Source organism: Lentihominibacter faecis (assembly GCF_014306095.1).
In the GTDB taxonomy this organism is placed as follows: domain Bacteria; phylum Bacillota; class Clostridia; order Peptostreptococcales; family Anaerovoracaceae; genus Lentihominibacter; species Lentihominibacter faecis.
The window spans coordinates 1-52737 of the sequence record NZ_JACRWC010000056.1 but is presented as its reverse complement, the minus strand read 5'-3'; the positions used below and the strand labels follow the sequence as shown (position 1 = coordinate 52737).

The window sequence follows — 52737 nt, the reverse complement described above, 5'->3', positions numbered from 1 at the left end:
CAGGGCGCAGCCAGCTTTGCAGGATCGAAGAGGGGATCGATATGATCCTAAAGGAGCAGATGTGTTTTTCGCGAAGCTCTCTGGCGATCGATGGACGAGATCTGATGGCAGATGGCGTGCCGGCAGGACCTGAGCTGGGAGAGATCCTGGAGCAGCTTTTGGAACTGGTGATCGAGGAAGAACTTCCCAATGAGAAAGAGGCTTTGCTGGAAAAGAGTCGGCAAATTCGGTGAAATCTTCGGATGTTCGTCACAAATTTTTCGCGTGATGTGGTAAAATAACAAGGTATGAAAGGACGAGAATGATATGGTTACAATAAAAAAACTCAACTGTGGGACTACAGTGATCATGGAAAAATCAGAGCGTGTCCAGTCAGCTGCACTGGGCATCTGGGTGAGAGCCGGCGCTTCTGATGAGTGGGACGAGGTTTCCGGTGTTTCTCATTTTATTGAGCACATGATGTTCAAGGGTACGAAAAACAGAACGGCGAAGCAGATCGCGGAGGATGTAGATAAGATCGGCGGAGTCTTCAATGCGTTTACCGGTAAGGAGGCGACTTGCTATTACATCAAGACGCTGTCGTCGAACATCTGCAGAGGCGCAGAAATTTTGCTCGATATGCTGACTGGTTCGAAGTTCGATCAGGAGGAAATGGACCGGGAAAGACAGGTCATCTGTGAGGAGATCAAGATGGTGAAAGACACGCCTGATGATGACGTGTATGACACGATCTCGGAACTGGTAGCGGGTGGAAATCCTCTGGGAAGAAGTATTCTGGGAACGCCGGAAAGTCTTGCGGGGATCGACCGGAGCAGGCTGGTGGATTATCGGGATCAGATGTATGCCAGAGACAGTATCGTGGTGGCGGTCGCCGGAAATTTTGATGAGGAGGCGATCGAGGCGATCTTTGAAGATCGATTGACGTCGCTGCGTGATAAAAAGCCGAAGAAGGAGATCCAGCTGAAGCCGTATCAGCAGAGTTTCAATGTAAAGGTGCGCGATATCGAGCAGACTCATATCTGCCTGGCAACGCCGGGTATCGCACTGGATGATCCGCGGTATTACGCGTTTGTGCTGCTCAACAGTATTTTTGGCGGAAGCATGAGTTCGCGTCTGTTCCAGAATATTCGGGAGCAGAAAGGACTGGCATATTCGGTATGTTCCATGAATCTGTTTTCCAGCTACTGGGGATTTTTTAGCATTTATGCAGGGGTATCCCCGGAAAAAGCGGAGGAAGCGCTGGATGCGATCCATTACGAGCTGGATACATTGCGGGAAAGCGGTGTGACGGAAGAGGAACTGGCTATGGCGAAAGAGCAGATGAAGAGTTCCTATATCTTTGGGCTGGAAAGTGTCAACAGCCGGATGTTTTCCATCGGAAAGAACAAGCTGCTTCTCGACAGAGTGTATGCCGAGGAGGAAGTGCTGTCTTCCTTTGATCGTGTCACGAGAGAGGATATCCGTGAAGTCGCTGAGATGATCGGCGATTATTCTTCGTACTGCGGCGCTGCTGTTACCGGCAGGGATTTTGATTTAGAAAGGATCGTAAAACATGGAAATTAAGATAAAGTCGGAGTCGGGGATCGTCCCGGCATATGAGACGGCCGGATCTGCCGGCATGGATATTCGTGCATATCTGAAAGAACCGGTGGAACTTCTGCCGGGACAGCGGGCGTTGATCCCGACCGGGATCTATCTGGAGATCCCTGAGGGCTATGAAGTGCAGATCCGTGCCAGAAGCGGTCTGGCCATCAAGCGCGGGATCGGTCTTGTCAATGGCATTGGAACCATCGACAGCGATTACCGCGGGGAAGTAAAGATCGCCCTGATCAACTGGGGCGACGAACCTTTTGTGATCAGCAATGGAGAGCGTGTGGCGCAGATGGTGGCGGCGCGTTATGAGAAAGTGGAATTTACCGTTGCAGAGGAACTTTCGGAAACGGAGCGAGGCAGCGGCGGTTTTGGTCATACAGGAGTGTAGGACTGGTGCAGACCTGCACGAAAACCGTTTGGCGAGATCATCGATCATGATAATAACTGGCAAAAAAAGATCTGTCGCATATACTACCGTGAGGTGGTGTTTATGACAGATTTTTTATTGGTGGAACAGCTGCATCGGATGATGGGTGAATTGCCTCGTCCACGTTTGATGTACCGGAAAGGGATCGGTATGCGGGGATATTTTAAAATCTATCGATCCTTCAAGGAGTATACGAGTGCGGATATTTTTTGCGAGATGGACCGGTCGTTTCCGGTGCGGGCGCGGTTTTCGGCTCTGCTGGGCGATGGGGGAACGGCGGACACCAGGCGGAATATCAAGGGGTTCGCCGTGCGATTGTATTCGGGGGCAGGCGAGTATGATGTGGTGTGTTCGAGCCTGCCGGTGTTTTTTATCAACAGAAGCAGGGATTTTCTGGAGCTGGCAGAATCCATGAGATGCCGCACATGGTTTGATGGGATTGCCTTTGAAAAGTTCTGGCGTTTTGTTATAAAGCATCCGGAAGCTCTCCACTGTGCGCTGCGGCTGTTTTCAGGTGAGGGACTGACAGCATCCTACAGGAGGATCTGCTGGTATTCGGTACATACATGCGTCTGGAACAATGAAAAAGGAGAACAGTTTCTGGTGCGATACAGGTGGATCCCTGAGGGAAATGATCGCAACGGTTTGAAGGAAGGAGATGATCGCATCGGGGAGGAGCGTATCATAGCAGATTTTATGGCAGGATATAACCCGGATGCGGCGCAGGATGATCTGGAAACTGCTGTGGCAGAAGGGGCGTTTCCGGCTTTTGAACTATGGGTGCAGATCATGGATGCCAGCTACAGCAGTCATCCGGAGTATCAGCGCAGGACCGTGTCCTGGAATGAAGCGATTTTTCCTCCAGTCCGGGCTGGTATCCTGAAACTGACAGAAATGGAGCCCTTGGAGCAATCAGAGAAACTGTGTTTTTCGCCTGGTCATCTGGGCCCGGGGATTTCATTGTGGGGAGATGAATTTTCGGATTTCGCGGATTACGCACATAAAGCGGGCGGTGCAGAAAGGGGAGTGCGCACATGAAGGAAATGATCCAGGCAGGTAATTTTTATGATTCATTAGAGGAAAAAGATAAAAAAGAACTGACGGAAGCCATTGCGGAGAGTCTTTTCTTTCAGGAGGAGGCTTTGCAGAAAGATGTAGTGACCCTTCTTGCAAAGGCAGATCTGCGGCTTGCATCTGAAGTGGAGAAGCGTCTTTTGTAAAGCTTTAGAAAAACATTGGGGAAACAGTGCAAAAGCTGGTCTAAACCGCTTTACAAGAGGGTTTGAGATGGTTATTATAAAGGGGAAGGAGGCAGAAAATCCATGATTATCAGAGAAGATTTAGAACAAAGAGAATTTGCAGTTCTTTCTGCCTGTGCAACGAAGGCGGCAGAAAGCCGGGGCAGGGTGCTCCCGGAAGAACAGTGCAGTATACGGACGGATTTTCAAAGGGATAGGGACAGGATAATCCATTCTAAAGCATTCAGACGTCTGATGCATAAAACACAGGTTTTTATTTCCCCGGAGGGCGATCATTTCAGGACGCGTCTGACTCACACCATCGAAGTGTCTCAGATCGCAAGAACGATCGCCAGAGGTGCAGGGTTAAATGAAGATCTGGCAGAAGCCATCGCCATGGGTCATGACCTGGGGCACACCCCTTTTGGACACAGCGGGGAAGCGGTTTTAAATGAGATCTATTCCGGAGGGTTCCATCATAATGAGCAGAGTCTGAGGGTCGTAGATGTTCTGGAATCCGGAAGCAGTTCCCGCAGAGGCATGAATCTGACTTACGAGGTCAGGGATGGTATTTTATGCCACACGGGAAAGGTGCTCCCGGTCACGCCAGAGGGTCAGGTAGTAAGAGTGAGCGACAGGATCGCATACATCAATCACGATATCGATGATGCGCTGCGGAGTGGTATCATCACAACGGATGATCTGCCGAAGGAATGCATCAGAGTCCTGGGAGACACTCATAAGAAGCGGATCGATACGCTGGTGCGTGACATGATCGAAAACAGTTTCGAAAAACCTCAGGCAAAGCTGAGCGAGGAAAAAACGCAGGCCATGAATGAACTGCGCAGCTATATGTTCCAGAATGTGTATCTGAACCAGAACGTAAAAAAGGCTGAAGACCTCAGCAAGGTACGGACGATAATCACCGTGCTGTTCACCTATTTTTCTGAGCATCCGGATCAGCTCCCGGCGGAGCTGGCTGCGATGCGTGGCGAGTTTCCTGATGAAGAACTTGCCAAGGATCACGTGGCAGGCATGACAGATCGATATGCGGTCAGTCTGTATGAAAAACTTTTTTAAAAAAATTCAAGAAATAAAAAAGGAAACAGACGTTTTTTGTCGTATATACAAGTAGGATGTGTTATTGATACAGAAGGGATATCAGGGTGAGCAGTCGAAACCAAACTAATATTGTGGATGAGATCAAAAGCAGGTGTAATATTGTTGATGTGGTAGGCAGGATCGTTCCGTTGAAAAAAGCCGGAAGCAATTACAAGGGAATTTGCCCGTTTCACAATGAAAAGACGCCTTCTTTTGTTGTATCGGAAACAAAGCAGATCTTCACATGCTTCGGCTGCGGCGCAACAGGAGATGTGATCGGTTTCGTGGAGCGGTATTACAGCCTTGATTTCAAAGGGGCTGTGGAGATGCTCGCCAAAGAATACGGTATCTCGCTGGAAGGCGCATTTCGAACCAGCAAAGACAAGGATGAATCATACGAGATCAATCGGCAGGCTGCTATGTTCTTTTTTCGCGCACTGCGGGAGAAAGCAAATCCAGGCTATACATACATGAAAACCCGTGGGATCTCCGAGGATACGATGAACCGGTTTGGGATCGGATATGCCGATGGGGAGTGGCGAAGTCTTTATGACTACCTTCTTCAGAAGGGGATCTCTGAGGACAAGCTGCTTTCACTGGGGCTGATTTCCAAATCAAATGACCGGTGCTTTGACAAATTTCGCAACCGGGTGATTTTTCCCATCATGAATACTGCGGGGAAGGTAATCGGATTCGGGGGCAGGATCATCGGCGAAGGAGAACCGAAATATCTTAATTCACAGGAGTCTGATGTATTTCAGAAGAAAAACAATCTATATGCTTTGAATCTGACCCGTAAGGATGTAAGCCGGGAAGATGCCATCATACTGGTGGAAGGATATATGGACGCAGTATCCCTGTATCAGGCCGGGATCCGCAACATATCGGCTTCGCTGGGCACGGCGCTGACAGAAAATCAGGCTCGTCTGATCAAACGTTACACGAAGAATGTGATCCTTTCATACGATGCCGACCAGGCAGGACAGAACGCAGCATTTCGCGGTCTTGATATCCTGTACCGGGAGGGCTGCCGGGCACGGGTCCTCAAGGTGACGGATGGCAAGGATCCAGATGAATTCATCAAGAAAAACGGCAGAAATGCATTTCTGGATCTGGTGGATCATGCGATACCATATGGAGATTTTAAACTTAACATGGTAAAGCAGCGATATGATATGGAGGATGAGCAGCAGCGGGTGGAGTTCATTCATGAGGCTGTGAGAGTACTGCAGAAGATGAATCCGGTCGAGGCCGATATCTACATCAAAAAGCTTTCAGCGGAGACGAGGATCTCCGAGGGGGCTATAAGATTTGAATACACTGGCAATACTAGTCAGGACAGTGGCGGATCCGCATATGAAGCATATGACAGGTCGGATCACAGAACGGAACGGTTTGGCGGTGATGGCAGATCCGGACGTGAGGATCTGGAAATGAGCCTGACAGAGCAGGATCTGATCAAGCTGATGCTCCGGGATGCCCAATACATGGAACTGCCGGCGGATGTAGCAGGACGGGCTTTCGTCAGTGATGCAGGAAACAGCCTTTACAGGGCTCTGCAGCAGATAGACCGGGGAAGCGGTCACGTAGATTACGACCGGCTCAAGGATTTTCTGGATGAAGATGCAGAAAAGTGTCTTGAGAAGCTTCGGAACGAGCTGGAAACCATTTCAGACGATAAATCGGACACGATTTTTGAAGACTGTATCCACTCTATACGGGCAAAGATCCTGAAAAAAGAGGAAGATGAGATCCTTATGCGGCTTTCCATGGCCGATGAAGAAGAAAATAAAGAAGAAATTATAGCACTGACACAGCAGCTTATGGAAATACAGAAAAAGCGAAGAAATTAGAAGGGGGCTTACGAATTCAATATGGAAAAGAAAAAAGCAACAAAACAGGCAGAAACAGAAAAGAATAACGGTGCAGAAAGTCATGTTCTGGACGATGCAGTGAAACAGAGCATCATCAAAGATCTGACGGAAAAGGCCGGAGGCAAGGGCAAGAAGACGCTGAGCTATACGGATGTTTCCAATCGTCTGGGCGATATCGATCTTGATAAGGATCAGATGGATGAAATCTATGACGCTCTGATCGGAAAAGGCATTGAGATCGTTATGGAAAATGAGCCTGATGATCTGGATCTGATGGAAATCGACGATGAAGATGTGGATGATCCGGAAGTTGATGCCGTTATCGCAGAAAACCCGGAAGCTAAGGAAATCGATCTGGAAGCCACTATTTCCAAGAATATTGCGGTAGATGACCCGGTACGTATGTACTTGAAGGAAATCGGTAAAGTCCCTCTTCTGACCGCACAGGAGGAGATAGATCTGGCAAAAAGGATGGAAGCAGGAGATGAGTATGCGAAGCAGAAGCTTTGTGAAGCCAACCTGCGTCTTGTTGTCAGCATAGCCAAGAAATATGTGGGTCGCGGGATGTTGTTCCTGGATCTGATACAGGAAGGAAACCTGGGTCTGATCAAGGCAGTAGATAAATTTGACTGGACAAAAGGATATAAATTCAGTACGTATGCGACATGGTGGATCCGTCAGGCCATCACCAGATCTATCGCAGATCAGGCGAGAACTATTCGTATTCCGGTCCATATGGTTGAAACGATCAATAAGCTGATACGCGTTTCCCGTCAGCTGCTGCAGGAGGAAGGCAGAGAACCGACCCCGGACGAGATCGCAGAAGAAATGGGCATCTCGGTGGAAAAAGTCCGTGAAATCCTGAAAATTGCACAGGAGCCGGTTTCACTGGAAACTCCGATCGGAGAAGAGGAAGACAGCCATCTGGGCGACTTTATCCCGGATGATGATGCTCCGGCACCGGCGGAAGCGGCTGCTTTCTCTATGCTGAAAGAGCAGCTGGTAGATGTGCTTGGCACTTTGACAGAAAGAGAACAGAAGGTTCTGAAGCTGCGGTTCGGCCTGGAAGATGGACGGGCAAGAACCCTGGAAGAGGTCGGAAAGAAGTTCGATGTTACAAGAGAACGTATTCGTCAGATCGAAGCGAAGGCGCTACGGAAGCTGCGGCATCCGACCAGAAGCAAGAAATTAAAGGACTATCTGGAGTAAGCAGGGAATATAGATATGATCAAGCTAAATGACAGACTGCAGATCATTGCAGAGCGATTAAAAGATGAGAAAACCATGGCCGATATCGGAACCGACCATGGTTTTTTGCCAGTATTTCTATTACAGAGTGGACAGTGTGATCGGGTGATCCTGGCAGATATCAGTGTGCCTTCTCTGGCAAAAGCGGAGGAAAACTGCAGACGGTACTTCACGGGAGAGTACGAAGAGTGTGCCGCACGTGCGGAGTTTCGCGCGGGTGACGGGCTTACGGTATTAAAACCGGGTGAGGTCGATGCTGTCGTGATCGCCGGAGTTGGAGGAAAACTGATCACGGAACTCTTAGAGCGGGACATGGAACATACCTGTTCTTTTCGAAAGTATGTTTTTCAACCGCGGATCGGACAGGGGATCTTGAGAAAATGGCTCTGCGACCACGGTTTTCACATCATTCATGAGGATCTGGTGGAAGAAGGTCATTTCATACCGGAAATCATTACAGCGATTTCTCCTGAAACAGCAGGATCGGCTGATGAAAAGAAAGACCCTGTGAAATGTCTGACGGAAGATGTTTTAGCATGTGCATCAGAGTCTGAACGGCAGATGGAGATCTTTTATCAGATCCCGCCGTGGATCGTATCGGCAGGCGGACCTGTGGAGGATTTTTTACTGCGTATGCTGGAGCGCGAACAGTCCGTTCTGGAACAGATCATGATGTCAAAGGAACGAAACCGGGCATCGGAGGAAATACGATGTGATAATATTTATTATTTAAAGGATCTGCTGAGGCAGGTTCGTGAGAGAGGGGCGATGTGTGATGGTGCGAAATGAGAAAAAAGGGATGACAGCCGGCGAGATCGCAGATAAGATTTGCGAGATCGCGCCGGAGGCTTTGCAGGAAACCTGGGACAACAGTGGATTTCTGGCTGGATCCCGGAAGCACCCGGTCACAAAGGTGCTGACCTGTCTTGATCTGGATTTTTCGGTTTTAAAAGAAGCGGAACGGTTGGGATGTGAAATGATCGTAACGCATCATCCGTTACTGTTTTCGGGGATCAAAAAACTTACGGACGAAGATCCGGCGGGAAGATTGATCCGTCAGCTGGTGCAGCATGATATCGCTGTCTATTCCTGCCATACACCGTTCGATAAGACAAAAGGTGGTAATAACGATGTACTGGCTGGCGTTCTGAAACTTTCTAATGTGCGGAATCTGGCAGGAGAAAAGGTGGGTTCCCCCGAGGATATGGTGATGCGCAAGGCGGAAGCGGATATTGGAAGATGCGGAGAATTCAGGCGGCCGATCAGTGTAGAAGAACTGGTGGAGCGTCTCAGCGAAGGTCTTGGTATTCGTCCGGAATCGATACGTATCGCGACAGGAGATCGCGAAGGAGCAGATGGATCGGAACTGCGTTTTCACAAAGCGGGATTATGCACCGGTGCAGGGGCAGATCTTCTGCCGATGGCGCAAAAGCTTGGATGCGATGTCTTTGTGACAGGAGATGTAAAATATCATGAAGCTCAGGAGGCTGCGGCGTATGGGATCTGCCTTATCGATGCTGGTCATTACGGGACAGAAAAGCTGTTTGGAAAGACGATGCAGTCTATGCTGACATCGATGCTGCCGGCTCGTGTGGAGGTGCTGGCTTCCGGTGTGGATCTGGATCCGTTTCAGCTGGGATAAGTGGTAGAGGAAACAGGAGTAAGAGATGAGATTTGCTTTAGTGGATGACAAGAAAGAATTACGCGATCATGTTGCGATGCTGCTGGGAGAGTTCGCAGCGGAGCAGCGGCTGCATTACAAACTCGATTGTTTCGCAAGCGGTGAGGATTTTTTGAATCATTTCACGGCACACAGCTATGATATTATCTTTATGGATATTTTTATGGATGGGATGGATGGTGTGGAAACGGCGGAGCAGATCCGCAAATTTGACAGCCATGTGATCCTGATTTTCCTGACATCAAGCTAGGATCATATGAAAAATGCGTTTTCGTGTCATGCCTTTGATTATGTGGAAAAACCAGTGGATCTGGAACAGATCACGAATTGTCTTCTCGATGCACTGAAAATCATTCCCAATAAGGATCAGTTTTTCTCATTTCTGTACAACAACCTGGAAATCAGATTGATGTATTCAGAAATCGTATGTCTGTATGCGGATAATCACAGTACGAGGATCTATGATGTCGATGGAAACGAATACCGTCCAAGAATGTACTATGGCGTACTGGCAGAGCAGCTGATCGAGGATGAGCGTTTCCTGCAGGTGAGTCGCGGGGTTTTGTGCAATATGGATCATATTCTGGAAATGTCCAAGCGGGATTGTAAGTTGTCCTGCGGGATCACGGTACCTATTACGATGCGCAATGCGACAAAACTGAAGCAGCAGTGGCGTGATTACGAATTCGCTAAGATCCGAAGAAGTTCCGAAGAAAGGGGAAGAAAATGAACCAGGTTTATCTGGCAGAATTCATTCAGTATTTATGCTTGATACCGGCGGCCGCGATCTGCTTTCTTCCGATGAAAAACCAGTTGAAGTATTCCGCTAAAACGACTGCGGGTATCGCTGCAGGAGGAATCACATCGCTTTCACTGGCAGGTATTTTTTCGACCTTATCGCTGGGCGTGAATGGAGATCTGGTGTTCTTTGCTGTAATTATAATGTGCTTTGTGTTTTATTACAGGATGGTCAAGTGCGGTCTTGGCGAAAAGCTGGCTATATTTTTCCTGGCAATCGCACTTTTATCGTTTATGTCGGATTACGCCATCACTGTAGATGCATGGATACATCCAACAGAAAATAGGTCCGATTCCTGTGTTATGGCGACGGGAGTGCAGCTGATTTTCAGTGTGAGCCTTACATTGCTGCTTGCTCATTTGCTGCTGAAATACGGATGCCGGCTCGTGGATCAACTGTTCCATGCCAGAGTCTGGTATGTTATGATCCCGGCACCTCTCATATTTTCTGCCGGCAATTATGTCATTCAGCCAAGGGATTACAGTCATTTGTATTTCGGTAATATGTTTTTCCTGTATCTGTTTGTGCTAAGCGGTATGTTTTTGCTGATGCTGATCATCTATGTGAGTTTTTACTTTGTGGCGATGGAACTGATCCAGAGCCTGGATCAGCGAGAGAGGATACAGCTTATGCAGATGCAGGAGCATCAGTATATTGCCCAGCAGACATACATAGAAGAATCGTCCAGGATACGGCATGATTTTAGACAATCAGCCATTACGATGCTGAATCTGGCGGAACAAAATGATGTGGAGGCGCTGAAAGACTATCTTCAGAGTTTTGTTGCGGATCTGCCGCAGAATGAGATCAGAGCATGGTGTCGTAACCTTTCTGTCAATGCACTGCTGAATTATTATGAAACGCTGCTGGAGATGTACGGCGTGCGCAGACAGTGGGAGATCTCCCTTTCAGACTGCAAAATTTCCGACAATGACCTTTGTAGTATGCTGGGGAATCTGCTGGAAAATGTGTATCACGGTTGTCTTACTGCAAAAGAGAGTGAGCGTTTCCATCACTTTTCGGTGTTATTAAAAAATGAACGTGACCTGTATATTGTTTCATCAAACAGCTTCGATGATGAGGTACGAAAAAAAGACGGAAAATATGCTTCGTCCAGAAAAGACGGTTCGGGAATCGGACTTTCTTCGATTCGGATCACCGCAGAAAAATATAATGGTACTGCTCGTTTTTCTCATGACGATAAGGTTTTTTACATCGATGTCGTGATGGAGGTATGACGGTAAAGCAGTATACAGCCTGCGGAGCAGGCTTTGCATAAAAAAATACCCGCTCAGGAGCATCCTTTGAATAATGGATGTTTTCTGAGCGGGTTTTAGTTATGTGATTCGTAATGGTTTTGTCATTTTGTTCGCTGCGGTTTATTCCTGTGCAGCTTTGTTCTGATATCTTGCAGGACCTGCGATCTTGCGCATGATGATAAGCGCGATAAAGAGCAGAACCAGTGCAGACGGCAGCGTGATAGCTGTGCAGGCAGCCAGTCCCAGTTTGCCGGTAAAACCTGCGATGATATATCCGATCAGGCAGCATACGGCTACGGTGCAGGCATATGGTACCTGAGTTCCAACGTGTTTCAGGTGGTTGCACTGTGCACCAGTAGACGCCAGGATCGTCGTGTCGGAGATCGGGGATGTGTGATCGCCGAATACGGAGCCTGCAAGTGTAGCGGACAGTGTTACGATCAGCAGTTCCGGTGCAGCTACTTCGCAGATGGAGATGATGATAGGGATTAGGATCCCGAAAGTTCCCCATGCCGTTCCTGTCGAGAAGGAGAGGAAGCATGCCACTACGAATATCAGTGCCGGAAGGATGCCGACCGGTACACCGGATGTCTCTACCAGATGTGCTACGTAAGGACCTGTGGAAAGCAGATCTCTGCAGACGCCGCTGATGGTCCATGCCAGCGTCAGGATGATACATGCTGCTACCATGGAGTTTACTCCTGGATTGATGCATTTGAAAAAGTCACGGAATGTCAGGACTTTTCTAAGCATAAAGTAGATGAAGGAGAAGATCAGCGTAACCAGCGCACCCAGTGCCAGTGCAGTTCCGGCGTCGGTGTTTCCGAACGCATCGAAAAGGCTCATCTTTTCTTCGCCCCAGTATCCGCCTACATACAGCATGGACAGGATGCAGGCTACGATCAGGAACAGGATCGGTATAACCAGGTCGCAGATCTTGCCTTTGGAGTTCTCCAGCTGTTCCAGAAATTCTTTTTCTGCGATGCCCTGTTCCAGTCTTCCTTCATGAATCCCTTTTGTTGCAGCCATTTCCGCCTTGAGCATCGGGCCGAAGTCCCCGTTCTTGCGGATCGCCATGTAGAATACCATGAAGATGGTCAGGATGGCATACAGGTTCATCGGGATGGATGACAGGAATGCGGTCATTCCGCTGTGGGATGCTGATTCTGGATAATATGACATTACGGATGCTGCCCATGATGAAATCGGTGCGATGATACAGATCGGCGCTGCAGTAGCATCGATGAGATATGCCAGCTTTTCCCGGGACATATCGAAACGGTCTGTTACCGGACGCATAACGGTACCTACTGTCAGGCAGTTGAAATAGTCATCGATAAAGATCAGGATCCCCAGAAAGGCTGTAGCAACCGATGCGCTTCGTTTGCTTTTAAGTTTTTTTACAGCCCATTCTCCGTATGCGCGGGAACCTCCGGCACGGTTTACCAGTGCTACAAGAATACCCAGCAGACAGAGGAATATGATCATTGTTGTGTTATCTCCCAGCTTTGTGGCCATCAGCTGTGTCGTTGTGTCGAAAATGCCAACGATCCCGGTTCCTGTGGAAAAGGCATAGATCGTTGTACCCGACAAGATGCCAAGCACGAGGGAGAATACCACCTCTTTTGTGACCAGTGCCAGTACGATGGCGACCACAGGTGGCACGATGGAAAGTATACCAGCATTTATTGCTTCTAATTCCATTGGTGTTGTTCCTCCTTGATTTGTGAAATAACCTTTGTAAATAATAATGATACGACATAAATGACGTGTTTTTTTAGTATATCATTGTAAAAGAAGAAAAGCAATGAAAACAGAAGAAATACTGAGCAGTTGGAAAATATGAGGAATGTGCTCTGCTTCGCACTAAGCTGTAATTGTCCTTTACAAAATGTAGTTTGTATGATATAAATTTCTAGGAACAATTGGATTTTATATTTTGGGTAAGGCAGACAATCGCGTGCATCTTTGGGATGTATGAGGAAAGTCCGGGCTCCGCAGGGCAAGAATGCCGGATAACGTCCGGCGCAGGTAACTGTAGGGAAAGTGCAACAGAAACATTCCGCCGAAACGGGTAATGCCGTGGTAAGGTTGAAATTGTGAGGTAAGAGCTCACAGGGAGATATGGTAACATATTTCTCGTGTAAACCCCATTCGGAGCAAGACCAAATAGGGCAGAAAAAGCGGCGGCCCGTCGCTGCCCGGTAGGTAGGTCGCATGAGCTTTCTGGTAACAGGAAGCCAAGATAGATGATTGTCAGATACAGAACCCGGCTTACGCCTTGCCCATTCTATTTTTGTTTTGACAACCTTCGGGACAAGAAAGGAGCTGGACGCACTATGAGAAGAAACATTGCACTCTGCATCGTGTTTTCGATCATTACATTTGGAATATACGAGATCTACTGGTTCATCGTTGCGACGAATGAAATCAACCGCATGACTCGTCATCCCAACCAGACGTCCGGAGGGATTGCATTTCTGCTGAGCCTGATCACTTTCGGGATCTACAGCTATTACTGGGCCTGGAAACTGGGAGAAAAGTCAGACATGCTCAAGAATCGGTATCTGGAATACAGAAGTACAGATACACGGGTGCTTTATCTGGTGCTGCAGCTGTTAGGATTTCAGATCATAAACCTGGCTCTGGTGCAGTATGAATTTAACAAGGCAGATGATATTCAGAGAGGAAATTACTTCGGAGAGTATACGTGTCCGTATTAAAAATCTCGGAATAGATCCGAGTGGTTTTAAACCAAAAAACGCGGCGGTGAAATCTGGGATAAATGGATAATTCTGAATCATTAGGTAAACTCACCCAAAGCCTTGCAAAATAAAGGGATTCAGAAAACGGCAAAAAAAAGATCGAAAAAAATCAAGAAAAATTTCAAAAAAAGCTTGCAAAAATCGCAAAACGATGTATAATGAAATAGTCGCGTCAAGGAAAACAAAAAACTTGCGGATATGGCGGAATTGGCAGACGCGCACGGTTCAGGTCCGTGTGAGGGCAACTTCATGGAGGTTCGAATCCTCTTATCCGCACCAATAAAAACTCAGAGCTTTTGCTCTGAGTTTTTTTTAGCGACAACAGTTGCAGGCAAAAAGAGAAAGTACAACAAATAGGGTATGGTGCGTGATCTGGGAAATCATGAATTCCCAGATTGCGAAAAAAATGATCTTGATTTGGATTTTTTACGGCTTATGAGCTGCTTCTTCATTCATGAATTCCCATTTTCTAAAATAAAACAGCAAGCTGGGAACTGCTTTACAAGATATTTACAATGTAGAGAAAAACAGTTCCCAGATGAATAGTTTCTATGTCTTTCGAGGAATCATAGCGAGTGCTGCGCATGGATCTTGAAACCTTTACAGTAACGAACTTCCCATATAGCTTTGAAAAAATCAAATCTGGGAATTCATGACGCGAGCAGACATCTGAATCGAGAGATTGATTCCCAATTAGGTCAGAAAATTTTCGATCTGGGAATTCATAACGTGAGCAGATGTTAGCAAGCCGTTTACCCCAGCCCTACATCCAGAGCCATCATCATAGTAAAGCCGATGGCAAAGAAGAGGGTGCCCAGGTTGGAGTGGCGACCCTGAGACATTTCAGGGATGAGTTCTTCTACGACGACGTAGAGCATGGCTCCGGCGGCGAAACTGAGAAAATAAGGCAGGAAGGCGATGATGTGCTGGGCCGCCAGGATGGTCAGGAGGGCACCGATGGGCTCAACGATACCAGAAAGAGTTCCGCAGAGAAAGGCTTTTGACTTGCTCATGCCCTCGGCTCGCAGGGGCATGGAGATAATGGCTCCTTCCGGGAAGTTCTGGATGGCGATGCCCAGGGAGAGAGCCAGTGCACCGGCGGCAGTGATCTGTACATTTCCGGACAGGTAGCCTGCGTACATGACGCCGACGGCCATGCCTTCCGGGATGTTGTGGAGTGTGACGGCCAGTAGCAGCATGGTAGAGCGCTGCAAATGGGTTTTTGGTCCTTCTGTCTGTTCACAGTTTCTATGGAGATGAGGGATGACGTGATCCAGCAGAAGCAGAAACAATATACCGCACCAGAATCCGATCACGGCAGGGGCGAAGGAGAGTCGCCCCATTCCGGAGGCTTGTTCAATGGCAGGGATCAGCAGGCTCCACACTGAAGCGGCTACCATGACACCTGCGGCGAAGCCGGTCAGAGCACGCTGCAAAGATTCGCTCAATGCTTTTTTCAGAAAGAATACGCACGCGGCTCCCAGTGTGGTTCCGAGAAAAGGTATTAAAATGCCATAAAATGTATTCATATGGGATCTCCTACATTAGGGGGGTAGTCAAAACTAACTGAATCGATAGCCTCATTTTACCACACTGGGCATCGATTTGCAATTTTGATTGTATAACCTGCAAATTTCTGTTATACTGGTGAAGCTGATGCGTCAAAAGCGCGCATTTAGGGGTTTACGGACTAAGAGATGATGGTATTGTTCAAGTCATTTTTTAGGAGGAACGGAAATTATGTTAGATGTTATTCACTCATGGATCCTGGCGATCAGCGGTGTGCTGTATCAGCCATGGTTCGTACCAGTGTTCCTGATCGTAGGCGGGCTGTACTTTACATTCCGGTGTAAATTCATCCAGGTTCGTCTGTTCAAGGAATCTTTTAAAGTTATTGCTGAAAAACCGAAAAGTGAAAATGGGATCTCTTCTTTTGGAGCGCTGATGGTTTCCACGGCATCCAGAGTCGGGACCGGAAATATTATCGGAGTAGCGACAGCAATCTGCCTGGGAGGTCCAGGCGCAATTTTCTGGATGTGGCTGACGGCCTTTATCGGTGGAGCGACCGCCTTTATAGAATCTACGCTGGCGCAGATCTATAAGAAACGTGATAAAGACGGATCCAGTTACGGTGGTCCCGCATTCTACATGCAGACAGCACTGAAGCAGAGATGGCTGGGTGTGATCTTTTCCTTTTTGATCATCATGATCTACGCTGTAGGATACAATATGCTGGCTGCCTACAACCTGCAGTCCACATTTGCAGCGTTCAGCTTCTACGATGCAGGCGTGACGCCGAAACTCATAGGACTGATCCTGGCGATCCTCTTCGGCGTTATCGTGATCGGTGGAGCCAAGAGACTCGTTCGTGTCACTGCCGTTATGGTTCCGGTGATGGGCGTTATTTACGTGCTGGTATCACTGCTGATCATGGCACTCAATATCACAAACATCCCGCACATGTTTGCAATGATTTTCAAGAGCGCATTCGATTTCCCTTCTATTTTCGGAGGATTCGCAGGCTCCTGCATTATGTGGGGTATCAAAAGAGGTCTGTACTCCAACGAGGCTGGTATGGGTTCTGCTCCGAATGCTGCCGCAAAAGCAGATGTTTCTCATCCGGTAAAACAGGGGCTGGTGCAGATGCTTTCTGTATTTATCGATACGCTTTTGATCTGTTCAGCAACGGCATTCATGTGTCTGAGCACCAATATCGATCCGGTAAAATACGCGGTAGATGGATCAGCAGATGCAGCTGGTTATGTGCAGGCATCCATGGGCGATGCACTGGGAAGCTTCGGCCCGATTTTCCTGGCAGTAGCAATGTCGCTGTTCGCGTTCACGACGCTGATCGGAAACTATTCCTACTGTGAAGGATGTCTGGAATTCATCATCAGAAGAGTACCGAGCAGAGGAGAACTTCTGGTTTTCAGAATCATCGCTACGGCCGTTGTGTACATCGGTGCTGTGGCAAGTGCAGCATTCGTATGGGATACTGCGGACATGCTGCAGGGCATGATCGTAGTTGTGAACGTACCGACTATCCTGATCCTGGGAGGCACTGCCGTAAGATGTCTCAACGACTATGTAAAACAGCGTAAGGAAGGCAAGGATCCGCATTTTATCGCCAAGGATATCGGCGTCAAGGAAGATACGGATTTCTGGAAATAATGTTGCGTCATAATAGAATCTGCGAGGAGAGACCATCAGGGAAGACGGTCTCTCTTTTTTCTGCAAAGCGCACTGCCGGAGGCTTTGCAGGATCCTCGGGCAATACTTTTGCAAAGGTCTCTGCTTGCATATCGAGCCGTGGTAGAGTAAAATGTAATGTCGTGGGGAAGAAGGAAGTTTAGAAAATAAATAACAGGTGGTATTGGGTGTGAACAAATTTATCGTTAATGTGATAATAAAGTTTATAGTAGTTCTGATTTGTGGAACGATCGCATTTCTATGCGTGTATCATGATTACAGCTTGTACAGCAAGCCGATCGGGAAAATAACCACGGTCAAAACCAGTGGCGAGAAACAGCAGATCCAGGCAGAAATCAAAAATGGAGAAGAGAAAGGTCAGTTCAGAGATATCGAGTTAAAATATGATAAGGCTCTCGTTTATGATCAGAAATATCATAAAGGAGATGTGGTGTTTCTGGATTCGGAATTGAAAACGATCACAGGTGTCAAACGTGATCACTGGGTAGCTGCTGCGGTCATTCTTTTGCTGGGTATGCTGCTTGGCTTCGGAGGTCGAAAGGGCTTTTTTACTACGGTGTGCTTTGTGGCGGATATCGTGATCTTTATTGCCATGACGCTGCTGTATGTAAAGGGTGTCGATATCCTGCTGATGACGGTAGTATCCTGCCTGCTCTTTGCTTTTATCCTGTTGTTTCTGGTCAGCGGGGCAAGCAGAGTTACATTGATCTCTTTTTTTGTAACCATCGGAGCACTTGCAGTCGTAGGGCTGCTATGTTTTGCCCTGATCTGGAAGACAGCCAATATGGGGTATGAATATTTAGATTTTCTTCCGGAGCCATATACTGTAAAGCAGGCAAATCATTTATTCCTTTCGCAGATAATGATCGGATGTCTGGGTGCGATCATAGATATTGCAGTGACGATCACGGCATGCTCGGTAGAACTGATCCGCAAGACACCTGATATCAGTACGAAAGCTCTCGTGGATTCGGCGAAAGAGGTGGCAGACGATATAACGGGAACTATGATAAATGTTGTGTTCTTCACGAATCTGGCTGCCATCATACCGATTTTCATTATTTCCATGAGGAATGATATCGGTTTTGTTACTGTTTTGAAATACGATGCCTTTTTTGAGATCACGCGGTTTCTTGCCGGAGCAATAGGGATACTGATCACCATCCCGCTTTCTGTGATGGCGTCTTCCATGTTTTTAAGGAAGGGAGAAAAAAGATGATGATTTCAGTTTTGTGCATCGTTTTGGTAGCCCTCTGTCTTTTGGTTGGAGGGGATCGCACTGCGAAAACGCTTATGACCTTGTCCTTGAACGCGATCGTTTTAGTTGCCGTGATCTGGGCGATTTCTTTAGGACTTCCGCCGATGATAGTTTCCATTGCGGCGATACTGATCGTAATTTGTATTACTATATTTTATCAAAATGAAGTAAACGATAAAACGCGGGTTGCGTTTATAGCTGTGATCGTTATTGCAGCAGTCATGCTGGCACTGATCGCAGTATTCGTTTATGGGGGACACCTGCAGGGAATGTCTTTTGTGGGGGAAAATAAAATCAGGCAGTCAAATGGCTACAGCGGGGATATCGGTGTCGATATGTTTGCTATCGCGATACTGGTGATGCTGTGGACTCTTGTTGGTGCCATAGTTGATACTGCGATGGCGATCGTTTCCGGAGTTTATGAAATCGCAAGGCATAATCCCGAATATGAACAAAGAGAACTGATCCTTTCGGGGATGAAGATAGGAGGCAGTATTTTAAGTTCCACCGTAAATACGCTGTTCTTCATATTTGCAGGAGAATATTTGATTTTATTTATCAATTTCAGCATGTATTATTCACTGGAAGTCATGATAAATTCAAGAGAATTTGCAGAGGGGATCATAAATATCATTATCAGTGCGGTGGGATGTATCGCGATCATACCGGCAGCATCCTGCCTGGCAGCGTATCGATTCAGTAAAAAGATAATTTAACTGGGCATATGGAATAAAAGTTTTCGCATTACAGGAGGAAGAGCGGGGATGAATCAGAAAGAATTACGTGAAATCAGAAAACGTTTTACACTAGATAAAGACAGCATCAGCCATGTGTACGGCTGTTATGTCAATGCGGCAAAGGATATTGTGGCGCGCATGGACATGTCCATGGGGCTTATGGAGCAGGAGGAAGCGGAACTGTATCTGAAACTTCTTAAAAAATCGATTTCCGGTACGCTGGGAAAGAACCTGCTGGATATCGAGTTTTCCACGAAACAGGTGGAGGACAGCGATGAGCATCGGCTTTTACAGGCTCTCAGGCAGTCCCATCTTCGAGATGAAGATATGAGGGAATTGTTTTATAAGAGGGTCATTGCGTCGCTGGATTTCGGCGACGACAGCTATGTGATCCTGCTGGCGAGCGATTCTTATGATATTCCGTTCAAGGGACGTGACGATGAGCTTTGGGAGGAAGGATCAAACGAGGTGTTTGACTATATCATCTGCTGCATATGTCCTGTAAAGGATGCCAGGGCGTCCTTACGTTACTTTGCAGAAGAACAGAATTTCCGGGGAGCATCGTCGGGACATGTGCTGGGGAATCCGGAGCTGGGATTTATGTTTCCATCGTTTGATGACCGAAGCACCAACATCTACAATGCACTGTATTACAGCCGCGGGCTTGTGGATATTCATCATGAATTCATTGACGGGATCTTTCATATCGAAAAGTCGCCTATGTCTGCGGGAGCACAGCAGCATGCTTTCACTGATGTGCTTTGCGAATCCCTGGGAGAAGACTGCAGCTGGACGTGGTCAAGGCGGTCCACGGGCAGATCAGGCAGCAGCTGCTGGTTCATAAGGAAAGCAAGGATCCGGAAGTGCCGGAGCTGTTTGTGGAGGATCTGGATGACGTGCTCAAGCACAGCGGTGTGCCGGAAGAAAAGGTGGAGATTTTCAATGAAGCCTGCCGCAAAGAGTTTGGTGATCAGTCCATCCTGAACCCGATCAATGTAATGGAAAGCAAGAAATTCGAGATGAAGACGCCGGAGGTGAAGATCACGGTGGATCCGGAATATACATACCTGATCACGACTCAGGAAATCGATGGAAGACAGTATTTGCTGATCCCGGCAGGGGAAGGTGTTACGGTCAACGGGATCGATATCAGTGTAGGAGATGGCGAGGAAGAGCCGGAAGAAGCCTAAACAGCATAAGAAATATAACGCCGGGAGGAGCCTTTGCAGGAAACTTTGCAGAATCTGCAGAAAGTCCCGGAGGACAGAGAGATTTGTATTGCAAAACAAGTATCAGTATGGTAACATAAGTTGTTAGTAATTTTACCTGCGGCTCAGTCGGACGACACTCCGACGGCGTCTGGGCTTCAGGCGTATCAAAACAAGGAGGAAGACGAACATGATTACAACAGAAAAAAAAGCAGAAATCATCAAAGAGTATCAGACAAAAGAAGGAGATACAGGTTCTCCGGAAGTACAGGTTGCTATCCTGACTTACAGAATCAACGATCTGAACGAACACCTGAAAGTTCATAAGAAGGATCACCACTCCAGAAGAGGACTTCTGAAGATGGTAGGACAGAGAAGAAACCTTCTTAATTACCTGAAAGAGAAGGATCTGCAGAGATACAGAGATCTTATCGCTCGTTTAGGTTTAAGAAAGTAAATCAACTTGATAATTTAGACGGGGCTTTCATTCCCCGTCTTTATTTTTATATCAGGTGCATAAGCATCTGAGATGTTTAAGAGTAAGAGCAAATAAACAGGAGGTAGTTGTTTATTATGAAATTCACTGATTACAGAACATTCAAGACTGCCATCGGCGGTAAGCTGCTGGAGCTTGAAATTGGCAAAGTCTGCGAACTGGCCAATGGACAGGTTATGGTAAGATACGGCGATACAGTCGTAAACGTAACGGCGTGCGCGTCCAAGGAGCCAAGACCGGACATCGATTTTTTCCCGCTGTCTTGCGATTATGAGGAAAAAATGTACGCAGCAGGAAAGATTCCGGGCGGATTTATAAAGAGAGAAGGAAGACCTAGCGAAAAGGCGATCCTCAATTCCCGTCTGATGGACAGACCGCTTCGTCCGCTGTTCCCGAAGGGTTTCTTCAATGACGTGCAGGTCGTTGCGACAGTCATGTCCGTAGACGATGACGCACCTTCCGAAATCGCTGCTATGATCGGATCTTCCGTAGCACTGGCTATTTCGGATATTCCGTGGGAAGGCCCGACAGGTTCGGTTCTCATCGGAATGGTAGATGGACAGTTCATCGTGAACCCGTCTTTAGAACAGAGGGAAGCAAGCACGATGCATCTGGTGGTTTCTGGAACGAAAGAAGCAATCATGATGGTAGAAGCAGGTGCACAGGAAGTGCCGGAAGATACTATCCTGGACGCTATCATGTTCGCACATGAAGAAATAAAGAAGATCGTTGAATTCATCGAAGAAATCGTAAAAGAAGTCGGCAAGCCTAAGATGGAAATCGAACTGTATAAGGTTCCGGAAGACATCGAAGCTGCTGTCAGAGAATATGCAGAAGACAAGATGAGAGCTGCCATCCAGACTTACGACAAGATGGAACGTCTGGACAATATGGACGCTGTAGAAGCTGAAACAAAAGAACATTTTGAAGAAATCTATCCGGATAACGGCAAGGATATCGGCAATGTGCTTTACACCATTACAAAGGAACAGGTAAGAAAGATGATCCTGGACGACGGTATCCGTCCGGATAACAGAAAACGCACGGAAATCCGTCCGATCTGGTGTGACACTCATGTACTGCCGAGAACTCACGGCTCCGGTCTTTTCAAGAGAGGACAGACTCAGGTGCTTTCCGTTGCTACCGTAGGGCCGCTCAGCGAAGCGCAGACTATCGACGGCATCAATGAACAGACTGAAAAGAGATACATGCATCACTACAACTTCCCGCCGTATTCCGTAGGAGAAGCAGGAAGAATGAAGAGCCCGGGCAGAAGAGAGATCGGACATGGTGCACTGGCGGAAAGAGCACTGCTGCCGGTACTGCCGAGTGAGGAAGATTTCCCGTATGCGATCCGTGTCGTATCGGAAGTGTTATCCTCTAATGGATCTACTTCTCAGGCATCGGTATGCGGAAGCTGTCTGGCACTGATGGATGCAGGCGTTCCTATCAAGGCTCCTGTAGCTGGTATTGCGATGGGTCTTATCGAGCGCGTGGAAGAAGACGGAAGCAGCAAGATGGCGATCCTGTCCGACATCCAGGGGATGGAAGACTTCCTGGGCGATATGGACTTCAAGGTTGCAGGTACTGCAAAGGGCGTTACGGCGATCCAGATGGACATCAAGGTTCATGGCCTTTCCAAGGAAGTTCTGCAGAACGCTTTGAAACAGGCATATGAAGGAAGAATGCATATCATGAAGGAAATGCTGGACGAGCTGCCTGCTCCGAGAGAAGAAATGTCACCATATGCACCGAGGATCATCTCCATGCATATCGATCCGGATCACATCCGTACTGTCATCGGACCGGGAGGCAAGACTATCAATCGCATCATCGCAGAAACCGGTGTCAAGATCGATATCGACGATACTGGTCTGGTTTATATCGCAGCGCCTGATATGAAGAGCGCAGAGGCTGGCGTAAGAGAGATCGAGCTGCTGACCAAAGAACCAGAACCGGGCGAGATCTACGAAGGCAAGGTAACTCGTATCATGAACTTTGGGGCATTTATCGAGATCCTGCCGGGAAAAGAAGGTCTGCTTCATATTTCCAAGATGGCAAAACATCGTGTAGAGAAGGTAGAAGACGAAATGAATATCGGTGATATCGTGAAGGTCAAGGTAACGGAAATCGACAGCCAGAACCGTATCAACCTTTCGAGAAAAGAACTGCTGTAAGAGAGGGCAAAGTCTGTTTTATGGCGACAAGATAGAAACGATACAAAAGAGCCGGGAGAGAATCCTTTAGGATTCTTTCCCGGCTCTTTTTGACTTTGATTCTTTTATCGATTCACAGGCGGCAGGTGGCTTGCGGTGTGCCGCAGGCTATACCAGCGGCTTTCCGGTCATTTCTGCCGGGATATCCAGATGCATCAGCTTCAGGATGGTCGGCGCTATGTCGCACAGGCGACCACCGTCTTTTAGCTGCTTAGGTTCATTGGCAATGTGGAGCAACGGTACATCGTTGAGGGAGTGAGCCGTTACCGTATTACTGTCTTTATCCAGCATCACATCGGCATTGCCGTGATCTGCCGTCAGCAGGATCTGACCGTCCTTTGCCAGGATGGAGTCTACGATCTGCGGTACGCACTTGTCCAGGGCTTCGATGGCTTTTTTTGCAGCCTCTATGACACCTGTATGACCAACCATATCGGCGTTGGCAAAATTCAGGATGATCAGATCGTATTTATCTGTTTCGATGGCTTCCAGAACTTTTTCTGTTACCTCATAAGCGCTCATTTCCGGCTGCAGGTCGTATGTGGCCACCTTCGGGGAAGGAACCAGGATGCGGTCTTCGTTGCGGTTAGGTGCTTCCACACCACCGTTGAAGAAGAAAGTTACATGGGCGTATTTTTCTGTTTCCGCAATACGCAGCTGGGTCAGTCCCTGATCCGCGATATATTCTCCCAGCGTATTGGCCATGGTTTCCGGCGGGAAGGCAAGGGAGACGTTGGGCATCTCGGCATCGTACTGAGTCATGCAGATGTAGCAGAGATCTTTGATCTCTTTTTTTCGTTCAAATCCATCGAAATCCTCATCCACAAATGCCCGTGTGATTTCTCTGGCACGGTCCGGGCGGAAATTGAACATGATCATAGCATCACCGTTGTTAACGGTGCCGTTTGCATTTTCAATAACAGTTGGGAGTACGAATTCATCGTTTTCGTCGCGGCTGTAAGCCTGGTTCACTGCAGATGCACCGTCGGGAGCCTGTTCCCCTTCGCCGCACGCCATAGCGTTGTAGGCTTTTTCGACACGATCCCAGCGTTTGTCACGATCCATGGCATAGTAGCGGCCGGATACGGTTGCGATCTTACCGAGACCGGTTTTTTTCATGTGATCTTCCAGCTGACTAATGTACTTTTCGGCGCAGCGAGGAGGCACGTCTCTGCCATCCAGGAAACAGTGAACGTAAAGGTTTTCGATGCCTTCTTTTTTCGCCATATCGATGAGAGCGAACAGGTGGCTGATATGGCTGTGGACGCCACCATCAGAAAGCAGCCCTAAAAGATGGAGAGCGGAATGGTTCTCTTTTACATGAGCAATAGCTTTCTGCAAAGCTTCGTTTTCAAAGAAGCTGCCGTCTTCGATAGCCTTTGTGATCATGGTGAGATCCTGATAGACGATCCGGCCGGCGCCGATGTTCAGGTGACCGACTTCGGAATTTCCCATCTGGCCTTCCGGAAGACCTACGTCCAGTCCGCAGGCTTTCAGTGTTGTTCCAGGATATTTTGTAAAGATCTCATCCAGATGCGGCTTGTCCGCTGCTGCGATAGCATTACCGTATGTATCTTGATTGATGCCGTACCCATCCAGGATCATCAGCATGGTCGGGCGATTGAATTCTTTCATAATAACACCTCCGTTTTCTGTTGTAATTTATTATACCACTTATAGTGGATTTGACATGTATTTTTTCCTTGTTATTTAAAAACTTTCGGCAGGTTTTCCGTGTATGGCGGACGTACGATGCCTTTTTCTGTGATAACTGCTGTAATGTATTTCGCATCAGTCACATCGAAGGCCGGATTCCAGGTTTTGATCCCGGCAGGAGCCATATCTTCAGCGTACCAGAGCTTGTGGATCTCTTCGCCGTTTCGTTCTTCAATATGGATATCTGCACCGGTCGACGTAGAAAGGTCGATGGTGGAAGTCGGCACGTACATGTAGAACGGGATGCCGTATTCCTTCGCCAGCACGGCGACTCCGAAAGTCCCGATCTTATTGGCTCCGTCACCATTGGCGGCCATCCGGTCACAGCCGACTACTACGGCGTCGATCTTGCCTTGCTTCATGGCGGATGCAGCCATGTTGTCGCAGATCAGGGTCACATCTACGCCGGACTTTTGCAGTTCCCAGCAGGTGAGTCGTGCTCCCTGCAGGAGCGGGCGTGTCTCGTCGGAGAATACATGGAAGTTATAGCCTCGTTCCTGTCCCAGGTGGATGGGTGCCAGGCAGGTTCCGTATTTAGATGTCGCCAGTGCTCCCGCATTGCAGTGGGTCAGGATACCCATGCCCGGTTTCAGCAGGGTCAGTCCGTATTCGCCCATGGCTTTGCAGGCGGCAACGTCTTCTTCGTAGATTTTTTTTGCTTCTGCGAAGAGCAGGTCTTTAGACGTTATGATATCGCAGGGCTGAGATTTCCGCCAGGTGTTCCACATGCGTTCCAGTGCCCAGGCAAGGTTGACTGCTGTTGGACGGGCAGTCACCAGATAGTCTTTGGCGGCCTGCAAAGTCTTTGCGAACTCTTCCATGCTTCCGGTAAAATCCTTTACAGAAAGCCAGAGACCGTATGCCGCGGCGATGCCGATAGCCGGTGCTCCCCGAACCTGCAGGGTGTTTATGGCGTGCCAGATGTCTTCTTTTGTTTCCGGGCGAAGATAAACTTCGGTGCCGGGCAGCCTGGTCTGATCCAGGATCAGCCAGACGTCCCCTTCCAGGCGGAAGGGGGATATTTCAAATGTATTCATAGTGAGCCTCCTTGCTACTTGTTCTATGGTATCACAAATGGAAGGGTTTTGCATCTGAAAGGTGGCAGGAAGAAAGCGTGAAACCGGTTACATAGCTGCTTGTGACCACCCTATCAATGTGTTACAATGATTAGAGCAAAATAAAGAGTTCATATTCGGTTTGGTGTGATTAAAGGAGATGAAGAAGATGGGCGAACTGAATAAAATGGAGACAAAACCGATGCTGCCGCTGATTGTGACGATGTCGGTTCCTCCGTTGATTTCGATGTTTCTTCAGTATACATACAATTTTGTGGATTGTATGTTTGTATCGTGGATTTCAGAGGATGCGCTTACTGCTGTTTCTCTGGCGTTTCCGATCACTACGCTTATGATCGCTATGTCGATCGGAACAGGTGTTGGTGTCAATGTACTGATTGCCAGGTATCTGGGGCAGAAAAATCAGGATATGGCCAACAGCGTGGTCTCAAATGGAATCATTCTCTCCGCTGCATGCGGCGTGATCGTAACGATCGTGGTTTTGCTTATTATGAAACCTTTTTTTGCCTCCTTCACAGAAGATCCCACCATTTATGATATGGCGGTGGATTATATGAGGATCTGTGCTTTTATGGAAGTGTCCAGCATGGTACATATCTGCATCCAGAAAGTTTTACAGGGAACGGGGAACATGATTGCACCAATGTGGTTTCAGATCGCTGGTGTTCTGCTGAACTTTGTTCTGGATCCCCTTCTTATTTTTGGTGTGTGGATCTTCCCGGAAATGGGAGTCGAAGGAGCTGCGGTATCTACTGTGTGCGGATATACATTCTCGATGATCCTGGCATTTTATGTGCTGATTTTCCGTAAGCAGAAAGTAAAGATCAAGACGAAGGGATTCAAGCTCGATTTCAAGATATTCAAGGAAATTTTCGTGATAGGGTTCCCGTCATTTTTGATGAATGCGCTCGGTGCATTCATGACTTATTTCACCAATCTGTTCCTCGTGCTCTATTCTACGACTGCCGTTGCATTTTTCGGGGCGTATTTCAAGCTGCAGCAGGTGGTGATCATGACGCTCAACGGTCTGGTGCAGGGATGCATTCCGATCATGAGTTACAATTATGGTGCGAAGAACGAAAAACGTTTGACCCAGACATTTCAGTACGGAAATACGATCGGCATCCTGCTGACTGGCGTGAGCATCATCATATTATGTCTCTTCCCGTCGCAGGTTCTTACTGTGTTCAATGCATCGGAAGAGATGTTGTCGTTTGGTGTGCCTGCACTGCGGATCATGTGCATAAGCTATGTATTTGCTGCGATCGCAACGATGGTCGCTTCATTTATGCAGTCGACGAAGAGGGTAAAGTTCAGTCTTCTGATCAATATACTGAGACAATTCGGACTGTTGATCCCGGCTATGTGGCTGTTGTCAAAATTTATGGGCATGACCGGGATCTGGTACGCATTTATAGTCGCAGAGGTCATCACAGCTGCAATCAGCTGGGCTTTATATAAAAAATATCCGATCAGCTTCGATGAAGCTGCATAACGCAGATCACCTGGGTCATCTGATCGGTGGCGGGGCTGGTGATATTCGTGAATTCCCATATAGAGAAAAAATTGCTGTGGATTTGGATTTTTTGCCGGGAGTGAGTTTTGCAGCTCATCGTGAATTCCCACATTGCAAAAAAAATAGCGGCGGATGGGAAGTTAGTTGAAAACTTTTTGCAGTGCGCAACTCAAAAATTCCGAGATGGAGAATTTTTATGGAGGTTTTGGAACTGTGAAAGGCAGATCAACCTGATAATAACGGCCGCATCAGTCTATAGTTCCCATCTGGCCATGAAAAAAGTGAATCTGGGAATTCATAGTTTGGGAAGCAGGTTCGTAGTAGAGTTTAATTCCCATATAGGTCAAATAATTTTTGATATTGGAATTCACGAAGAAGAACCGACTATATTTCTGTATATTTCCCTGCAGACCGGGCATACTACTTTCGTAAGATTGAAATATGCGGAAGCAGGAGGTGTTGGAAATGGGAAAAGCGTGTAGTATGATCACAGGGATCGGTCTTGCCGGAGCACTGGTGGGGCTGAATATATACCTGCTCATGGAGCCGAAGGAGCAGCATAAGATCAAGCGGGAAGCTGGCGAGGCGATCTGCGAGATGAAAAAAGCGGCGCGGAAGCTGGCGGAATTAGGCTGACAGGCCAAGGGGAAAAGGAGCAGAGTATGGGAATCAAGGATCAGATGAAAAAGAAACGAAAGAAGCAGGAGCTTCTGGATGACCTGCCGGACTACGAAGTGCTGGGGCTTGCGGATGACGAGATCGATCTGCAGCCGGCACTGGATCTTCTGGCACAGAGAAATCGGGAAGAATAGAAGAAAATCTTGGCGGAAACGAAAAAATGCTTGCAATTTCTTTCTTCTATGTGATAAGATAGCGCTGTTAAAAAATCAATAATCAAAGCAGATAAGACAATAAATGTCGCGCATTCACTGTCGGACGGATGTGCTGCAGGTATTGTCTTTTTTGTTTGCCTGAGCCGACACAGGAAAACAACAGATGCGAAGGAGGAACTATACATGATCATTACAATAAGCAGAGAAAACAGCAGCGGAGGTCGTTATATCGCAGAGCGGTTATCGAAGATTTTATAGATTCCATTTTATGATAAAGATCTGGTTGCGGAAGCTGCCAGAAGCGGAAATCTGAATCTGACGGATGCGGTGGAGAACGATGAGAGAAGTTCCAGCAGCTATCTGAAGGGAAAGTCGCTGTACAAGGGGATTTTTTCCAGAGTTACACTGGATGACGAGCTGTTTCAGCTGGAAAGCGATGTGATCCGCAAGGTTGCAAAGCAGGGTGACTGCATCATCGTTGGATGGTGCGGGAATCATATTTTGCAGGAGGAAGAGACGATCGATGTGTTCCTGTATGCATCGGATCTGGGGTTCCGTATTGGTCGAAAGGTGGAATTTAACGGACTGGATCGAAAATCTGCGGAGAAGCAGATGAAGATCCTGACGGGGACGGGCAGTGTACCAGGAATACCATACGGGACATGCCTGGGGCAGCAGAGACGACTATGATCTGTGCATGGATACGGGAAAGATCGGTGTGGAGACGGCTGCGGAGCTGATCGCAGTTTACTATCAGAAGAAGACGGGAGGAAGAGAGAATGCCTAGAAGCAAAAGAGAAGGAATTTTATTAAGTTTAATCATGAGCCTGATCATGATCTATATGATGGCTGCGCTGAATGACAATGTGCGGCTTGGTGAATTTGCAGCGTCGTCCTGGCTGCTGGCTATTGCTTCGGGTTTTATCCTAAGACACGATTTTGAAAGCATTCAGGTTAAAAAGCTGTGCAGCGATATCCTGAAATAGTGTTCACTAAGGATTCAGGATAAAAAAGACGCTGGATCAGCGGTTAGAATAACCTGAAACAGTGATCAAAGAATGTTCAGGTTAAATTAATGGGAACTTGCACAGAGAAAATAACCTGAACGCAAAATTTCAGGACGTTCAGGTTAATCAGCTTGTATCTGCCCACCGGGTATGCTATAATTTCCGGGAAAGAAACAAATAAGAACCACACTGCCGCCGGGCAGTTGCGCGAGGAGCGCCAGATTTCGTATCGTTAGGCCTTAGAAGATATGAGATACCGGCGCTTGTTTTATCGGAGGAATGAGAATGGAGAAGAACAGACAGAAAACTGAATCAACGCAGTGTCAGCCAGAAATGCAGTCAGCCGGAGCTTCCACTCAGCCGACCTTAAATCAGCATCCACTGAAAGAATACAGTAAATACGTCACTTTTAATGTTATGGGGATGATAGGGGTATCCTGTTACATATTAGCAGACACGTTTTTCGTGTCTAAGGCACTGGGTGCGCAGGGACTGGCGGCGCTGAATCTGGCATTGCCCATCTTTAATGCGATCCGGGGCATCGGAATGATGATGGGCATGGGTGGTGCTACCTGGTATTCTATTCGAAAAGGTCAGCATGCAGAGGAAGAAGCGAACCGGATATTTTCTATCGTGGTAACGGCTACATTTCTATGCTCTCTGCTGTTCATTCTGGCAGGAGTGTTCTTTTCCTCACAGATCGCTTCAGCGTTCGGAGCTGATGAGTCGCTTCTGGATCTGTCGGGAACTTATCTCAAAGTCCTCTGCTGTTTTGCACCGTTTTTCATGCTCAACGATGTGATGATCTGTTTCATTCGTAATGACGGAGATCCTAACCTGGGAATGGCGGCCATGGTTGTCGGAAGTCTGGCTAACATTCTTCTGGATTACATTTTTATTTTTCCGTTTGGTCTGGGGCTGTTCGGAGCGGCTCTGGCAACGGGAGTTGCACCGGTAATCGGGATCTGCCTGACTTTGATCCACTGGACGAAACCTTCTCATACATTGAAGTTTGAACTGGGACACAGCGAATTTTCTGCAAAGCAGACTCTGACGAGTCTGCGGTCGTCTCTTGCTCTGGGATTTCCGTCCTTCGTCATGGAACTGGCTACCGGCATAGTTATTTTGGTATTCAATCTTCTGATGCTGAAAGAAGCCGGCAATACCGGAGTAGCAGCCTATGGTGTGATCGCGAATATTTCATATGTAGTCATTGCGATCTATACAGGGATCGCTCAGGGCGTTCAGCCGCTGATGAGCAGAGCTTTTGGCGAAGGGGATATGGCTCTTGTGCGAAAGAATTTGCATTATGCTGTCTGGACTATTGCCGGGGTTTCTGTGCTTCTTTATGGAGTCATTTTTTTCTTTTCAGAAGGGATCACACAGATATTCAACAGTGAAGGGAACGCTGAACTTCAGGCTATCGCCGTAACAGGGCTGAAACTGTATTTCCTTGCCGTTTTCTTTGCAGGAACCAACATTTCCATGGCCATATATTTCACCTCGACGAACCGGGCGCTGCCGGCTCATGTGATCTCGCTTTTGAGAGGGCTTCTCCTTATCGTGCCGGCTGCATTTCTACTGGCAAGGCTTCTGGGGATCTGTGGTGTGTGGTTGTCGTATCCGGTAACGGAGAGCCTGGTATTTCTGCTGGCGTGGATAATTTATTGTGTATCCAGACGAAAGAATGTATACTGATAGAAACGGAAAGGAGCACAGCCATGCAGTGGACAGAAGCGCAAGCCCATACCATAGAATCCAGAGGGAAGAACATCCTGGTTTCTGCAGCGGCAGGATCGGGTAAGACTGCCGTTTTGATCGAGCGAATAAAACAGCTGATTTTACAGGATAAAGTAGATGTGGATCGGTTTCTCATCACGACATTTACCAATGCAGCATCTCAGGAAATGCGTGAACGGCTGGAACAGGCTATCCGAAAAGAGATGGATCAGCCGGATGCAGATCGGGCGTTTCTGAAGCGGCAGCTGGATCTCATGTATAAGGCGAATATCGGAACCTTCCATAATTTCGCTTTGGAAGTCATGCATCGGTATTTCTACCTGACGGAACTGGAACCGGGGTTTGTTATAGGCGATGAGATCCAGGTGTCGATCCTGAAAAAGGAAAGCGTGGATGCTCTCTTTGAAACACGTTTTGAAGAAGACTTTGATCGGTTCAAAGCTTTTCTTAGAAAATACAGCGGCGACCGGAACGAGAATCGGCTGAAAGACAATATGATCAGCTTATACGATGAGCTGAGAAGTGTGCCGGATTATTTTAAGTGGGCAAGGGAAAGTGCTGAATGGCTTCGTTCCGATAATGTCCTGAGCATGACCGGGATCGCGATGTTCCTGATCCAGGCTTTTTATGATGGCCTGGGTAAGGCGCGCAGATATTTTGTGGAAGCCGCAGATCTTTTGGCAGACAACAGTGTGTGGAGTCTGGCGGAAAAAGCCCGGGAAGATGTGGATCGTCTGGATTCGCTGGAAGAGATCATGAGCCTTGAACCGGAACCGGGTGTTTCCCGCTGGGACGAACTTGATCTCCTCTTTCGTGCAGGGGAACTGATAGGGGATCTGAAATTCAATACCATGCGTGCTGCAAAAGATGAGAAAGACGATTACGAGGCAGTTAAGGAGACTGTCTCTGTTTTGCGTAAAAAAGGGAAAAAAGAGATCGATGATCTGAAAAAGAAGTACTTCAGCAGGAGCAGGACAGAGGCAGAAACAGAGCTGAAGTCTCTTTCCGGAGATACGGCATACCTGGTGGAGCTGCTGGAAGAGTTTGAACAGATCTTTCGAGAAAAGAAAAAAGAAAAGAACATGGTGGACTTCGATGATGTGATGCACTATGCTTCGAAGATCCTAGATGATCCAATGGCCGCAGAGGAATACCGGGAAAAATTCACGTACATATTCATAGATGAGTTTCAGGACAGCAATATGCTGCAGGAGATCATCGCCGGCAAGATCTGCAGGGAAAACAATCTCTTTATGGTAGGAGATGTGAAGCAGAGCATCTACAAGTTCCGGCTGGCTGAGCCGGAGATCTTCCGCAGCAAATATGAATTATATAAGAAGGAAGAAGAAACCCAGAGTGAAAAGATCGACCTTAACAGTAACTTCAGAAGCAAAAAAAATGTGACAAGAACAGTCAATACTGTATTCGAAAAGGTGATGGAGGATTACGATGAGGATGCGAGACTGCATTGCACGGCACCGGAGGAATATCCGGGATATCCCACGCGTGTTACGATCATAGACAGATCGGATGAAGCCGAACTGGAAGACGGGGATATGCTTGAAAGCACGGATCGAGAGATCGCGACTATCGCACGGATCGTTTCTGAGAACAAGGGTCAGCCTGTTTTTGACGTCAAGAAACAGGTGGAACGATCGGTGGAATATCGGGATATCGTTATTTTATCGCGAAATCGTCACACGATCCCGGCGATCGAGAAAGCTCTCAACGATCAGGGGATACCGGCCTTTGGAGAAAATCCGGGCGGGTATTTTGAGTCGGTAGAAATCGAGATTTTTGTGAACCTGCTGAAAGTGATCGACAATATCCGGCAGGATATCCCCCTCATCTCGGTGATGCATTCGCCGATCTTTGATTTTACTGCAAAGGAACTGGCGAAGATACGCATTGCGTTCCGGGAGGGCAGCTTCTATCAGGCGATCCGCAGTTATGCGGAAACACCCGTGGAAGTACTTTTGCAGGAAAAAGTGCGAAAAATGCTGGAGCAGCTGACTTACTGGAAACAGCTGCGGCGAACGGTAAGCCTGGAAGAACTGCTGAGAGTATTATTGTATGAGACGGGATACTATGATTACTGCAGTGGTCTGCCGGTAGGCAAACAGCGGATCTCCAACCTGCGGATGCTGGTGGAAAAAGCGGCCACGTTCGAAGAGAACAACTATACGGGGCTGTACGGCTTCCTTTCCTATATCGACGCCATGAAGAAGAATAACCTGTCCATGGGCGAAGCTAAGACCATCGGCGAGAACGAAGATGTAGTCCGGATCATGACAGTGCATAAGAGCAAGGGGCTGGAATTTCCGGTAGTGATCTTGGCGGGTGCTGGCAGGACGATACGTTTTCGAGGAAGCGGCAGCTCTATGGAGATGCACAAGGATTGCGGCATCGGTCTGCCTCTGGTAAACCGAGAAGAGGGCTGGCATAAGAAAACGCTCTTACAGCGTGTCATCGAAGGGAAAAAAGCGGCGGAAGAGCTGGAAGAGGAAGTGCGTATTTTATACGTGGCACTGACTCGTGCCATCGACCGGCTGGAAATCGTGGGAACGGTCAAGGATCTGGACAGCCTGGACGAGGAACAGGCGGGGAAACGGTCGTTTCTGGATATGGTATATGCACCGCTGAAACTGACAGGGGAAGAGATCTGCGTGGAGCATCTGGCATCGGAAGAGGGCGCAGATGAGCTGCAGGAAACTGGAACAAGCCGACATCATTCTACAAAAGATCTGATGCAGCAGCTTCAACGGACTGCACAGCGTGCCGCAGCTTATCAGCTGACAGCAGAAGAACAATCCCGTATGGAACAGATCAATGCCGGGCTGTCCTATCAATATCCGTACAGTGATGCTGTAAAGGTCAAGTCGAAATACTCCGTGACGGAACTGGCTGGCGGGAGCACGGTATCTTCTGATGAGATACTTTTGCAGAAGCCGGAGTTTACAAGGGAGCACGAAGGTCTTACTGCAGCGCAGCGAGGAAGCGCGATGCATCTTGTGATGGAGCATCTGGATTTTGCAAAGGCTCTGGAGCATGGCGGATCTTATATCCGGGAAACGGTCGAGAAGCTGCGGAGCACGGGAGCTCTTTCAGAACAGGAAGCAAAGGCAATCAGGATCGATCAGATCCAGGGATTTTTTGCGGCTCCGACCGGACGGCGTGCCGCGCAGGCACGCACTTTGCAGAAGGAACGGGAGTTTATCCTGCAAAAGGATGTCAGCGGAACGCAGGCTATCGTCCAGGGGATCATCGACTGTTTTTTTGAAGAAGAGGATGGTATGGTGATCATCGACTACAAGAATTCGTATGTGGGATCTGAGGCGGAAGAAGAGGAACTCCGGCAGCGATACGGGGAGCAGCTGGCATTATATAAGGAAGCGTTAGAGGCATCCTGGGGGCGTCCGGTCAAGGAAACCTGGCTGTATCTTTTCTATTTGAAAAAATTTATCCGTACAGACGAAAAATTTTAAAAATAGTGTTGACTTTATGGTACCGTAGTGGTACATTTAGATTGAGGTTAGCACTCGGACATAAAGAGTGCTAACAAAGAGGAGGGCTAAGATGGATTTAAGCGAACGAAAACTGAAAATACTGCAGGCCATCATAGCTGACTTCATTAGAACGGCAGAGCCTGTCGGTTCACGGACGATTTCCAGAAATTATGATCTGGGGGTCAGCCCGGCAACGGTCAGGAATGAGATGTCGGATCTGGAGGAGCTGGGCTATCTGAGCCATCCGCATACATCTTCCGGAAGAGTTCCTTCGGAGAAGGCTTACAGACTGTACGTCAACGAGCTGATGAAGAAACGGGAACTCACAAGCGAAGAAAAGGATGCGATCGCATCCAGACTCTACGGCAATGTGACGGAACTGGAGAATTTAATGAAGCAGGCGGCACACATTCTGTCAGAGATCACCAATCTGACGGCATTTGCATTAACGCCTCGCAAGGAAGAGGATACGCTCAAGTATATCAATCTGCTGCCTGTGGATGAATACACTGTGGTGCTGATGCTGGTATCAGAGAGCGGCAAGGTTTCCAACACGACAGTACATTTGGAAAAACCGGCTGCGGAAGAGTCCCTGCGGATCCTTTCGAAGTCGATGACATATAATTATCGCGGCAAGACGTTGAGCGAAGCACTGACACTGGATATTATCGAGAATTTCAAGGCGGATGCTGAATCCATGGCAATGTTTGAACGTAATATCGTACCGGGCTTTGTAAAGACGTTGGAAGATATGTTGAATGTCAATTTGTATATGGATGGGCTTACCAATATATTTTCTCTTCCGGAATACAACGATCTTGACAGAGCGAAGATGTTCCTGGAGATGCTCGACAAGAAGGAGGATCTGACAAGGGCTCTCATCAACAGAGAGAACGGTGTGATCATTACCATCGGAAACGAGAACAAGGAAGAGGCCATGCAGGATTGCAGTCTGATCACGGCAACGTATCATGTAGACGGTAAGCTGATGGGCAAGATCGGAGTCATCGGGCCGACGCGAATGCGGTACGGCGAGGTAACATCGATCGTGGAATATCTGACAGACAATATCAGTGATGCTTTTAAGATCACGGAAGGAGAAACGGAAGGAGAAACGGAAGGAGACGACAAGGGCAATGGTTGATACAGAAGATATCAGAAAGGATGCTGCACCAGAAGAGGAAGTGCAGGAAACTGCTGCAGAACCGGAAGAAAAAGAGGATGTAGCGCAGAAGGAGAATGATAAATCCGAAGAAGCGGCTAAAAAAGAGCCGGAAGAAGATTCCGACACGCGTTATATGCGGCTGATGGCGGATTTTCAGAATTATAAAAAAAGGGTAGAAAAGGAGAAAAAAGATTTATATTCTTATGCCAACGAGAAACTGGTAACAGAGCTTCTGGACGTGCTGGACAATTTTGAGAGAGCACTGGATCAGGAAGGTCAGGGGGACAGCTTCAAAGAAGGTATGGAGATGATTTTCAAGCAGCTGGGCGATGTACTGAAGAAGTCAGGTCTGGCAGAAATCCCGGCGCTGGGGGAAGAATTCGACCCGAATTTCCACAACGCTGTGATGAGCGAGGAAACCGACGACTATGAAAGCGGTAAGGTTTCCGGAGTAATGCAGAAGGGCTATACGTTGAACGGCAAGGTGATACGGCCGTCCATGGTTAAAGTCGCAGGCTAGCTTTCATAATATAAATTTGAGGAGGAATCTAAAATGGGAAAAGTAATAGGAATTGACTTAGGAACTACAAACTCGTGCGTAGCAGTACTGGAAGGTGGAGAACCGGTCGTTATCGCTAACGCAGAAGGAAACAGAACCACACCATCCGTTGTGGGATTCGCAAAGAACGGAGAAAGGCTGGTTGGAGAAACTGCCAAGAGACAGGCAATCACCAATCCTGACAGAACGATCGCATCCATCAAGAGATACATGGGTACAGATCACACAGTAGAAATCGACGGCAAGAAATACACACCGCAGGATATTTCCGCAATGATCCTGGGCAAGTTAAAGGCTGATGCAGAAAGCTATCTGGGAGAAAAGGTAACGGAAGCTGTTATCACAGTACCGGCTTACTTCACAGACAGCCAGAAGCAGGCAACAAAAGACGCAGGCAAGATCGCAGGTCTTGATGTTAAGAGAATCATCAATGAGCCGACGGCAGCTTCCCTGGCATACGGTCTTGATAAAGATGAAGAACAGCACAAGATCCTGGTATACGACCTGGGCGGCGGTACATTCGATGTATCTATTCTGGAACTGGGCGACGGCGTATTCGAAGTACTGGCTACCAACGGCAACAACAAGCTGGGCGGCGATGACTTCGACGAAGCACTGCTCAACTTCATGGCGGACAGCTTTGCTAAGGAAAACGGCGTAGATCTGAGAAAAGACAATATGGCTCACCAGAGACTGAAGGAAGCTGCAGAAAAAGCTAAGAAGGAACTGTCCAGCGCACAGACGACCAATGTAAACCTGCCGTTCATCACGGTAAATGAAAACGGTCCTCTGCACCTGAACATGGATATTACAAGAGCTAAATTCGACCAGCTGACAGCTGATCTGGTAAACGCTACCATCGAACCGATGAAGAAGGCTATGGCAGACGCAGGCGTAAGCAACAGCGATCTGTCCAAGGTAATCCTGGTCGGTGGATCCACAAGAATCCCGGCTGTACAGGAAGCTGTCAAGAAGATCACCGGCAAAGAACCGTTCAAGGGCATCAACCCGGATGAATGCGTAGCTATCGGTGCAGCTATCCAGGCCGGCGTACTGACTGGTGAAGTAAACGATGTACTGCTTCTGGACGTAACCCCGCTGTCCCTGTCCATCGAGACGTTAGGCGGAGTTGCAACGAAGCTGATCGAAAGAAATACAACGATCCCGACAAAGAAGAGCCAGATCTTCTCCACTGCTGCAGACAACCAGACTGCTGTAGACATCCATGTAATGCAGGGTGAAAGAGAAATGGCTGCTGACAATACAACTCTGGGACGGTTCCAGCTGTCCGGTATCCCGCCAGCTCCACGTGGTATCCCGCAGATCGAAGTTACATTCGATATCGATGCCAACGGTATTGTAAACGTACATGCGAAGGATATGGGAACAGGCAAGGAACAGAGCATCACAATCACTTCTTCCACAAAGCTGTCTGAAGACGAGATCAATGCTAAGGTCAAGGAAGCAGAACAGTATGCTGAAGAAGACAAGAAGAGAAAAGAAGAAATCGAAGTCAGAAACCAGGCTGAAACTCTGATTTATGAAACAGAGAAGAACATGAAAGACCTGGAATCCTCTCTGTCTGAAGAAGAGAAGAACGATATCAATGCGGCTAAGGATGATCTGTCCAAGGCTCTGGAAGCAAACAATATCGATGACATCAAGGCTAAGACAGAAGCTCTGACAGAAAAGTTCCACACGATTTCGGCTAAGATGTATCAGCAGGCTCAGGCCGCAGGCGCAGCCGGTGCAGATCCGAACATGGGAGCAGCAGGCGCTGCCGGCGCAGGTGCAGCAGATGCAGGAGCACAGCCGAAGGATGACAATGTAGTGGATGCTGACTATGAAGTAGTGGACGACGACAAATAAACTTGTGAAAGTGCTTAAGGTGTAGTAAACCGGTCGATCCGGTGTACGAGGGTGCAGTTTTGTATCTTTCGTGCACCGGATTATCGTGTGTAGTGAGAAATAATAGAAGGATAGATTAGATGGCAGATAAGAGAGATTACTACGAAGTCCTGGGGCTGCAAAAGGGAGCCAGCGATAATGATATCAAAAAGGCTTTCCGTAAAATGGCAATGAAATATCATCCGGACAAAAATCCGGGAGATAAGGTGGCCGAGGAAAAATTTAAGGAAATCAATGAAGCTTACGCGGTTCTTTCTGATCCGGAGAAAAAAGAAAAGTACGACAGGTTCGGTCATGCCGGAGTAGATCCGAATAGCGGATTTGGAGGCGGAGCCGGAGGCTTTGGCGGTTTCGGCGGATTTGAAGATATCTTCGACATGTTCGGCGGAGCATTTGGGGGCTTTGGAGGTGGCAGCAGAGGCAGACGCAACAATGGCCCAAGAAAGGGCAGTGATCTGCAGAAGGCTGTTACGATCACGTTCGAGGAGGCGGCTTTTGGTACGAAAAAAGAGATTCGCCTCAATAAGTATGTGAAGTGTAAAACCTGCGGCGGCAGCGGTGCGGCACCGGGAACTTCTAAAAAGTCATGTCCGAAATGCGGCGGAACAGGAGAGATCAGAACGGCACAGAGAACTCCGCTGGGGACATTCCAGAGCGTATCTCCGTGTCCGGATTGTAACGGAACAGGAGAGATCAATGAAACACCGTGTCCGGACTGCGGCGGCAGCGGCAAGACGAGAGACAATGTAACGATTTCTGTCAATATCCCGGCCGGTGTGGATAATGATTCCGTGATCCCGATCAAGGGTCAGGGCGAACCTGGCGTCAACGGCGGTCCGGATGGAGATCTTTATATCGTGATCAATGTGGAACCGCACAAGATATTTGAGCGCCGCGGACAGGATCTGTGGTTGGAGATCCCGATCACATTCGATCAGGCAGCGTTGGGTGATGATATCATCGTACCGACACTGGAAGGCAAGGTTTCCTATAAAGTGCCTTCCGGAACGCAGCCGGATACGATATTCCGCCTGAAGGGTAAAGGGATCAAGAGCGTGCGCGGAAACCGCAAGGGAGATCTTTATGTAAAGGTAAATCTGGAAGTTCCGACGAAGCTGAATTCCAAGCAGAAAAAAGCGATTTCTGCGATGGCGGAAAAGGTGACGGGAGAATGTTATCAGAAGAAGAGCAGCTTCCTGGATTCACTGAAAGAGTTCTTTTCCTAGATAGATCGAGCAAGAATCACAAAAGCATAAGGGTGTGTATCCAGAAAGGATATACACTCTTTTTATTGACAGAAAAATAGAATTTTGAAAGAAGTCTTGACGACGAGGAAAAACAAGAATAGTATAAAACTGATATGAGATTGTTAGGAAAAAATAAGGAAAACTCAATAGAAAATCTTTCAAACGGACCTGGCGCAGAGGTTGGCACGCGGATGTTCACCAACAAGTATCTGATTCGTCTCTTGTGGCCCCTTTTTGTGGAGCAGCTGCTGGTATTTGCTGTCGGGATCGCCGATTCCTTTATGGTGGCAAGCGTTGGAGAAGAAGCGGTATCTGCTGTTTCACTGGTAGATTCCATTATGATGCTTTTGATCACCATCATGACGGCACTGGCCACAGGTGGCGCAGTGGTAGTCGGTCAGTTCCTGGGACAGAAAAAAGAAGCGGAGGCCAGAAAAGCAGGAGATCAACTGCTTCTGTTCGTTACGGCGCTTTCTCTGATCATCGTTGCAGTCATGTATATCTTTCGCAAGGGGCTTCTGCCGCTTGTCTTTGGCGATGTAGAACCGCAGGTCATGGCATACTGCAATACATATTATAAGATCGTAGTGGCAACGGTGCCTTTGATCGCAGTCTACAATGCCGGCGCAGCTTTGTTTCGGAGTATTGGAAATTCCAAGATTGCCATGAAGATCTCGCTTCTGATGAACGTTATCAATATCAGCGGCAATGCTGTTTTGCTGTATGGATTTCATTGTGGTGTGGAGGGTGTTGCGATACCGACGCTGGCGGCACGGTTCGTTGCAGCGCTGATTGTTATCAAAGCACTGCGAAATCCGGATCTGGCAGTTCATCTCAGCAGGCCTTTTGTCTGGCGTCCAAACTGGAAGCTGATCAAAAATATCTTACGGATCGGTATCCCAAACGGGATCGAAAACAGCATGTTCCAGCTGGGGAAACTGCTGCTTCTCAGCATGATATCTGGATTTGGAACAACGGCGATCGCAGCCAATGCGGTGGCAAATACTGTTGCGATGATCGCAGTTCTGCCTGGCATGGCTGTAGGATATGGCATCGTTTCCGTTATCAGCCAGTGCGTGGGCAGCGGCGACTATGAGCAGGTTCGCTATTACGGCAGGAAGCTGATAAAATGGGTCTATTTGCTGATGGGGATCGTGGATATCCTGATCATTTTGCTGATTCCGGTAATCATAGATCTTTATGGACTTTCGGAAGCGACGGGGGATCTGGCCGGGAAAATCATCCTGTTCCATAATATCTGCGCTATCGTGATATGGCCGATTTCATTTTCACTGCCTAACGTGTTGCGTGCCGCAAGCGATGTGATGTACACTATGATCATCGGCGTGGGATCCATGTGGGTCTTCCGTATCCTGTCAGGGTATCTGCTGGGATCGGTACTGGGCATGGGTGTATTCGGCGTCTGGGTCGCCATGATCATCGACTGGGTGGTAAGATCGGTATGTTTTATTATTAGATATCATGGTGGAAAATGGAAGCATCCGGCTGTACGGTAAGACTTTTGCAGCGCATTTTGCAGAAGAACCGAGAAAGCCATCAATAGGAAATACAGGAGGATATTATGCGTTATCTTGAATTAAAAATACAGGCATCCGAGCAGGGCGTGGAACAGATCACAGCACTGCTCCTTGGTATGGGGATCACGGAGATGTCCATCGATGACCCTCATGACATGGACGATATTTTGCAGAAAAAACATGAGTATGGCTGGGATTATATAGAGGATGATCTAAAGGAAAATCTTGATAGGGAGCCGGTGATTTCTCTGTACTTCGACGAGGCAGATCCGAAGGCACAACAGATGGCTGTCATGGTCAAGGACGGTATTTTGGCGCTGCAAAGACGTCAGCAGGCAGGCGAATTCGGACAGCAGGCAGATCTCGGCAGTCTGACTGTTACAGAGAACATCGTGGACGATGGTGACTGGAAAGATAAGTGGAAAGAGTTCTTCAAGCCGACTAAAGTAACGGATCGCATCGTGGTAAAGCCGACCTGGGAAGAATATACGCCGAAGGAAGATGAGCTGGTCATTGAGATTGATCCGGGGATGGCTTTTGGGACGGGGACACATGAGACGACGTCGCTTTGCATGAAGCTGATGGAAAAGTATCTTGGGGAACATCCGGAAGAGAAGAAGATCCTGGACGTGGGCTGCGGTTCGGGGATCCTTTCTATCTGTGGAGCTCTGCTGGGAAGCCGTGAGATCCTGGGCATTGAAATCGATGAGGATGCGGTGCGTGTCGCTCATGAAAATGTGGAAGAAAACCATGTGGAGGATGCTGTCAAAGTCATGCAGGGCGACCTGACTAAAGGCGTGGATTTCAAGGCGGATGTGATCGTGGCAAATCTCATGGCGGATCTTGTGATGCTTCTTTCGGAGGACGCCAGAAAGCACCTGACGGAGGACGGCATATTCATTTCTTCCGGTATTCTGGTAGAAAAAGAGGAAATGGTATCGGCGGCGATCCGCGAGGCAGGCTTTCGTATCGTAGAGATTGCAGAGGACGGTGAATGGTGTGCCATCGCGGCGGTACCGGAGGTATGATCATGAAGGGTTCACGTGGATGACGGCAAAGGCAGTTATCAGAGCAGGGTATTTTTCCAATGTGCAGGAATCGTGATTTTTTGATGCAAAAACAGAAAATTGGCTGTGAATGAGCCGTAGCAATTGGATCATGGCTAAGAAATTCACGGATAGAGGGAAAATGGAAACTGATTCTCTGGATAAAAAAGGAGACAATATCTATATATGGAATACAATAAGGCTAACCGCCACTTGAATTGCCATGTATTTACATTTAGTTCCATGTACTTGTGAAAATTTTCTGTATATCAGTTCTTTGTAATTCGATTTCGTAGAAAATCGTGCCAGAAAAATGCATTCGGTGTTCACTGGGGAAGTACAACACAGCAGGTGATGTAGAAAAAATGGTTAGAGGGCTTGAAAAGATATTAGGGTAGCACGTTTGTAAAACTAACGCTCCACATTGTGGAGCGAATTGAAAGGACGTTGTTATGGACGAAATTATTAAAAAAGATAATCTGCCAGTTGATCGGCAGTCGGAAGAGGCATATCTCTCCATCCGAGGCTGTGTCATCGATGCACAGAAACAGGTGTATTCTGCTGTGCAGAAATCGTGATTTTTTGATGCAAAAACAGAAAATTGGCTGTGAATGAGCTGTAGAAATTGGATCATGGCTAAGAAATCGCAAATAGAAGGTAATTATCTTAATAGACGATTTTAGTTAAAATTTATCAAAATCACCATGACTTGCAAGTGCGGTGTTGTCATTTCCCGGTCAGTTGCTCGAAGTTCTTTTAGGCTCCACTTGGTTCTGCACATTTTTAAAGGCAGCGACTGCTATGAGTAAGGATTAGTTTCAGAGTAGAAATCAATATATGTTTATGCTATAATCAGTTATCTTATTAGTGAAATAGAATTGTATAAAAGTGGAGTTGAGATTATGCTGAAAAATAACTTGGAGATAGATGTTAAAGTGAAGTGCCTCGAAGAAGGGGCAACTCAGGTATAGCTTGTGGAGAAGATTGGGACTTCTGCTCCGTATGTAAGTAGGCTAATAAACAAACAAAGAGGAGCTTTTGAATAAACCATTTGTAGAAATGCTTGAAGCTCTCGGCTATGACATTCAACTTATCTATGTAAAACGAGAAGAACATTGATGAAAGGTAGGAATTTATGGCTTATGAAACACCTTTGACAATTGCAGAAGTGATGCAGGACATCTCAAATAATAAATATGTGCTTCCTTCCATCCAGAGAGAGTATGTATGGGATACTGAACAGGTAGAGACACTATTTGATAGCCTTATGCAGGATTATCCTATTGGAGCATTCCTGTTCTGGGAAATTGAAAAAGCAAGACTGCAGGATTATGACTTTTATGAGTTCTTGAGAAACTATCATGAGAAGAATAATACCCACAATAAGAAGGTTGATCTCAAAGGCTCTGATGGTGTAACAGCTGTTCTTGATGGGCAGCAGCGTCTGACATCTATATATATTGGCCTTAAGGGATCCTATGCATATCGCTTAAAATATAAGCAAAAGAAAAGTGAAAACGCATATCCTGTCAGATATCTTTACTTAAACTTGATTGATGATGCACAGGATGAAACTAATAAATATGATTTTAGGTTTTTAACGGATAAAGAATTTGGCGAAATGACGGAAGGATTCTGGTACAAGGTTGGAGATATCCTCTTCATGACTCAGCCAGGTGAAACCTCTCAATATGTACTGGATAATATTGCTTTTGCAGGAACATATACAAAAGAGCAGACTATGCATGCCAATAATACGTTACAAAAACTCTATAATGTTGTCCATACAGATAAGACTCTCAGCTATTATAAAGAGAAAGCATCAGAGTTGGATAAGGTTTTGAATATTTTTATTCGTGTTAACAGTGGTGGCACAGTGCTGACTTATTCAGACTTGCTGCTTTCCATTGCTTCTGCTCAATGGGAAAACCATGATGCAAGAGAGGAAATCACGGATTTTGTCGATGATATTAACTCTATTGGCGGGGGATTCCGTATCAATAAAGATTTTGTGTTAAAAACCGCACTGGTATTGACCGACTTCCCCAATATCGCATTTAAAGTTGATAATTTCAATAAGTCCAACATGATGAAAATTGAGATGAATTGGGAGAATATTAAACGTGCGATAAAACTGTCTGTACATTTAATATCTTCGTTTGGATATACAGGAGAAACGCTTAGTTCAAATAATGCTCTTATTCCAATTGCCTATTATTTGCTGACGATTGGTATGCCCGATAACTTTGTGGAGTCAGGGGCAACTAAGGAAAACAGGTCAAAGATAAAGAAATGGCTGATAATGACACTGCTTAAGAAAGTATTCAGCGGGCAACCAGATAATGTAATTAGACCTATCCGTGACATTATCCGAGAGAATGGAAACAATGAATTTCCAATCACTGAAATTATTGATAAGTTTAAGGGAACTAATAAATCAATTCAATTTACCGAAGATGATATTGATGAATACCTGCTTAAACTAAGATATGGAAAGAGCGAAACTTTATCGGTGCTTATGTTGCTCTATCCATCATTGGATTTCAGCAATAAATTTCATGAAGATCATATGTATCCAAGGAGTAAATTCAAAAAATCATATCTTCGAAAAATGGGTATTTCAGAGGACAGGCTGGATACATATATCAACTCCGTAAATGATATCGGTAATCTGCAGCTCCTTGCAGCACAGCTAAACGAGGAGAAACTCGATACAGATTTCGATGTGTGGTTTCACAAACAGCAAGTCACAGACACTGATAAGATTCAGTATCGCAAGATTCATTATCTGCCGGATATGGATTATACCTACGATATGTTTCTGGAATTTATTGAGAAAAGAAAGAAACTGCTAAAGAAGCAGCTGAAAGCAGAATTGATGTAAAAGAGGTGACCTATGTACGAAAGCTTAACCAAGTACCTAACCGAGCTCACAGATGATGAATTTGGCACATGGTTTATCGACAAGGAAAATGATGGAACACCAGAGCATCCCATACGGATGCCTTATGTAAATTACTCCAGTACTGTTGAGCATTTTATCAGTGATGTTTACGGTTTCATGGATGAACATGAAGAGATGGGTTTAAATCACTATACGGATATCCTTAAAGCAAATGGTATTGAATGGGGAATGAATTCAATGACAACAGCAGTAATTGAAAATCTGGATGCGAAATGCATACTTGCCATGATTTTAGGTGCTGTTCGTGCAGAGAAATTTTGCGATGGTGCACTGCTTGGATTTTTGGAGGAGGGCTCTATTGCACGATGGCTTGAAAGACTGGAAGCCCTGGATAAAGCACAGGAGTGATCACATGCAACACGAATGCAGGATAGCAGCCTGGAAACAAAGATATTCCCGGTGGAAAGAATCAATATCCCGGAGAACGAGGAAGAAAAGCATTAGCTGGAAAACAGAAGTTCAGGAACACTACGGAGGATGCTTATACGGGATAAGAAGAACGGAGGTGTAGCTGCATATGATTTTCTGCTTTTCAGGCACAGGAAACAGCCGATATATAGCAAGGCGATTTGCTGAAGCGTTGAAGGATACGGTAGTAGATCTTAATGCCAAAATTAAAGCGCAGGATAATTCGTTGATACAGACGGGTAAAGATGTGATCATTGTGGTTCCAACATATGCGTGGCGCATTCCACGGGTCGTATCAGAATGGCTTACAAAAACAGAACTGGCATCTGCCGAGTGCATTTGGTTTGTGATGGATTGTGGCAGCGAGATTGGAAATGCCGCAAAATATAATAGGCATCTTGCAGAGCAGATGAAGCTGAGATATATGGGAACGGCACAAGTCGTTATGCCGGAGAACTACATTGCCATGTTTGGCGTACCGGAGGCAGAGGAAGCTGTGAAAATTGTGGAGAAAGCAAACCCTGATATTGAAGCCGCTATCGCAAGAATTAAGGTGGGACAAGAGTTCTCTGCACCTCGCAATAATATGTATGACCACATTATGAGTGAACTTGTGAATCCTATTTTTTATCAGCTAATAGTCAAGGCTGACTCGTTTTATGCGAGTGAGATCTGTATTGGTTGCGAACAATGTGCTTTAAAATGTCCATTGAACAACGTTCAGTTACAGAATGGAAAGCCCGTGTGGGGTAAGAAATGTACACACTGCATGGCTTGTATTTGCTATTGTCCTACGAAAGCTATTGAGTACGGGAAGAAGAGCAGAGGGAAACCACGCTACTGCTTTGAGAAATTGGAATTAAAATAGTTTGTGAATTAGGCAGAACTTATGAAGACGTATCAGAAGCCGGTGGAAGAATAGCACGAATGTTGAAATTATAGAAGAGGAAAATATATGAGCAGATTTTTTGTTGCTCCAGAAGATGTGGGAGCGGAATACATTACCATAGAAAACAGGGAAGATCTTCATCATATGAACAAAGTGCTCCGGCTGAAAGCGGGCGATAAGATCGATGTGTCCGATGGTGACATGTGGGAGTACCATGGCCGGATCGAAACTCTTGAGCCGGAATATTGTCAGGTGAAGATCCTGGACAAGCAGAAATTTTCGGCAGAGCCTGAGACAAAGATCACTTTGTTTCAGGGAATCCCCAAGCAGGGCAAGATGGAGCTGATCGTGCAGAAAGCCGTGGAGCTGGGTGCCTGCGGGATCGTACCGGTGTTTATGGACCGGACGGTAGTGACGGATAAAGGGAACTTCGGCAAGAAGATCCAAAGGTGGCAGAAGGTTTCAAATGAGGCGGTAAAGCAGTGCAAGCGTGGGATCATCCCGCAGATAGAAGACGCTATTAAGATGCCGGAGGTGATCCGGCGGTTTGCAGGATTCGACCTGGTGCTGTTCCCTTATGAAAACGAAGACGGGACTACCATCAAGGAGGTGCTGCGGCCGCTGGCAGGTGGATCGTATGAAGAGGCCGGTACAGCGGCTGGCAATGCCGGGAAACTGGCCAGGCCGGAAAACATCGCCATCATCATCGGCCCGGAGGGCGGCTTTTCTGAAAAAGAAGCCCAGCAGATCGTAGAGGCGGGTGGCAAGTCGGTTTCTTTGGGGAAGACTACTTTGCGAACGGAGACGGCAGGACTTGCAGCCATCGCCATGACGCTGTATGAGCTGGAACTGTAGACTTCGCACGAAGACAGCGAGCGTGTGACGAGGGATGTGCAGGAAGATAGTGGATGCGTGGTGAAAGCTTTGCAGGAAACTGGGGTGGTACAAACAGGAATTAAATAACGGTAAAAACAAGAAGTGTACTTTCGCAGGAGACATACACTTCTTTTTTGTGCCAGTGAGAAACTTTGCAATCAGATATTATGCGGATCCAATACCTTATGCTTGTTCGTTTTTGTTCTAGCAGAAGAAATAGGAAAAAAGTATAATTTACGGAAAGAGAGGGTACCTTTATAGATTTATTCACTGTTATTTTTATCACTTGAGGAGGCATTATTATGGAATCCAACAATGTAACATTAAATAGACAGTTGGGTATGCGGGAAGGGATCACCATTACTACTGGTACGGTAATCGGTGTGGGCCTGTTCACCACCGGTGCGAACTGTGTCGGTATCATGGGCGCAGGAATCATCCTTCTTACATTTATCGGACTGTTGATCTGTATTTTACCTGCACTGATGTATGCGGAAATGGGCGCTGCTCTGCCGTATGCAGGCGGTACTTACAACTACGCTAAGAGAGCTATCAGTCTGCCGGTGGCAAATATTTCTGCATGGCATTATCTGATGGCACTGATCGCATGCTGTTCCACAGAGTCGCTGGCGTTCTCCAACTACTTCTCCTGGATCTTTAAGGGAATGGGAATGGAAGTTGCCATCGACAACCGGATCATCGCAGCTGTGCTGATGTTCCTGTTCGTATTTATAAATTATCGTGGCGTTAAATTATCCGGAAGATGGCAGAACGCTTTCGTGTTCTTCTTCTGGTCGGTATCTGCTGTATGGATGCTGGTTATGATCCACAATATCGATTTTTCAAATTATCTGCCGGAAACACTGACAACATTCCCGGGATTCAAGGCATGGGTCGAGATCCTGACATGGATCTGGTGGTGTTATGCCGGATTTGAAACATGTGTTGGTATGGGCGGCGAAATAAAATATCCGCAGATCAACATCCCGCGTGCACTGTTCCTGGCGCCATTCGTTATCTTCATCGTAAATGCGCTGTTCCAGTGGTTCCTGGCTGGTCTGGTACCGGCTGCTTCCCACAGTGCTCTGGCAGAAGCTGCTGCACCGTATGCAGAAGGATTGCAGATGGCTGGATATATGGGATTCCCGATCGTATTGCTTTGCATTGGCGTTGCATTCGGCGGAGATTTTTCCACGATGAACCCTGGTATCGAAGCTCCGTCCCGCTACATCTACCAGATGGGGCAGGATGGCTGCCTGCCAAGAGTATTCGGAAAACTCCATCCGAAATTCCGTACACCGTATATTGCGATTTTAACAGTAGGTATCATTTCTTTCCTGCTGATCCTGACCAACTCCATCGCATTCGTTGCTCAGATCAATATCTGCTCCCTGTTCTGGTGCTATATCATCGGATTCATTTCCTTCTGGGAACTGCGCAGAAAAGAACCTGAACTGAAGCGTCCGTATAAAGCTCCATGGCCGGTATTCTCGACTGTCAGCAGCATTATCATATATGCTCTGATGATGTGGAGCTGCGGCTGGGTACATGTAGGAATCAGTTTTATCATCACAGCATGCAGCTTGGTGGTATTCTACCTCTTCGCAAGAAAGGGAAGTATTTCCCAGGAAGAAATCAAAGAACTGCAGGCAAAAGAAGCTGCTATGCTGGAAGAAGATGTTCCATCTGCTAAAGAAAAATCCAAGATGGATAAGGAGTACAGGATCTGGAAGATCGCAGTCAGCATTCTGACCGTACTGATCATTCTGCTGTACGTCGTTTCCTTCCTGCTGAAATAAGGGGGGATCTATGGTATAATATAGTCACGGCCTGCAGTATATGAAACAATGGAGCGGTATTATGTATCAACAATTCAGCAACAACAGAATACAGGATTATTCCAAATCCTTATGCTGCCAGCCGGGCTATTATTCTGATGAATTACATTACAGAGAAGTATATCTTACGCAGCGTGATCCGGCACACAGGATCGTATCCATGTGCTATGAAGCGTTCCCGAAAAAGTCGCGGGTCAGCATTCCGGTAATTCCGGATGGCTGCGTTGATGTGGTTCTAGCATTCGGCAATGACTTTTGTCAGGGAATCTCGGTTTGCGGCACGATCAGTACATTATATGCGATGGATTTTCAGGAGAGCGATTACATTTTCGGTATGCGTTTTCTTCCTGGAAAGTTTCCTCCGGAGCTTATGGGAGACATCAGTTCTTTCATGGATGAACAGCATGATCTTGCTCTTCATGTAAGAGAGTGGAAGTTCATCGATGCGATGCGGCAGTCTGCAAATTTTTATGAGCGGGTCGCTTTGGCCAGGGAGTATCTCTCTGAATTCGCCCGTTCGGATGAATACAAGGAGATGCTGGTGCAGCACACGGTGGATATGATCTGCAACAGTGGCGGAAATGTCGGGATCGAGAGGATCTCACAGGAACTGGTATACAGTCCGCGATATGTAGAGCGGGTCTTTAAAGAGTACACCGGATTCAGTCCCAAAAAGATGTGCCGCCTGGTGCGGGCACACAAAGCTCTGCTGATGCTGCTTTGCAGCAAGGAATTTTCGAAAACCATGATTTCTCTGGAATGCGGATACGCTGATTTGAGTCACATGAACAGGGAACTGAAGTCAGTTCTGGGAGTGACGCCAAAGATGGTCGGACGTGAGGATTTGTATCTGGGAAGTATGAAAACTTCACAGACTGTATATAATTTTTAGGAATTAGTAATAGGGAAATTTTATGAGTAAGACATATTATGATTATGCGGAAGTGGACTGGGAGCAGAAATACCTGGACCTGGATACCGGCGTGAGGATGGCGTATTATGAATGTGGTCCAAAGGACGGTAAGACGGTGCTGCTGATCCATGGCGTGACCGATGGTTGCGTGGCATGGGCGCAGATCGCGCCTGTTCTGGAAAAAGCTGGCTGCCACTGCTATATCGTGGAATATCGTGGCAATGGTATGACCGATAAGCCCGACATGGGTCCTTTCGGTTATACGGGCGAACTGCTTGCAGACGATATAATTGATTTTATCGAGAAACTGGATCTGCAGGAAATCCATGTTGTAGGACACTCCTACGGGTCACTGATCACACAGATACTAGCTGTAAAGATCCCGCAGCGGTGTGCGGACTACGTGCTCATCGATACGGCGGTAGATTGCAGGAATAATCCGGTGATTCTGAGTGTCCGCAATGGAGATGGGGACGGATTTAAGGGGCTGGATCATTATCCGGATGGACTTCCGGATTCGTTTCTACAGGAGTGGACAGCTATGGGGAATGAATCTAAATCGTTCCGGGCTGCGGCACTGGAACACGTAAGGCAGATGCCGATGGTCTCCTGGAAAAATCTGATGGATGGGCTTTTACAGTTCAACAGCACTGCTTTTATCGGAGATATCCATGGGGATGTTCTGGTGCTGTGGGGAACGGAAGACGATATTTTCCCGAAAGCCGACCAGGATCAGGTCAAAGCCGGTCTTACCGGATGCAACGTGAAGTATGTGGATGTAGACGGAGCCAGTCATAACGGCTTCTGGGACAGTATGGTCATGGCGGAAACGTATGCGGATCATATCCTGGATTTTATTGGAAAAAAGTAGAAAAACGTTTAGTTATTAGATCACTGAGATAGAATACTGCATTTGCAGCTCTATGATAAAACCTCAAACTCCCTGTTTTTCGGGCGATTGCCCGGGAAATGGGGTGTTTTTTATGACCTGCCCAAATCTTTGATTTGGCTTCGGCATGGCGGAGTATGCAGTGGTGGCTGAGCTGCACCGAAGAATTATCCTGAAACTGTGGTATTGCTGCACTATCGGATAGTTTGGAGGAAGTTGGTTCGGCGGAAATACCCTGAATGGAGAAAAAAGTTGGGGATATGTTAGTTTGCTGTGATCGGAGCTACGGGCACTATCCTGGATGGAAGGCGAGGGATCATACAGGATAGTTTGCATATAGGAATTGCAGATGTATTGAGAGAAACTATCTGAAATCCCTTGCCAAATGACGATTCAGGGTATTTTTTTGAAATCTGCTTGAAGCGAATTATCCTGGAGAGTATGTGGGAGCTGGAATCAGGGTATTTTTTGTGACAGCAGGGTAATCGAGGATGATCAAACGTTTCGGCAGGCCTGCGGACGAGCACTGGCGACCGGAATCGGCCTGCCATCCTCTATTTCAAAAACTTGAAAAACTCTTCCGGACTTTTATCGGGTGGACGGAGGTGGCGTTTGAGGCGGTAGAGACAGTCGGGGTCGCCGCGTTTGATGACGCTGATGCCTTCGGTGCAGCTTAGAGTTGCCTGAAAGCCGATCTCACGCAGGACTTCGTCGGTGTTTTCGCTGAAGGCTCCGAAAGGGTAGGTGAAAGTGTTGGGGGCGACGCCGGTGACGTAGGCGATCTTGTTTTGCAGGTGCCAGACGTCAGAGGAGAGGAACTTGGCATAGGATTCTTTTGATTCAGAAGTAGTTTGAGATACACCGTTTCGATGATCAAAGGAATGACAGTTATAGGAGTGGTTCTGGATCTCCCAGCATCCGGACAGGTGCATTTCCAGGATGTCGTCCCAGGTCAGATGAGCGTAGCTGGGATTTTCGTCCGGAGTCTGGCTGAAATCATCAGACAGCTTTCCCACGATGGAGATGACTGCTTTCATATTGTATTTTTTCAATAGTGGGAATGCGTAGTAATAGTTGTTATAGTAGCCATCGTCAAAGGAAAGGACTATGGGCTTTTTTGGCAGGAAGCCGGTGCCGTTGACATAGTCGATGACTTCTTTCATGAAGACCGGCGTGTAGCCTTTCTTTCGGATGTACTGGAGATCCTTTTCAAAGAGGTCGGGAGAGACGATGTACTGACTCTGCTTGACCGGATCTTTTAGCATGGAATGATACATGAGGATCGGCAGTTCGATCTGGTTTTCGTGGGTGATGGCAGTGTTGGCCTGCAGTTCATTGAGGTAGTAATTACCCTCGGAGAACGGGTATTTTCTCTGATACTGGCCATCGTTCTGGCGTACTACGGTGGAGCGGTGGGAGGAGAGAAGTTTGGTGATGCTGTAAAGATCGATCCAGATTTGTGTGGGGTTGTCTTTGGCGTCTTCATCAAAGATCAGCTGCATCCCCAGGTGGAGGTGAGGTGTGTCGATGTTGTTGGTGTTCTCCCGCAGGCTGTAGCCGGTCTGCCCGGTGTATCCGATGACGTCTCCAGCGGTGACGGTGGCTCCGACGTGCAGATTTGATGCAAAGGGCGCGTCTTTCCGCAGGTGGGCGTAGTAATAATAGCGCTGATTATCGAAGCTGCGGATCCCGATGCGCCAGCCACCATACTGATTCCACCCGAGGGCTTCTACAGTGCCGCTTTCTACGGCGATTACAGGACTTCCTACGGAGGTCATAAGATCGTGCCCCAGATGCCGGCGGCTGTAGCCATAGCTTCGGCTGGTCCCGAAGTCATCAAAATCCTCGTAGTAAAAGCCGTCAGCGATGGGAGAAAAGGCCTTGAGCCCGTAGACTTTTTTCCAGGTCTCTTTACCTGTTTTTTCATCGGGAATACGGATCTGATATTCCCCTAGCATTCCCTGTAAAACCGCACCGTAGGCGCTGTCTCTT

The 52737-nt window shown here is 47.3% G+C and carries 45 protein-coding genes, 1 tRNA gene, 1 other RNA gene and 2 pseudogenes; 44 read left to right on the top strand and 5 right to left on the bottom strand.

All coding sequences use genetic code 11. The annotated features are described in order from the left end of the window. The 13 genes and pseudogenes from H8876_RS04540 to H8876_RS04480 form a co-directional block, all read left to right on the top strand. Window positions 1–233: pseudogene (locus H8876_RS04540) on the top strand (hypothetical protein); the annotation flags it as partial. Between the two features lie 73 nt (window positions 234–306). Continuing rightward, the gene (locus H8876_RS04535) at window positions 307–1563 is read left to right on the top strand and encodes a M16 family metallopeptidase (protein WP_249286712.1); all 1257 of its coding nucleotides are present in this window, start codon (window positions 307–309) and stop codon (window positions 1561–1563) included. Then, a complete protein-coding gene (gene dut / locus H8876_RS04530; RefSeq protein WP_249286711.1) occupies window positions 1553–1981 on the top strand; it encodes a dUTP diphosphatase in 429 nt (142 codons plus the stop codon). Before H8876_RS04535 ends, dut begins: the two co-directional genes overlap by 11 nt. A 36-nt stretch (window positions 1982–2017) precedes the next feature. Then, the gene (locus H8876_RS04525; protein WP_346727837.1) at window positions 2018–3058 is read left to right on the top strand and encodes a catalase; all 1041 of its coding nucleotides are present in this window, start codon (window positions 2018–2020) and stop codon (window positions 3056–3058) included. Continuing rightward, the gene (locus H8876_RS04520) at window positions 3055–3240 is read left to right on the top strand and encodes a catalase-related domain-containing protein (protein WP_249286709.1); all 186 of its coding nucleotides are present in this window, start codon (window positions 3055–3057) and stop codon (window positions 3238–3240) included. The genes H8876_RS04525 and H8876_RS04520 overlap by 4 nt, the downstream gene beginning before the upstream one ends. A gap of 102 nt (window positions 3241–3342) precedes the next feature. Next, entirely contained in the window at window positions 3343–4338 is a 996-nt protein-coding gene (locus H8876_RS04515; RefSeq protein WP_249286708.1) for a deoxyguanosinetriphosphate triphosphohydrolase, read from the top strand. 86 nt (window positions 4339–4424) lie between these two features. Then, window positions 4425–6212: a DNA primase gene (gene dnaG, locus H8876_RS04510; RefSeq protein WP_249286707.1), complete on the top strand. Its 1788-nt coding sequence runs from the start codon at window positions 4425–4427 to the stop codon at window positions 6210–6212. A gap of 21 nt (window positions 6213–6233) precedes the next feature. After that, on the top strand, window positions 6234–7442 hold the full coding sequence (gene rpoD / locus H8876_RS04505) for an RNA polymerase sigma factor RpoD (protein WP_249286706.1): 1209 nt from the start codon (window positions 6234–6236) through the stop codon (window positions 7440–7442). Between the two features lie 15 nt (window positions 7443–7457). After that, on the top strand, window positions 7458–8270 hold the full coding sequence (locus H8876_RS04500; protein ID WP_249286705.1) for a tRNA (adenine(22)-N(1))-methyltransferase: 813 nt from the start codon (window positions 7458–7460) through the stop codon (window positions 8268–8270). After that, entirely contained in the window at window positions 8257–9123 is an 867-nt protein-coding gene (locus H8876_RS04495) for a Nif3-like dinuclear metal center hexameric protein (protein ID WP_249286716.1), read from the top strand. The genes H8876_RS04500 and H8876_RS04495 overlap by 14 nt, the downstream gene beginning before the upstream one ends. Before the next feature lie 25 nt (window positions 9124–9148). After that, window positions 9149–9412, top strand: coding sequence for a response regulator (locus H8876_RS04490; protein ID WP_249286704.1), 264 nt, complete (start codon window positions 9149–9151; stop codon window positions 9410–9412). A 6-nt stretch (window positions 9413–9418) separates the two neighbouring features. After that, on the top strand, window positions 9419–9892 hold the full coding sequence (locus H8876_RS04485) for a LytR/AlgR family response regulator transcription factor (RefSeq protein ID WP_249286703.1): 474 nt from the start codon (window positions 9419–9421) through the stop codon (window positions 9890–9892). Continuing rightward, the gene (locus tag H8876_RS04480) at window positions 9889–11199 is read left to right on the top strand and encodes an ATP-binding protein (RefSeq protein ID WP_249286702.1); all 1311 of its coding nucleotides are present in this window, start codon (window positions 9889–9891) and stop codon (window positions 11197–11199) included. The genes H8876_RS04485 and H8876_RS04480 overlap by 4 nt, the downstream gene beginning before the upstream one ends. Window positions 11200–11340: 141 nt before the next feature. Here H8876_RS04480 and H8876_RS04475 read toward each other — a convergent pair whose 3' ends face one another. Beyond that, on the bottom strand, window positions 11341–12924 hold the full coding sequence (locus H8876_RS04475; protein ID WP_249286701.1) for a Na+/H+ antiporter NhaC family protein: 1584 nt from the start codon (window positions 12922–12924) through the stop codon (window positions 11341–11343). A gap of 236 nt (window positions 12925–13160) precedes the next feature. On the opposite strand from H8876_RS04475, the gene rnpB reads away from it, so the two are divergent. The 3 genes from rnpB to H8876_RS04460 all read left to right on the top strand — a co-directional run bounded on the left by rnpB (window position 13161) and on the right by H8876_RS04460 (window position 14264). Then, window positions 13161–13512, top strand: an RNA gene (rnpB, locus tag H8876_RS04470) — RNase P RNA component class A. A 47-nt stretch (window positions 13513–13559) separates the two neighbouring features. Then, on the top strand, window positions 13560–13943 hold the full coding sequence (locus H8876_RS04465) for a DUF4234 domain-containing protein (RefSeq protein WP_177265165.1): 384 nt from the start codon (window positions 13560–13562) through the stop codon (window positions 13941–13943). Window positions 13944–14177: 234 nt separating this feature from the next. Then, window positions 14178–14264, top strand: a tRNA-Leu gene (locus tag H8876_RS04460). A gap of 473 nt (window positions 14265–14737) precedes the next feature. Here the strand turns inward: H8876_RS04460 and H8876_RS04455 are convergent. After that, window positions 14738–15514, bottom strand: coding sequence for a ZIP family metal transporter (locus H8876_RS04455; protein WP_249286700.1), 777 nt, complete (start codon window positions 15512–15514; stop codon window positions 14738–14740). Between the two features lie 211 nt (window positions 15515–15725). On the opposite strand from H8876_RS04455, the gene H8876_RS04450 reads away from it, so the two are divergent. The 6 genes and pseudogenes from H8876_RS04450 to H8876_RS04420 all read left to right on the top strand — a co-directional run bounded on the left by H8876_RS04450 (window position 15726) and on the right by H8876_RS04420 (window position 23071). Then, window positions 15726–17156 (top strand): alanine/glycine:cation symporter family protein, encoded by a 1431-nt coding sequence (locus H8876_RS04450; protein WP_249286699.1) that lies wholly within the window; start codon window positions 15726–15728, stop codon window positions 17154–17156. Window positions 17157–17364: 208 nt separating this feature from the next. Further along, window positions 17365–18414 (top strand): YibE/F family protein, encoded by a 1050-nt coding sequence (locus H8876_RS04445; protein WP_249286698.1) that lies wholly within the window; start codon window positions 17365–17367, stop codon window positions 18412–18414. After that, window positions 18411–19169 (top strand): YibE/F family protein, encoded by a 759-nt coding sequence (locus tag H8876_RS04440; protein ID WP_249286697.1) that lies wholly within the window; start codon window positions 18411–18413, stop codon window positions 19167–19169. The genes H8876_RS04445 and H8876_RS04440 overlap by 4 nt, the downstream gene beginning before the upstream one ends. Window positions 19170–19217: 48 nt before the next feature. Then, window positions 19218–20380: pseudogene (locus H8876_RS10300) on the top strand (DUF4317 domain-containing protein). Between the two features lie 208 nt (window positions 20381–20588). Next, complete coding sequence (gene rpsO, locus H8876_RS04425; protein ID WP_249286695.1) at window positions 20589–20855, top strand: 30S ribosomal protein S15; 267 nt, start codon at window positions 20589–20591, stop codon at window positions 20853–20855. Between the two features lie 116 nt (window positions 20856–20971). Further along, window positions 20972–23071 (top strand): polyribonucleotide nucleotidyltransferase, encoded by a 2100-nt coding sequence (locus H8876_RS04420; RefSeq protein WP_249286694.1) that lies wholly within the window; start codon window positions 20972–20974, stop codon window positions 23069–23071. A 147-nt stretch (window positions 23072–23218) separates the two neighbouring features. Here H8876_RS04420 and gpmI read toward each other — a convergent pair whose 3' ends face one another. Both gpmI and mtnA read right to left on the bottom strand, forming a co-directional pair. After that, complete coding sequence (gpmI, locus tag H8876_RS04415) at window positions 23219–24745, bottom strand: 2,3-bisphosphoglycerate-independent phosphoglycerate mutase (protein ID WP_249286693.1); 1527 nt, start codon at window positions 24743–24745, stop codon at window positions 23219–23221. A gap of 71 nt (window positions 24746–24816) precedes the next feature. Continuing rightward, window positions 24817–25863, bottom strand: coding sequence for an S-methyl-5-thioribose-1-phosphate isomerase (gene mtnA / locus H8876_RS04410; RefSeq protein ID WP_249286692.1), 1047 nt, complete (start codon window positions 25861–25863; stop codon window positions 24817–24819). Window positions 25864–26050: 187 nt separating this feature from the next. Here mtnA and H8876_RS04405 point away from each other — a divergent pair, with 187 nt between their 5' ends. From H8876_RS04405 to H8876_RS04300, 22 genes are all read left to right on the top strand, one after another. Next, window positions 26051–27397, top strand: a complete 1347-nt coding sequence (locus H8876_RS04405; RefSeq protein WP_249286691.1) for an MATE family efflux transporter — start codon at window positions 26051–26053, stop codon at window positions 27395–27397. A gap of 107 nt (window positions 27398–27504) precedes the next feature. Further along, the gene (locus tag H8876_RS04400) at window positions 27505–27900 is read left to right on the top strand and encodes a hypothetical protein (protein ID WP_249286690.1); all 396 of its coding nucleotides are present in this window, start codon (window positions 27505–27507) and stop codon (window positions 27898–27900) included. After that, window positions 27884–28054: a hypothetical protein gene (locus tag H8876_RS04395; RefSeq protein ID WP_177264351.1), complete on the top strand. Its 171-nt coding sequence runs from the start codon at window positions 27884–27886 to the stop codon at window positions 28052–28054. Before H8876_RS04400 ends, H8876_RS04395 begins: the two co-directional genes overlap by 17 nt. 26 nt (window positions 28055–28080) lie before the next feature. Further along, entirely contained in the window at window positions 28081–28230 is a 150-nt protein-coding gene (locus H8876_RS04390; protein WP_249286689.1) for a hypothetical protein, read from the top strand. Window positions 28231–28509: 279 nt separating this feature from the next. Continuing rightward, a complete protein-coding gene (locus tag H8876_RS04385) occupies window positions 28510–28941 on the top strand; it encodes a cytidylate kinase-like family protein (protein ID WP_346727836.1) in 432 nt (143 codons plus the stop codon). Between the two features lie 89 nt (window positions 28942–29030). Then, window positions 29031–29237 carry a hypothetical protein gene (locus H8876_RS04380; protein WP_249286688.1) on the top strand — a complete coding sequence of 69 codons (207 nt, stop codon included), beginning with the start codon at window positions 29031–29033 and terminating at the stop codon, window positions 29235–29237. Window positions 29238–29543: 306 nt separating this feature from the next. Next, on the top strand, window positions 29544–30956 hold the full coding sequence (locus H8876_RS04375) for an MATE family efflux transporter (protein WP_249286687.1): 1413 nt from the start codon (window positions 29544–29546) through the stop codon (window positions 30954–30956). 23 nt (window positions 30957–30979) lie between these two features. Beyond that, on the top strand, window positions 30980–34483 hold the full coding sequence (addA, locus tag H8876_RS04370; RefSeq protein ID WP_249286686.1) for a helicase-exonuclease AddAB subunit AddA: 3504 nt from the start codon (window positions 30980–30982) through the stop codon (window positions 34481–34483). A gap of 91 nt (window positions 34484–34574) precedes the next feature. Then, on the top strand, window positions 34575–35648 hold the full coding sequence (gene hrcA / locus H8876_RS04365) for a heat-inducible transcriptional repressor HrcA (protein ID WP_249286685.1): 1074 nt from the start codon (window positions 34575–34577) through the stop codon (window positions 35646–35648). After that, window positions 35641–36189, top strand: a complete 549-nt coding sequence (gene grpE, locus H8876_RS04360) for a nucleotide exchange factor GrpE (RefSeq protein WP_249286684.1) — start codon at window positions 35641–35643, stop codon at window positions 36187–36189. The genes hrcA and grpE overlap by 8 nt, the downstream gene beginning before the upstream one ends. A 33-nt stretch (window positions 36190–36222) precedes the next feature. After that, window positions 36223–38097, top strand: coding sequence for a molecular chaperone DnaK (dnaK, locus tag H8876_RS04355; protein ID WP_249286683.1), 1875 nt, complete (start codon window positions 36223–36225; stop codon window positions 38095–38097). 119 nt (window positions 38098–38216) lie between these two features. Further along, the gene (gene dnaJ / locus H8876_RS04350; protein ID WP_177264357.1) at window positions 38217–39362 is read left to right on the top strand and encodes a molecular chaperone DnaJ; all 1146 of its coding nucleotides are present in this window, start codon (window positions 38217–38219) and stop codon (window positions 39360–39362) included. A gap of 134 nt (window positions 39363–39496) precedes the next feature. Beyond that, window positions 39497–40900, top strand: a complete 1404-nt coding sequence (locus H8876_RS04345) for an MATE family efflux transporter (protein WP_346727835.1) — start codon at window positions 39497–39499, stop codon at window positions 40898–40900. Window positions 40901–40965: 65 nt separating this feature from the next. Continuing rightward, window positions 40966–41949, top strand: a complete 984-nt coding sequence (gene prmA / locus H8876_RS04340; protein ID WP_249286682.1) for a 50S ribosomal protein L11 methyltransferase — start codon at window positions 40966–40968, stop codon at window positions 41947–41949. Window positions 41950–42419: 470 nt separating this feature from the next. After that, window positions 42420–42545 (top strand): hypothetical protein, encoded by a 126-nt coding sequence (locus H8876_RS10160; RefSeq protein ID WP_283241751.1) that lies wholly within the window; start codon window positions 42420–42422, stop codon window positions 42543–42545. A gap of 557 nt (window positions 42546–43102) precedes the next feature. Next, complete coding sequence (locus H8876_RS04330) at window positions 43103–44851, top strand: DUF262 domain-containing protein (RefSeq protein WP_249286681.1); 1749 nt, start codon at window positions 43103–43105, stop codon at window positions 44849–44851. A gap of 12 nt (window positions 44852–44863) precedes the next feature. Next, window positions 44864–45280, top strand: a complete 417-nt coding sequence (locus H8876_RS04325) for a DUF6508 domain-containing protein (protein WP_249286680.1) — start codon at window positions 44864–44866, stop codon at window positions 45278–45280. 169 nt (window positions 45281–45449) lie between these two features. Continuing rightward, window positions 45450–46208 carry an EFR1 family ferrodoxin gene (locus H8876_RS04320; RefSeq protein WP_249286679.1) on the top strand — a complete coding sequence of 253 codons (759 nt, stop codon included), beginning with the start codon at window positions 45450–45452 and terminating at the stop codon, window positions 46206–46208. Window positions 46209–46295: 87 nt separating this feature from the next. Further along, window positions 46296–47084 (top strand): RsmE family RNA methyltransferase, encoded by a 789-nt coding sequence (locus tag H8876_RS04315; RefSeq protein WP_249286678.1) that lies wholly within the window; start codon window positions 46296–46298, stop codon window positions 47082–47084. Window positions 47085–47407: 323 nt separating this feature from the next. Next, window positions 47408–48904 (top strand): APC family permease, encoded by a 1497-nt coding sequence (locus H8876_RS04310; RefSeq protein WP_249286677.1) that lies wholly within the window; start codon window positions 47408–47410, stop codon window positions 48902–48904. A gap of 61 nt (window positions 48905–48965) precedes the next feature. Beyond that, complete coding sequence (locus H8876_RS04305; protein WP_249286676.1) at window positions 48966–49835, top strand: AraC family transcriptional regulator; 870 nt, start codon at window positions 48966–48968, stop codon at window positions 49833–49835. 22 nt (window positions 49836–49857) lie between these two features. After that, on the top strand, window positions 49858–50727 hold the full coding sequence (locus tag H8876_RS04300; protein ID WP_249286675.1) for an alpha/beta fold hydrolase: 870 nt from the start codon (window positions 49858–49860) through the stop codon (window positions 50725–50727). Between the two features lie 572 nt (window positions 50728–51299). Here H8876_RS04300 and H8876_RS10290 read toward each other — a convergent pair. Continuing rightward, a partial coding sequence (locus H8876_RS10290) for a polysaccharide deacetylase family protein (protein ID WP_417493249.1) occupies window positions 51300–52737 on the bottom strand: 1438 nt, incomplete at its 5' end.

Bases quoted from the DNA above. Each gene is read 5' to 3' on its own strand.
- H8876_RS04535 (WP_249286712.1), top strand. From the start codon at position 307: ATGGTTACAATAAAAAAACTCAACTGTGGGACTACAGTGATCATGGAA.
- dut (WP_249286711.1), top strand. From the start codon at position 1,553: ATGGAAATTAAGATAAAGTCGGAGTCGGGGATCGTCCCGGCATATGAG.
- H8876_RS04520 (WP_249286709.1), top strand. From the start codon at position 3,055: ATGAAGGAAATGATCCAGGCAGGTAATTTTTATGATTCATTAGAGGAA.
- H8876_RS04515 (WP_249286708.1), top strand. From the start codon at position 3,343: ATGATTATCAGAGAAGATTTAGAACAAAGAGAATTTGCAGTTCTTTCT.
- rpoD (WP_249286706.1), top strand. From the start codon at position 6,234: ATGGAAAAGAAAAAAGCAACAAAACAGGCAGAAACAGAAAAGAATAAC.
- H8876_RS04500 (WP_249286705.1), top strand. From the start codon at position 7,458: ATGATCAAGCTAAATGACAGACTGCAGATCATTGCAGAGCGATTAAAA.
- H8876_RS04495 (WP_249286716.1), top strand. From the start codon at position 8,257: ATGGTGCGAAATGAGAAAAAAGGGATGACAGCCGGCGAGATCGCAGAT.
- H8876_RS04490 (WP_249286704.1), top strand. From the start codon at position 9,149: ATGAGATTTGCTTTAGTGGATGACAAGAAAGAATTACGCGATCATGTT.
- H8876_RS04485 (WP_249286703.1), top strand. From the start codon at position 9,419: ATGAAAAATGCGTTTTCGTGTCATGCCTTTGATTATGTGGAAAAACCA.
- H8876_RS04480 (WP_249286702.1), top strand. From the start codon at position 9,889: ATGAACCAGGTTTATCTGGCAGAATTCATTCAGTATTTATGCTTGATA.
- H8876_RS04475 (WP_249286701.1), bottom strand. From the start codon at position 12,924: ATGGAATTAGAAGCAATAAATGCTGGTATACTTTCCATCGTGCCACCT.
- H8876_RS04465 (WP_177265165.1), top strand. From the start codon at position 13,560: ATGAGAAGAAACATTGCACTCTGCATCGTGTTTTCGATCATTACATTT.
- H8876_RS04455 (WP_249286700.1), bottom strand. From the start codon at position 15,514: ATGAATACATTTTATGGCATTTTAATACCTTTTCTCGGAACCACACTG.
- H8876_RS04450 (WP_249286699.1), top strand. From the start codon at position 15,726: ATGTTAGATGTTATTCACTCATGGATCCTGGCGATCAGCGGTGTGCTG.
- H8876_RS04440 (WP_249286697.1), top strand. From the start codon at position 18,411: ATGATGATTTCAGTTTTGTGCATCGTTTTGGTAGCCCTCTGTCTTTTG.
- rpsO (WP_249286695.1), top strand. From the start codon at position 20,589: ATGATTACAACAGAAAAAAAAGCAGAAATCATCAAAGAGTATCAGACA.
- H8876_RS04420 (WP_249286694.1), top strand. From the start codon at position 20,972: ATGAAATTCACTGATTACAGAACATTCAAGACTGCCATCGGCGGTAAG.
- gpmI (WP_249286693.1), bottom strand. From the start codon at position 24,745: ATGAAAGAATTCAATCGCCCGACCATGCTGATGATCCTGGATGGGTAC.
- mtnA (WP_249286692.1), bottom strand. From the start codon at position 25,863: ATGAATACATTTGAAATATCCCCCTTCCGCCTGGAAGGGGACGTCTGG.
- H8876_RS04405 (WP_249286691.1), top strand. From the start codon at position 26,051: ATGGGCGAACTGAATAAAATGGAGACAAAACCGATGCTGCCGCTGATT.
- H8876_RS04395 (WP_177264351.1), top strand. From the start codon at position 27,884: ATGGGAAAAGCGTGTAGTATGATCACAGGGATCGGTCTTGCCGGAGCA.
- H8876_RS04390 (WP_249286689.1), top strand. From the start codon at position 28,081: ATGGGAATCAAGGATCAGATGAAAAAGAAACGAAAGAAGCAGGAGCTT.
- H8876_RS04380 (WP_249286688.1), top strand. From the start codon at position 29,031: ATGCCTAGAAGCAAAAGAGAAGGAATTTTATTAAGTTTAATCATGAGC.
- H8876_RS04375 (WP_249286687.1), top strand. From the start codon at position 29,544: ATGGAGAAGAACAGACAGAAAACTGAATCAACGCAGTGTCAGCCAGAA.
- addA (WP_249286686.1), top strand. From the start codon at position 30,980: ATGCAGTGGACAGAAGCGCAAGCCCATACCATAGAATCCAGAGGGAAG.
- hrcA (WP_249286685.1), top strand. From the start codon at position 34,575: ATGGATTTAAGCGAACGAAAACTGAAAATACTGCAGGCCATCATAGCT.
- grpE (WP_249286684.1), top strand. From the start codon at position 35,641: ATGGTTGATACAGAAGATATCAGAAAGGATGCTGCACCAGAAGAGGAA.
- dnaK (WP_249286683.1), top strand. From the start codon at position 36,223: ATGGGAAAAGTAATAGGAATTGACTTAGGAACTACAAACTCGTGCGTA.
- dnaJ (WP_177264357.1), top strand. From the start codon at position 38,217: ATGGCAGATAAGAGAGATTACTACGAAGTCCTGGGGCTGCAAAAGGGA.
- H8876_RS04345 (WP_346727835.1), top strand. From the start codon at position 39,497: ATGAGATTGTTAGGAAAAAATAAGGAAAACTCAATAGAAAATCTTTCA.
- prmA (WP_249286682.1), top strand. From the start codon at position 40,966: ATGCGTTATCTTGAATTAAAAATACAGGCATCCGAGCAGGGCGTGGAA.
- H8876_RS10160 (WP_283241751.1), top strand. From the start codon at position 42,420: ATGGACGAAATTATTAAAAAAGATAATCTGCCAGTTGATCGGCAGTCG.
- H8876_RS04330 (WP_249286681.1), top strand. From the start codon at position 43,103: ATGGCTTATGAAACACCTTTGACAATTGCAGAAGTGATGCAGGACATC.
- H8876_RS04325 (WP_249286680.1), top strand. From the start codon at position 44,864: ATGTACGAAAGCTTAACCAAGTACCTAACCGAGCTCACAGATGATGAA.
- H8876_RS04320 (WP_249286679.1), top strand. From the start codon at position 45,450: ATGATTTTCTGCTTTTCAGGCACAGGAAACAGCCGATATATAGCAAGG.
- H8876_RS04315 (WP_249286678.1), top strand. From the start codon at position 46,296: ATGAGCAGATTTTTTGTTGCTCCAGAAGATGTGGGAGCGGAATACATT.
- H8876_RS04310 (WP_249286677.1), top strand. From the start codon at position 47,408: ATGGAATCCAACAATGTAACATTAAATAGACAGTTGGGTATGCGGGAA.
- H8876_RS04305 (WP_249286676.1), top strand. From the start codon at position 48,966: ATGTATCAACAATTCAGCAACAACAGAATACAGGATTATTCCAAATCC.
- H8876_RS04300 (WP_249286675.1), top strand. From the start codon at position 49,858: ATGAGTAAGACATATTATGATTATGCGGAAGTGGACTGGGAGCAGAAA.